This window comes from Stutzerimonas decontaminans (assembly GCF_000661915.1).
GTDB lineage: Bacteria > Pseudomonadota > Gammaproteobacteria > Pseudomonadales > Pseudomonadaceae > Stutzerimonas > Stutzerimonas decontaminans.
Genome location: NZ_CP007509.1, coordinates 3,378,187 through 3,433,355, shown reverse-complemented (window position 1 = coordinate 3,433,355; position 55,169 = coordinate 3,378,187). Strand labels below are relative to the sequence as shown.

The following is a 55,169-nucleotide window of genomic DNA, read 5'->3' as shown; positions in this document are numbered from 1 at the left end:
GAAGAAAACCGTGCTCGTGGTTTCCGCAGACGTGTATCGTCCCGCGGCCATCAAGCAGCTCGAGACCCTGGCAGCCGAAGTCGGGGTCACCTTCTTTCCTTCCGATATCAACCAGAAGCCGGTAGATATTGCCCAGGCAGCGATTCGCGAAGCCAAGCTCAAGTTCATCGATGTGGTGCTGGTGGATACCGCAGGGCGGCTGGCGATCGATGCCGAGATGATGGCCGAGATCCAGGCCGTTCACGCCGCGATAAATCCCGCCGAAACGCTATTCGTTGTCGACGCCATGACCGGTCAGGATGCGGCGAACACCGCCCGCGCGTTCGGCGAGGCGCTACCGCTAACCGGTGTCGTGTTGACCAAGGTCGACGGCGACGCCCGGGGCGGTGCAGCGCTGTCGGTGCGTCATGTGACCGGCAAGCCGATCAAGTTCCTCGGGATGGGCGAGAAGAGCGACGCCCTGGAGCCTTTCCATCCGGACCGCATTGCCTCGCGTATCCTTGGTATGGGTGATGTGCTCAGCCTCATCGAGCAGGCCGAGCAGACTCTCGATCGTGAAAAAGCCGAGAAGCTCACCAAGAAGCTCAAGAAGGGCAAGGGTTTCGACCTCGAAGACTTCCGTGACCAGTTGCAGCAGATGAAGAACATGGGTGGTCTTGGCGGGCTGATGGACAAGCTGCCCTCCATCGGTGGCGTCAATCTGTCGCAGATGGGCCATGCTCAGGGTGCTGCGGAGAAGCAGTTCAAGCAGATGGAGGCAATCATCAACTCGATGACCCCCGCTGAGCGACGTAATCCCGATATCATCAGTGGCTCGCGTAAGCGTCGAATTGCCATGGGCTCCGGTACTCAGGTGCAGGACATCGGTCGTCTCATCAAGCAGCACAAGCAGATGCAGAAGATGATGAAGAAGGTCACCGGCAAGGGTGGTATGGCCAAGATGATGCGCGGCATGGGCGGGATGCTTCCCGGCGGTGGCATGCCGAAGTTCTAAGTGGCTACAGGGCTGCGGCTGGGTGGTGGCGAGTCATTGACCGCCTGGCGCTGGATGCAGCCCCTGAGCAGTCCTGCTACATTGGTAAAAGAGTTTGCAAAATCCCCGGCATTCCTTAAAATGTGCGGCCTTTCGGGCCTAGGCCCATTTTAAGTAAGTGTGTGCCTTAAGTTAGCACCGACTACAGGAACGATGTTCACATGGTAACTATTCGTCTCGCCCGTGGCGGCTCCAAGAAGCGCCCTTTCTACCACCTGACCGTGACCAACAGCCGCAATCCGCGCGATGGTCGCTTCGTCGAGCGCATCGGTTTCTTCAATCCGATCGCCACTGGTGCGGAAGTGAAGCTTTCTGTAAACCAGGAGCGCGCCACCTACTGGCTGAGCCAGGGCGCACAGCCGTCTGAGCGTGTTGCTCAGCTGCTGAAGGAAGCTGCCAAGGCCGCTGCCTGAATCGCATGAACGCAACGTCTGCTCCGGTCGATGACCTGGTTGTCATCGGCAAGATCGTTTCGGTGCATGGCGTGCGCGGTGACGTAAAGGTGTATTCCTTTACCGATCCGATCGACAACCTGCTGGATTATCGACGCTGGACGCTGAGGCGAGGTGACGAGGTCAAGCAGGTCGAGTTGATCAAGGGGCGCCTCCAGGGAAAGATTCTGGTGGCAACGCTCAAGGGTTTGGATGATCGCGAAATTGCGCGTACCTACGCCGATTTCGAGATCTGCATTCCGCGCAGCGAACTGCCCGACTTGGACGACGGTGAGTACTACTGGTATCAGCTCCAGGGCTTGAAGGTCATCAATCAGGTCGCGCAAGTGCTCGGTCAGGTAGATCACCTGCTAGAAACCGGAGCTAACGACGTTCTGGTTGTAAAGCCTTGCGCTGGAAGCCTGGATGATCGCGAGCGTCTGCTGCCATATACCGATCAGTGCGTGTTGAGGATCGATCTGGAAGCGGGCGAGATGCAGGTCGATTGGGACGCGGATTTCTGAACGGCATGGCCGCTTTGCGCGTTGAAGTCATCAGCCTGTTTCCCGATATGTTCGCAGCGATATGTGACTACGGGATTACCAGTCGTGCAGTGAAGCAGGGGTTGTTGCAGTTGAGCTGCTGGAACCCCAGAAACTACACCGAAGACCGCCACCAGACCGTGGACGACCGCCCATTCGGCGGAGGTCCGGGCATGGTGATGAAGATCAAGCCGCTCGAGCTTGCTTTGGCTGACGCTAAACGAGCCGCGGGCGAGACGGCGAAGGTGATCTATCTGTCGCCGCAGGGGCGTCAGCTGAAACAGGCTGATGTCCGTGAAATGGCGAACGAGGATGCGCTCATCCTTATCGCTGGACGTTACGAAGGTATCGACGAGCGCTTCATCGAGGCGCACGTGGATGAGGAATGGTCGATCGGTGATTACGTGTTGTCCGGTGGCGAGCTGCCGGCAATGGTGCTGATCGACGCCGTGACCAGGCTGCTCCCGGGCGCCCTTGGTCATGCTGGTTCCGCCGAGGAGGATTCGTTTACGGACGGCCTGCTCGACTGTCCGCACTACACGCGACCTGAGGTGTATGCGGGTAAATGTGTTCCTGAGGTGCTGCTCAGCGGCAACCACGAACACATCCGACGCTGGCGCTTGCAGCAGTCCCTTGGAAGGACCTGGGAGCGACGCGCCGATCTTCTGGATAGCCGCTCGCTTTCTGGAGAAGAACAGAAGCTGCTGGCGGAATACATCCGCCAGCGGGACGATAGTTAACGTATCGATGGCAACCCGGTGGGTTGACCTTAGGAGCACAGCATGACCAACAAGATCATTCAGCAGCTCGAAGCCGAGCAGATGACCAAAGAAATCCCGCCGTTCGCGCCGGGTGACACCGTTATCGTTCAGGTAAAGGTTAAGGAAGGCGAGCGTCAGCGTCTTCAGGCCTTCGAAGGCGTCGTGATCGGCAAGCGTAACCGCGGCCTGAACAGCGCTTTCACCGTTCGCAAGATCTCCAACGGTGTTGGCGTTGAGCGTACCTTCCAGAGCTACAGCCCGATGGTTGATAGCATCAGCGTCAAGCGTCGCGGTGATGTGCGCAAGGCCAAGCTGTACTACCTCCGCGCGCTGTCCGGCAAGGCCGCCCGCATCAAGGAAAAGCTGGTCTAAGACCGCATTTCCGAAAGAAAAAGCAGCCTGCGGGCTGCTTTTTTCGTTTCTGGCTGGTGGTATTTGATCTGGGCGATAGTAATTGCGGCCTGGTGTCAGGGATTTTTGCCTACGGGCGTTTGGACCAGGCTTCGCCGGGCCTATCGTGAAAGTTCACATGCTCCTCTCATTGAAGCTGTCATGTCCGCACTAGACGATCCCGTTATCGACCGTTATCTCGATGCTCTCTGGCTGGAAAAAGGGCTGGCAGATAATAGCCGCGAGGCCTATCGCAGCGATCTTGCGTTGTTCAACGGCTGGTTGAATGAGCGAGGCGTCCGGCTTGCTGCGGCCGGACGCGAGATCATTCTCGACCATCTCGCATGGCGCCTGAACAATGGTTACAAGGCGCGCTCTACCGCACGATTCCTCTCCGGCTTGCGTGGCTTCTATCGCTACCTGCTACGAGAAGGCGAGATTGCCGTCGATCCGACCTTGCGCATTGATCTGCCCAGGCTCGGGCGGCCATTGCCCAAGGCTCTGTCCGAAGCCGATGTCGAGGCGCTGCTGGCTGCGCCAGATGTTGGCGATCCGCTGGGGCTGCGTGATCGCGCCATGCTCGAGGTGCTCTATGCCTGTGGCTTGCGCGTCACCGAACTGATCAGTCTGACACTAGAGCAGGTCAGCGTGCGCCAAGGCGTGCTGCGCACGTTCGGGAAGGGCAACAAGGAACGGTTGGTGCCGCTGGGTGATGAGGCGTTGCACTGGCTGCAGCGCTACCAGCGCGAAGGGCGTGAACTTTTAATCGCCGGCAAGGCCAGTGATGTGCTGTTTCCCAGTCAGCGTGGTGACCAGATGACACGTCAGACCTTTTGGCACCGAATCAAGCTGCACGCCAAGGTTGCTGGTATCGCTACGTCGATCTCGCCGCACACTCTGCGCCACGCCTTCGCCACGCATTTGCTCAACCATGGTGCGGATTTGCGTACCGTGCAGATGCTGCTCGGCCACAGCGATCTTTCGACCACGCAGATCTATACCCACATTGCTCGTGCGCGGCTGCAGGAGCTGCATGCGGAGCATCATCCGCGCGGGTAGCGCATTCGCTGGCTATGGCTCCAGCGCTGGCGGCAGCGTCCGGTCGCGCCTGTCGGAGAAGCAGTCAGCGTTTGCGCAGGATGGCTATGGTAGTCTTTGCGCCTTCCTTTGATCGTCGCTGCCAGGAGTTTCCATGGGCGTGATTCGTTTGTTTGCTGCCACCGCCGTCGGTCTGGTCAGCACCCTTGCAATGGCCGCTGATCCGGATCAGGCAATTCGTCAGGCACTGCAGAAGATCCAGCCGGATATGCCTATCGAGGCGGTCGCTGAAAGCCCGATGCCTGGTGTTTATCAGGTTCAGCTGGAGGGTGGTCGGCAGCTGTATGCCAGTGGCGATGGTCAGTTTCTGATTCAAGGCTATCTCTATCAGTTCAAGGACGGTCAGGCCGTCAACCTGACCGAGCAGGCGCAGAGCAAGTCGGTCGCAAAACAGATCAATGCGATCCCTGCGAATGAAATGGTCGTGTTTGCACCCAAGGATCCCAAGACGCATATCACGGTATTTACCGATACCGACTGTGGCTATTGCCAGAAGCTGCACAGCGAAGTGCCGCAGTTGAATCGTCTCGGTGTCGAGGTTCGTTATGTCGCCTTCCCGCGACAGGGCATGGGTAGTCATGGGGCCAATACGCTGACCAGCGTCTGGTGCGCCAAGGACCGGCAGGAGGCAATGAACAAGGCCAAGGCTCGCGAGGATCTGCCAGCAGCCAGCTGCGATACACCCATCGCCAAGCAATATCAGCTTGGCCAGATGATCGGCGTGCAGGGCACTCCGGCGATCGTTCTGGCCAATGGACAGATGATCCCCGGCTATCAGCCAGCGACCCAGCTGGCTGAGGTGGCGCTCGCTGCTGAGTGATGTTGCCAGGGCCATTGGTCCGATTGTCTTGGGCCAATGGCTCATGGTGCAGCTAGGCGTCCTATCGTGTTCAGCCCAACAGGTTTGAACGAGGTGGGTCGCAATGAAGCTCGAAGGTTCCTGTCACTGCCAGGCTGTGCGGTTCAGTCTTGAATCCGCTCAGCCTTATCCGTTCATGCGCTGCTACTGCTCCATTTGCCGCAAGACCGCGGGTGGCGGTGGTTATGCCATCAATCTCGGCGGCGACTATCGCACCTTGCATGTCGAGGGGCGCGAGCATCTCACCGTCTACCAGGCGCGGTTGGTCGATCCCGAAACGGGCGAAATCAGCATCAGTGAAGGGCGTCGACATTTCTGCAGCGTTTGCGCCAGTGCGCTGTGGTTGTGGGACCCGAGCTGGCCTGACCTGGTGCACCCGTTTGCCTCTGCCATCGACACCGAATTGCCCGTACCGCCAGAGCATACGCATTTGATGCTCGACTCAAGAGCAAGTTGGGTGGAGCCGCAGGTACAAGCGCGTGATCGCTGTTTTGCGGAGTATCCGGACGAGTCGCTTGCGCAATGGCATCAACGGTTGGGCCTTGGCGGTTGATCGTGCTAGCCGCAAGGCCACGGTTGATTGACTAAAAGCTGCTCGCTTCGTAATGTGCGACTCTTTTGTCGATCGGCAGGTCCGGTCGTTTCGCTGTGAATGGGGAGTTCAGCTTGAAACCGGTGAAAGTTGGCATCTGTGGGCTGGGAACCGTCGGTGGCGGTACCTTCAATGTGCTCAAACGCAACGCCGAGGAGATTGCCCGCCGTGCCGGGCGCGGAATCGAGGTTGCGCAGATTGCCACCCGTCATCCGAATGCCAAGTGCGACACCGGTTCGACACCCATTACCGCCGACATCTTCGATGTCGTGAACAATCCCGAAATCGACATCGTCGTCGAGCTGATCGGTGGCTATACCCTGGCCAAGGAACTCGTCCTCAAAGCCATTGAGAATGGCAAACATGTGGTCACCGCCAACAAGGCGCTGATTGCAGTGCACGGCAACGAGATCTTCGCCAAGGCGTGCGAGAAGGGCGTCATCGTGGCCTTCGAGGCGTCGGTCGCAGGTGGTATCCCGGTCATCAAGGCGATTCGCGAAGGGCTGGCTGGCAACCGGATCAACTGGCTGGCCGGCATCATCAATGGCACCGGCAACTTCATCCTCACCGAGATGCGTGAAAAGGGACGCACCTTTGAGGACGTGCTCAAGGAAGCCCAAGAGCTCGGTTATGCCGAGGCCGACCCGACCTTCGATGTCGAAGGCATCGATGCCGCGCACAAGCTGACCATTCTGGCTTCCATCGCCTTCGGCATTCCGCTGCAGTTCGACAAGGCGTACACCGAAGGCATCGCGCGGTTGACCACGGCTGATGTGAACTACGCCGAGGCGCTGGGTTATCGCATCAAGCACTTGGGCGTCGCCCGTCGCACCGATGCCGGCATCGAATTGCGCGTCCACCCCACGCTGATTCCGGCCGACCGCCTGATCGCCAACGTCAACGGCGTGATGAACGCCGTCATGGTCAATGGCGATGCGGTCGGCAGCACGCTCTACTACGGTGCCGGTGCCGGTATGGAGCCAACCGCTTCGGCGGTGGTGGCCGATCTCGTCGACGTCACCCGAGCGTTGACCACCGACCCGAACAATCGCGTGCCGCATCTGGCGTTCCAGCCCGACTCGCTATCCGATCATCCGATTCTGCCGATCAGTGCCTGCGAGAGTGCCTATTACCTGCGCATCCAGGCCAAGGACCATCCGGGCGTGCTGGCTCAGGTCGCGACCATCCTCTCCGAGCGTGGCATCAACATCGAGTCGATCATGCAGAAAGAAGCCGAGGTCCAAGACGGCCTGGTTCCTGTGATCCTGGTGACTCATCGCGTGGTCGAGCAGCGTATCGACGATGCCATCGCGGCACTCGAGGCCCTCGATGATGTGGCGGACAAGGTCGTACGCATTCGCGTCGAACAGCTCAACTAACCAAGCCGCAGGCCGCACGTTGCAGGCAAAGGACAGCCTGATACCTGCAGCACCAGCCTGCCGCTCGAACCGAAGGTTTGAACAAATGCGCTACATCAGCACCCGCGGCCAGGCGCCGGCTCTGAACTTCGAAGACGTCCTGCTGGCTGGCTTGGCCAGCGATGGCGGCCTGTACGTACCGGAGAACCTGCCGCGCTTCACTGTGGAAGAAATTGCCTCCTGGGCCGGCCTGCCTTACCACGAGCTGGCCTTTCGGGTCATGCGCCCGTTCGTTGCCGGCAGCATTCCGGATGCCGACTTCAAAAAAATCCTGGAAGAGACCTATGGGGTCTTCGCCCACAGCGCCATCGCCCCGCTGCGCCAGCTGAACGGCAACGAGTGGGTGCTAGAGCTATTCCACGGCCCGACGCTGGCGTTCAAGGACTTTGCCCTGCAGCTACTTGGTCGCCTGCTCGATTACGTGCTGGCCAAGCGTGGCGAGCGTGTGGTGATCATGGGCGCGACCTCCGGCGATACCGGTTCGGCGGCCATCGAAGGCTGCCGTCGTTGCGAGAACGTCGACATCTTCATCCTGCACCCGCACAAGCGCGTTTCGGAAGTGCAGCGTCGGCAGATGACCACCATCGCCGGCGAGAACATCCACAATATCGCCATCGAAGGCAACTTCGACGACTGCCAGGAGATGGTCAAGGCCAGCTTCGCCGATCAGGGATTCCTCAAGGGTACCCGGCTGGTTGCAGTCAATTCGATCAACTGGGCGCGGATCATGGCCCAGATCGTCTACTACTTCCACGCTGCGCTGCAGCTCGGCGGTCCGGCGCGCTCGGTGGCGTTCTCGGTGCCTACCGGCAATTTTGGCGACATCTTCGCCGGCTACCTGGCGCGCAATATGGGTCTGCCGATCAACCAGCTGATCGTCGCCACCAATCGCAACGACATCCTGCATCGCTTCATATCCGGCAATCGCTACGACAAGGACACCTTGCACGCATCGCTGTCGCCTTCGATGGATATCATGGTGTCGTCCAACTTCGAACGTCTGCTGTTCGATCTGCATGGTCGCAATGGCAAGGCCGTGGCGGAGTTGCTGGATGGCTTCCGTGCCAGTGGCAAGCTTTCGGTGGAAGAGGATCGCTGGACCGAAGCGCGCAAGCTGTTCGACTCGCTGGCGGTAGATGATGAGCAGACCTGTACCACCATCGCCCAAGTCTTCAAGGAGACTGGCGAAGTGCTCGATCCGCACACCGCCATCGGCGTTCATGCTGCGCGGGAATGCCGCCGCAGTCTGAGCATTCCGATGGTGACGCTGGGTACCGCGCACCCGGTGAAGTTCCCGGATGCGGTGGAGAAAGCAGGAATTGGCCAGGCTCTCGCGCTTCCTGCGCACCTGGCGGACCTGTTCGAGCGTAGCGAGCGCTGCGCCGTGCTGCCGAACGAGCTGAAGGCTGTGCAGGAGTTCGTCGGTCAACACGGCAACCGCGGCAAGCCGCTCTAACGCCGCGGTTATACGAAAAAGGCCAGTCTGACTGGCCTTTTTTGTTTGTGTCGGCGGAAAAGGTTTGAAGTGGGCCTTTGCCGGCCTGCTTCAGGGTAGCTCGTTATTCGTCGAACTCTTCCCAGCCGCCCATTTCCCGCCAGCGATTGACGATGCCGCAGAACAGCTCCGCCGTCTTCTCGGTGTCATAACGAGCCGAGTGGGCCTCGCGCCCGTCGAAGTCGATCCCGGCAGCCTGGCAAGCCTTGGCCAGTACGGTCTGGCCGTAGGCGAGGCCGGCGAGGGTGGCGGTATCGAAGCTGGAAAATGGATGGAACGGGTTGCGCTTTATCTCACAGCGGGCGATCGCTGCGTTGAGGAAGCCGAGGTCGAAACTGCTGTTGTGGCCCACCAGAATCGCGCGTTTGCAGCCGGCGGATTTCACCGCCTTGCGCACGCTGCGGAAGATATCGGTGAGCGCCTGCGACTCGGGAACCGCCATGCGCAGCGGATGATCGAGCTTGATCCCGGTGAATTCCAGCGCCGCGGGCTCGATGTTGGCGCCAGCGAACGGCTCGACACGGTAGAAGAGGGTGTCCTGGGGGTAGAGCAGGCCCTGTTCGTCCATACCGATGGTGACGGCAGCGATTTCCAAGAGGGCGTCCGTGGCGCTGTTGAAGCCGCCACACTCCACGTCGATCACCACGGGCAGGAAGCCACGGAAACGCCGAGCCATGGGCGAACGGGGTTTGCCGGGCAGGTGCTCCTCGAGTTCATCTTCGAAGTGATCTTCACTCATGCGCTTGCCTCCAGGCGCCAGTGCAGCCGCTCACCGGCACGCAGCGGTACTACGACCTGCTCACCGAATGGCAGATTGGCCGGCACGTTCCATTCCTCGCGCACCAAGGTGATATGCGTGGTGTTGCGCGGCAGACCGTAGAAGTCCGGGCCGAAATGGCTGGCGAAGGCTTCCAGCTTGTCCAATGCCTGACGCTGCTCGAAGGCTTCGGCGTACAGTTCGATGGCCGCATGGGCGGTATAGCAGCCGGCACATCCACAGGCGGCTTCCTTGGCATGTTGCGCATGCGGGGCCGAATCGGTGCCGAGGAAGAATTTGGGGCTGCCGCTGGTGGCGGCATCCAGCAAGGCCTCCTGATGGACGTTGCGCTTGAGCACCGGCAGGCAGAACAGGTGCGGGCGAATGCCACCAACCAGCATGTGATTGCGGTTGTACAGCAGGTGATGCGCAGTGATGGTAGCGCCGACGTTGCTGCCGGCGGCCTGGACAAACTGCACGGCATCGCGGGTGGTGATGTGCTCGAATACCACTCTCAGCATCGGGAACTTCGTGGTGACCCGACTCAGCTGTTCGTCGATGAAATACTTCTCGCGATCGAAGATATCGATCTCCCCACGAGTGACTTCGCCATGCACCAGCAGTGGCAGGCCGACTTCGGCCATGGTTTCCAGTACGCCGAAAATATTGTCGATAGCGGTGACGCCGGAGGCCGAGTTCGTGGTGGCGCCGGCCGGATAGAGCTTGGCCGCATGGACGAAGCCGCTGGCCTTGGCGCGGCGGATATCGTCGGGGCTGGTACTGTCGGTGAGGTAGAGCACCATCAATGGCTCGAAAGCGCTACCTGCCGGACGCGCTGCGAGGATGCGCTGGCGATAGGCTTCGGCCTCATCGGCGTTGCGTACTGGCGGCACCAGGTTCGGCATGATGATGGCGCGGGCGAACTGGCGAGCAGCGTCCGCGACGGTGTGAGGCAGGACGGCGCCATCGCGCAGATGAATGTGCCAGTCGTCGGGGCGCAGCAGGGTGAGTCGGTCGGACATGCGGGCTTTCCAGGCGGGCGAAACGTGCGCGAATGCTACCGGAAAAGCCCGAGCACGGCATCTTGCCTTCGCCCGCCGGAGTGGTGCGCTGGCGCCGCTGCGCTCAAGTTTGCCGGCCCGGCACCGATACCAAGAGGGAATACGCATCCTCTCGGAGTTCATCGTGCGCCTGCGCCCCCTCGTACTGTTGTGCCTGCTCGCTTCACCGGCCAACGCCCTGACATTCCAGACACGGCTGGAGCGGGTGCAATGGCAGGTGGAAGGCGACCAGTTCGAGTGCCGGTTGACGCAGCCGATCACCGGCTTCGGCAGTGGCGAGTTCGTCCGTCGCGCCGGCGAGCAAGCGGTGTTCCGTCTGCACTCGCCAGAGCGGTGGCTTGGCGCTGGGTCGGCCACTCTTCTCGCCGCCGCGGCACCTTGGCAGCCGTCACGCAGCGATATCAATCTTGGCGTGGTATCGGTGAATGGTGGCGATATTCCGTTCAACAGCACCCAGCTACAGGCTGGACGTTTGCTAACCGGTTTGCTCGAAGGGCGTAGTCCTGTGGTTCGGCATCGCACGCTGCACGGCGGCGATACGCTGGAGATTCGTCTGTTGCCCGCCCGTTTCGGCAAGGCTTACGAAGACTATCGCGCCTGCACGGCCAAATTACTGCCGGTCAACTTCGACCAGGTTCGCCAGTCTCAGATCGGCTTCCCGAGCAGCGATGTAGTGCTCGATGCCCAAGGGCGCGCCAGGCTCGACGTTGTCCTTCAGTATATGCGTGCCGATCCCAGCGTGAACCGCATCGAGCTGGACGGCCATTCGGACAATAGCGGCAACCGCCTGCTCAATCGCGACTTGTCCCGGCGTCGCGCACTGGCAGTGCAGGAATACCTGGTCGCCAACGGGGTACCGGAAGAGCAGATTACGTTGCGCTTTCATGGCGAACGCTATCCGCTAGTTGCCAACAACAGCGAGGCTAATCGCGCCAAGAATCGGCGGGTCACGTTGCGCCTGCAACGTGAAGCGGCGCCGTTAGCGTCCACAGCCATCGGTGCCCCCTCATCTTGAGTGCGAGCGCAACGGCGCGCCCCTGTAAAAGCCAGCCCATGACCGGTAGAATCGCAGGCTTTCCGTACAACCCGTGGAGCTGATGGCATGGCGGACGTTAAGAAGGTAGTTCTGGCCTATTCCGGTGGCCTGGACACCTCGGTGATTCTCAAGTGGCTGCAAGACACTTATAACTGCGAAGTGGTGACGTTCACCGCCGACCTCGGCCAGGGCGAAGAAGTCGAGCCAGCGCGCACCAAGGCGCAGGCTCTGGGCGTCAAGGAAATCTACATTGATGACCTGCGCGAAGAGTTCGTCCGCGACTTCGTCTTCCCGATGTTCCGCGCCAACACCGTGTACGAAGGCGAATACCTGCTGGGCACCTCTATCGCCCGTCCGCTGATCGCCAAGCGCCTGATCGAGATCGCCAACGAAACCGGCGCTGATGCCATCTCCCACGGTGCCACCGGCAAGGGCAACGACCAGGTGCGTTTCGAGCTGGGCGCCTACGCGCTCAAGCCGGGCGTGAAGGTCATCGCTCCATGGCGTGAATGGGATCTGCTCTCGCGCGAGAAGCTGATGGACTACGCCGAGAAGCACGCCATCCCGATCGAGCGCCACGGCAAGAAGAAATCGCCGTACTCCATGGATGCCAACCTGCTGCACATCTCCTACGAGGGCGGTGTGCTGGAAGACACCTGGACCGAGCACGAAGAGGACATGTGGAAGTGGACGGTCTCTCCTGAGGCAGCCCCGGATGCGCCAACCTATATCGAGCTCACCTACCGCAAGGGCGACATCGTTGCCATCGACGGCAAGGACATGACGCCGGCTCAGGTGCTGGCCGAGTTGAACCGCATTGGTGGTGAGAACGGCATCGGCCGTCTGGACATTGTCGAGAACCGCTACGTCGGCATGAAGTCCCGCGGCTGCTACGAGACGCCCGGCGGCACCATCATGCTCAAGGCCCACCGCGCTATCGAGTCAATCACCCTCGACCGCGAAGTGGCCCATCTGAAAGATGAGCTGATGCCCAAGTACGCCAGCTTGATCTACAACGGCTACTGGTGGAGCCCCGAGCGCAGCATGCTGCAGCAGATGATCGACGCGTCCCAGGTCAATGTGAACGGCGTAGTGCGCCTGAAGCTGTACAAGGGCAACGTCATCGTCGTTGGCCGCAAGTCTGATGACTCGCTGTTCGACGCCAACATCGCCACCTTCGAAGAAGATGGCGGCGCCTATAACCAGGCGGATGCCGGTGGCTTTATCAAGCTCAATGCTCTGCGCATGCGCATCGCTGCCGGCAAGGGCCGCACCCAGTTCTGATAAGCTGGCGCGCCTGAGCCAACCGACCCCGGCCACGTGCCGGGGTTGTACTTTCTGCACCGCCATAAGCGTTGTCGAACGAGGAGACCTGAATCATGAGATTGCTGCATACCATGCTGCGCGTCGGCGATATGGATAAGTCCATCGGCTTCTACACCGAAGTGCTGGGCATGACCCTGCTGCGTCGCAAGGACTACCCGGAGGGCAAGTTCACCCTGGCCTTCGTCGGTTACGGCGATGAAGCGCACAACAGCGTGATCGAGCTGACGCATAATTGGGGCGTTGAGAAGTACGAGCTGGGTGACGGCTACGGCCATATCGCTCTGGAGGTGGAGGATGTCTACAAGGCGTGTGAAGACATCCGGGCGCGCGGTGGCAAGATTACCCGAGAGCCTGGGCCGATGATGCATGGCTCCAGCATCCTGGCGTTTGTCGAGGATCCGGACGGCTACAAGATCGAATTGCTGTCGCCCAAGCGCGCAGATTGATCGGCGGGCATGCAATAAGCGGATAACAAAAAGCCCCTCTCGGGGCTTTTTGTTTTATAGGTCGAAGTCGAAGTCGTTCAACTGCTTTTGCAGGCGGCGTTCCTCGAGCAGGTTGTCGATGATCCGGCGCTTGGTCAGATTGGTCTTGGCGACCTCGACAGGTGCTTCGCTACTTTCGTCGTCATCTTCGGCGATGAAATCGTCTTCGATCTGAATGTCTTCTTTCTCGGCCACTTGTTCACTCCACGGCTACGGGGCGCTCTTGGCGCACCTTATAGCCGCAATTTCGGAGTCGGTAAAAAAGTTTTTTTCAATCGCGGTACAAGCTTTTCACTAGCGCACTCAATCGTCGGAAGTCTTGTGCTTGTATTCGCACAGGTCCTCGATCCGGCAGCTGCCACATTGCGGCTTGCGCGCCTTGCAGACATAACGCCCATGCAGGATCAACCAGTGGTGCGCGTCGAGCAGATATTCCTTAGGCACGAAGCGGATCAGCTTGCGCTCGACTTCCAGAACATTCTTGCCAGGTGCGATGCCTGTGCGGTTGCTGACGCGGAAGATGTGGGTGTCCACGGCCATGGTGAACTGACGGAACGCTGTGTTCAGCACCACGTTGGCGGTCTTGCGGCCCACTCCGGGAAGCGCTTCCAGATCCTCACGATTGTCCGGCACCTGGCCGCCATGCTTCTCGATAAGAATGCGGCAGGTTTCGATGACGTTCTTGGCCTTGCTCGGATACAGGCCAATAGTGCGGATGTATTCGCACAGCCCGTCGTAGCCGAGCGCATAGATCGCCTCTGGGGTGTTGGCCACCGGGTAGAGTTTGGCGGTGGCCTTGTTTACTCCGACATCGGTGGCCTGCGCTGAGAGGATCACCGCGATGAGTAATTCGAAGGGCGTGCTGTAGGCCAGCTCGGTCTTCGGCTCAGGGTTGTCTTCATGCAGGCGGCGGAAGATCTCCCGGCGTTTTTCGGCATTCATCCGATCGGTCTCACTCGATCACGCCGGTTACGCGTACGCGCCGGCTCGCCGCCGGCGCGGCTGGTTGCGACGCGAGGGCGCGCTCGGCGAGCTGCTGGTCGATACGGTTCTTCAGGGCGATCAGCAGGCCGAGCACGATAAACGCGCCTGGCGGCAGGATCGCCAGCAGGAAGCCCTTGTAGTCGCTGAACAGGGTGATCTGCCAGTCATTGGCGATGGGGCCGAACAGCAGATGCATGTTGGCGAACAGCGCACCGGTGCCGAACAGTTCGCGCAGGCCACCGAGCACCACCAACACCAGGCAGAAGCCGATGCCCATGACCAGGCCATCGAAGCCGGCGATCAGCGGATTGTGCTTGGCCGCGAAGCCGTCGGCGCGGCCGAGGATCACGCAGTTGGTGGTGATCAGCGGGATGAAGATGCCGAGGATCTGGTACAGCTCGTAGGTGAAGGCCTGCATCAGCAGCTCGATGCAGGTGGTCAGCGCGGCGATGATCATCACAAATGCCGGCAGGCGCACCGCGGTGTTGACCACGCCGCGCACCAGCGACACACCGATGTTCGAGCAAGTCAGTACCAGCATGGTTGCCAGGCCGAGGCCGAGGGCGTTGACCGCCGAGTTGCTGACGCCGAGCAGCGGACAGAGACCGAGCAGCTGCACCAGTGCCGGGTTGTTTTTCCAAAGGCCGTTGACGGTCAGTTCGCGGTAGCTGGGTGTGCTCATGGCTGATCCCCTTGCGGCTCGGCTTCAGGCTCGGTGGTATGCAGCTCGTCGCGGGTAGCGGCGCTGCCAGCACGGGAGTGGACAGTCGCTGCGGCCGGCTCGCTGCGGCCTTCCAGAGTGTCGATCGCCGCTGCACCTGGGCCGCCGTCGACTGCCAGCAGCTCGGCCTTGTGCGCATCGAAGTAGTGCAGGGCGCGATGCACGGCGCCGACGACTGCCCGAGGTGTGATGGTGGCGCCGGCAAATTGGTCGAATTCGCCGCGATCCTTCTTTACCGCCCAGCCTGCGTTCTCGGGATTGCTCAGTGACTTGCCTTCGAAGCTCCGAATCCATGGGCTCTTGGCGAGGTCGATCTTGTCGCCCAGGCCAGGGGTTTCACGGTGGCCGATAACCCGCACGCCAGCTACGCGACCATCGGCGTGAATGCCGACCAGCAGATGGATGGCGCCGCTGTAGCCATCCGGGGCGATGGCCTGGAGGATCACGGCGGACGGCCGGCCGTCCTTGATGGCGATATAGGCAGGCAGTGGGCTCTTGTTGCCCAGCAAGCGATCCTGGATCAGCACGCTGTTATCGAGCAGGTGATTGTCATAGCTGCCTGTAGGCAGGATTTCGCCTAGTGCGCGTACCTGTGCAGCTCGTTCGGCGGCCTGGATACGTTCGGCAGTGCCTTGCTGGAGCAGTGTCACCGCGCCCACCGTGACGACTGCGAACAGGCCCAGCACCGCGGCGTTCTTCAACATCGAGCGACTGATTTCCGGAAGCATCATGATCATTCGCCCAGCTTGAAGCCGCGCTCGGCCTTGCGGTGGCCGTAGGTGCGCGGACGAGTGTAGTAGTCGATGGTGGGGGCAGCCAGGTTCATCAGCAGGACGCCGAAGGCCACGCCGTCCGGGTAGCCTCCCCAGGCGCGAATGACATAGACCAGAATGCCGACACCGGCACCGAAGATAAGGCGCCCGCGTGGGCTAGTGGCGCTGCTGACCGGATCGGTAACGATGAAGAACGCACCGAGCATGGTGGCGCCGCTGAGCAGATGGAACAGCGGCGAGCCGTTGCTATCGGAGCCCGAGCCATTCCAGAACACCAGGCTCATCAGCACCAGCGCGGCAAGCATGCCGACCGGTGCGTGCCAGCTGAACAGCCGCTTATGCAACAGGAACAGGCCGCCTGCCAGGAAGGCCATATTCACCACTTCCGAGCCGATGCCACCGAAGTGGCCGAACGCCGGGTTGCTCCACAGTTCGTCGATGGTCAGGCTTTTGTTCACCTTCAATACGTCCAGGGCGGTGGCCTGGGTCCAGCCGTCGGGCAACGAGGCGATGCCAAGGATATGCTGCAAGCCGGCACCCAGCCCGACGCTGTGCGGCACTGGCCAGGTGGTCATTTCGACCGGGAAGGAAATCAGCACTACCACGTAGCCGATCATCGCCGGATTGAAGGGGTTCTGGCCGAGACCGCCGTACAGCTGCTTGCCGAAGACGACAGCGCAGCCAGTGGCAATCAGCGTCAACCACCAGGGCGAATAGGGTGGCAACGCGAGCGCCAGTAACACCGCGGTCACCAGCACGCTACCGTCGCGCAGAAAGAAGCCCACGGGGCGCTGGCGCAGCTTCAGAATCGCTGCTTCGAAGCCGAGTGCGGCCAAGCAGGCCCAGGCCAGATTGATAAGCGTGCCAGCGCCGTAGAGCCAGGTCAGGGCGACCACACCGGGTAGCGTGGCTGCGAGCACTAGCAGCATGACACGCTGGGTACGGCTGGGGCCCTTGGCATGGGGCGAAGTGATACGGGGCAGGGCCATTGGCTCTCCGGGTCTAAAGCGTTGTCGTAGGAAGGCTACTTAGCCCTCCTCGAGTCTGATGCGTTGATGTCGGTGTTGGTGATGCGCACGTCGAGGCTGCGTCGCGGTTCATGAGCTCTGGTAGTCCGCCAGTTGACGTTCCGCTTCACTCAGTCGGACTCGGGCGGCTTCGACCGCAGAAGGCTCGGCGTTTTCGTCACGCTCAAGCTTGCGCAGGTCGGCTCGGGCAAAGGCGAGCTCGGTCTTGAGCGCGCGCTGGCGATCATCGACGCCTGGTTTGCTGGTCCGTATAAGTTCCGGTGCAGGCTTTTGCGACGAGTCCTCTGCGGCATGCAACGCCTGTTCCGCTGTACCCAAGGCATCGCGCAGGCGGCTTAGCTCGGCTTCCTCGGCGCCGGACTTCTCGGCTTTCCTGAGTTCGGCGCGTTTCATCGCCAGTTCAATCTTGGCTTTCTTCAGGGCATCGTCATCGGCAGGTTTGGCGACGACGGGGGCGGGCGCTGCGCTTTGGGCGGCGCTCAACGCCTGCTCGGCTTCGTGAAGTTGCTGGCGCAGGCGGGCAAGCTCGGCCTGCTGGTCGTCGTCCGGCGACTCGACCTTCTCCAGCTTGCGGATCTGCGCCTTGAGCATGGCGGCTTCGATCTTGGCCTTCTTCAGCGCCTCGTCATCGGCAGGCTTGGCGGCGGGAGCTGGCGCAGCACTCTGCGCGGTGGCCAGGGCCTGCTCGGCTTCGTGCAGTTGCTGGCGCAGGCGGGCAAGCTCGGCCTGCTGGTCGTCGTCTGGTGCTTCGATCTTCTCCAGCTTGCGGATCTGCGCCTTGAGCATGGCGGCTTCGATCTTGGCCTTCTTCAGCGCCTCGTCATCGGCAGGTTTGGCGGCGGGAGCGGGCGCAGCACTCTGCGCGGCGGCCAGGGCCTGCTCGGCTTCGTGCAGTTGCTGGCGCAGGCGGGCGAGTTCGGCCTGGTGGTCGTCGTCTGGTGCTTCGATCTTCTCCAGCTTGCGGACCTGCGCCTTGAGCATGGCGGCTTCGATCTTGGCTTTTTTCAGCGCCTCCTCGTTGGCCGGCTTGGCGGTGGGTCCAGGGCTGGCGCTTTCCTGCATGGCGGCATCGAGGGCCTGCTGCGCTGCTTCGGCGGCTTTGCGCAGATCGGCGACCTGGGCTTGCAGTTCGGCCGTGTCATGTGCGGCAAGCTGCTTTTCGGCCTTCTTCAGGGCGACCCGGGCCATGCTGGCTTCGATCTTCAGCTTCTTCTGGGTTTCCGAGAGCCCTGACTTGGGCGCGGCGCTCGGCGTCGCCGCAGTGGTTTCGGACGCTGCCGGTACGCTCTCGCTTTGCTCTGCCTTGGCTCGTGCAGCACGTTCGGCACGCGCCTTGCGCTCGGCTTCCTTCTGCTCTTCGGCCCGGCGCAGGCGTTCCTGGCGCAGCTCGAAACGCTGTTTGGAGTGCTCGGCTTTCTGCTGCTTCTGCTCCAGCTCGCGAATCTCACCCTTGGCGGCACGGTAGTACTGCACCAGCGGGATGTTGGAGGGACAGACGTAGGCGCAGGCGCCACACTCGATGCAGTCGAACAGGTGATGGGCCTTTAGCTGTTCGTGCTCCTGGCCGAGGGCAAAGAAATGCAGCTGCTGCGGCAGCAGGCTGACCGGGCAGGCCTCGGCGCATTCACCGCAGCGGATGCAGGGCAGCGCCGGCGGTGGCGGTGGCAATTCTTCCAGGGTGCTGGCGAGCAGACAGTTGGTGGTCTTGACCACCGGCACCTCGAGAGATGGCAGGGTGAAGCCCATCATCGGGCCGCCCATGATCAGGCGATTGAGCCTGTCCTGCTCGAGACCAGCGAAGGCCAGTAGCTCATCCACGGGGGTGCCGATCAGCACCTCGACGTTCATCGGCCGCGCCAGCGCTTGGCCGGTAAGGGTAGTGATGCGTGAGATGAGTGGTTTGCCGAGCAGTACGGCGTCATGGATGGCGACGCAGGTGCCGACGTTCTGGCAGAGCATGCCGATGTCCGCCGGCAGACCCCCACTGGGCACCTCTTCACCGGTGAGGATCTGGATCAGCTGCTTTTCGCCGCCGGACGGATACTTGGTCGGGAATACTTTCAGCCCGAACGGCCGCTCACCGATGGCCGCTCGCACAGCCGCAATCGCTTCGGGTTTGTTGTCTTCGATGCCGATCAGCACTTCCTGCGGCTGGATCAGGTGCGCAAGGATCTCGATCCCCGCGACCAGCTCGGTCGCCTTCTCACGCATCAGCAGGTCGTCAGCGGTGATATAGGGCTCGCACTCGGTGCCGTTGATGATCAGCGTGCGGATCGTTTGGGTCGGCGGCGGGCTGAGTTTCACGGCTGTGGGGAAGCCGGCGCCGCCGAGGCCGCTGATGCCGGCTTGGCGAATCAGTTCGAGCAGGGCGGGGCGCTCGAGTTCGCGGTAATCCGGCTGCGGAGGCAGATCGATCCATTTGTCCTCGCCATCGCTGTCGATGACGATCGCGTTCGCAAGCATGCCAGACACATGCGGGTAGGGCTGCGGGCCGATGAAGCTGACCACGCCAGAGGTCGGAGCATGCAGCGGGGCGCTGACGAACCCGCTGGCGACGGCGATCTGTTGACCTTTGAGTACGTGTTCGCCGAGGGTGACGCAGGGCTCGGCCGGAGCGCCGAGATGCTGCGCCAGTGGCAGGACCAGGCGCCTGGGCAGCGGGGCCGGCTGGATCGGGGTGCGGTTGGACAGATCCTTGTGTTCCGGCGGATGAATGCCTCCGTGGATGTCCCAGATCTTCAACGAGGTCATGCCGCCTGCTCCCGATCAGTTGCAATCAGCTGGCCGGGCGCCAGCGGCCGGTTCCATTTCCAGCTCTGCAGGTTGCTGCCGACTTCGATCATGTCGATGCAGTCCACCGGGCAGGGTTCGACACACAGATCGCAGCCGGTGCATTCGGAAATGATCACGGTATGCATCTGTCGCGCGGCGCCGACAATGGCGTCCACCGGGCAAGCCTGGATGCACTTGGTGCAGCCGATGCATTCGGCTTCGCGGATGTAGGCGACCATCTGCGGCTTCTCGCCACCTTCGGCGTCCAGCGGTTCCGCCTCGACGTCGAGCAGGTCAGCCAGCGCCTGGATGGTCGCTTCGCCGCCTGGAGGGCATTTGTTGATCTTGTCGCCGCCGGCGATGGCTTCGGCGTAGGGTTTGCAGCCCGGATAGCCGCACTGGCCGCACTGAGTCTGTGGGAGCAGGGCGTTGATCTGCTCGGCGATCGGGTCACCTTCGACACGAAAGCGCACCGCGGCGAAGCCGAGAATGGCGCCGCCAAGCAGGCACAGGGCAAGCAGGGCGAGGACTGCGATGAGGACCGCGCTCATAGCTTGATCAGCCCGGTGAAGCCCATGAATGCCAGCGACATCAGGCCGGCGGTGACCATGCCGATCGCCGCCCCCTGAAATGACTTGGGCACGTCGGCGATGGCGATGCGCTCTCGCATGGCGGCAAACAGTACCAGCACCAGCGAGAAGCCCAGACCCGCAGCGAAGCCATTAACGGTAGCGGTGAGAAAGGTGAACTCGGCCTTGTTAGCGTTGAGCAGAGCTACGCCGAGCACGATGCAGTTGGTAGTAATCAGCGGCAGGAAGATGCCGAGTACGCGGTACAGCAGCGGACTGGTCTTGTTCACCACCATCTCGGTGAACTGTACGGTCACGGCGATCACCAGAATGAAGCTGATGGTGCGCAGAAACTCCAGATCCAGCGGCTTGAGCACGTACTGCTGGACGAGGTAGCTGCACATGGCGGCGAGCGTCAGGACGAAGGTGGTGGCCAGCGACAGGCCGATGGCGGTTTCGATCTTCTTCGAAACACCCATGAACGGGCACAGGCCGAGAAACTGCACCAGTACGAAGTTGTTGACCAGGATGGCGCTAACCATGATCAGGGCGAGTTCGGTCATCTAGGGTCTATTCCCGTTCCGTCCGCTCTGCGAGAGCCGTGGGGCTAAAGGGCCGCTATTATCGGGAAGCGGCCGTAGCCATACAAGCTGCGGCAGCCAGTCGCGGTGATCGGGCGACGTCTGGAGCAAGTCTTTGAGGGGCGGTGGTGCCAATTGTCTGCCGGTTCAGCAGCCACGCCGTCGTTGTGGTCTCATGAGTAGAAGCCTGTGAAACCATCGGAGGTGGTGTCCATGAGCATTCGTTCATTTTTGATTCTGCTGTTCATTGGCCTCGGCACGAGCCTGCAGGCACAGGCGGATCGTCGAGATGGCGTATGGGTATTTCAGGCGGAAAGCCCGCGTTACTACAATCAGGGCCATGGTGCCGGTTACGGCCAGGGCTACAACCGGGGCTACCGTCAGGACAGTCGTCCCCATCAGTACGATCCCCGTAGCCCCTACTCGCACTATCCTCAATATCCGCGCAACCTGCCGCCGCGCTATCAGAGCCAGCTCCCTCCGCAGTACTACGATCGCCACCGTGGTTTCGAGCGCCGGGAGCATTGGCGGCAGGATCATCGGCACCAGCGTCCGCCGCTGATCAGAGATGGGCGCGATTATCGGCTACGGCCACACTATGAGCGAGGCGCGCGGTACCAGCAGTACCGGCGCTGACTGGTTCGTTCACGACAGATCGATCAGCGGGTGCGCGCCGGTCCATGTCGGCTCGAAGTGCGCGTCGATGACTGCTGACGGAATGCTGTGAACGTCCGGCCAGTGCCAGTTCGGTTGGTTGTCTTTATCGATCAAGCGGGCGCGAACCCCTTCGGCGAACTCGGGATGGCGACAGCAGTTCAGGCTCAGCGCATATTCCACCTGCAGTGCCTGCCCCAGCGATTGCTTGTGGCCACGATCCAGCTGTCGCCAGATCAAATGGGCGCTCAGCGGGCACCCATGGCGAAGGCTGCGAGAGGCTTGGGCTAGCATTTCGTTCTCATCCTCTTCCAGGGCCGCCAGTGCTTGCCAGGCATGGGGCAGCTCGGTCACATCCAGTAGTTCGTCTATTTGCTCGCGTCGCGGCAGCAGCCGTGCTTCGGACAGCTGTTCGGCAGCTTGCCTGGCCAGAGCGCGCAACAGGCTGTGCAACTGAAAGGCTGCCTGTTCCCGCCAATTGATCTGTACCAGTCCTTCGATCAGCTCAGGTTGTTGCTCGCTCATCAGGCAGCGATCTGCAAGTCCGGTATCCAAGGCATCGCGGGCATTGAGGCTGGTGCCAGTAAGGCCGAGAAACAGCCCTAGCTTGCCCGGCAGGCGTGGTAGGAACCAACTGGCTCCGACATCGGTATGCAAACCAATGGCGACTTCTGGCATCGCCAGCTGGCTTTCCGGGGTGACGATACGGATCGTTGCTCCCTGCAGCAGGCCCATGCCACTGCCCATCACATAGCCGTGGCCCCAGCAGAGCAGTGGCTTGGGATAGTGGTGCACCAGCCTGACTAGACGATACTCATCAGCGAAGAGGCGTTCGGCCAGGGCTGGTACTGCGCCAGGTGCCGTTTGGCAGGCCTCGGCCAGGCGGCGAACGTCGCCGCCTGCGCAAAAGGCCTTGGCGCCATTGCCTCGCAGCAGCACACAGACGACACCCGGGTCGCTGGCCCAGCGAGTGAATCGATCGAGCAGTGCTTCGATCATCGGCAGGCTTAGAGCATTGAGTTGCTGCGCGGCATCCAGAGTGGCAATGGCGATCCGCGAGCCATGCAGTGAAGAGCGTTCTTCGAAAGTCACCTTCATGGGCACCCCCGTCGCCAGGTTCTTGAGCGGGCGTTTACAGCCCCGTTCCCGCTGATCAGGTAGTCATCGGTTGCGCCAGCGAGGGTCCCGTTTCTCCAGAAAGGCATTGACGCCCTCGAGGGTGTCTTCGGACTCGAAAAGCTCAACGAAGGCTTCGCGCTCTGCTGCACCGAAGGTATTGGGCAGGCGCTTGCGAGCGCCATCAATCAATGGCTTGATTGCTCTCACCGCTACTGGGCTTTGTCGTGCAACTCGGGATGCAAGCAATAGCGCGTGACCGCGCGCCTGCCCAGACTCGACCACCTGTTCTACCAGGCCGATGCGCAGCGCGGTTTCTGCCGTGATGCGTTCACCGCAGAGAATCATGCGTTTGGCCCAGCCTTCGCCGACCAGCCAGGCCAGCGCCTGAGTGCCTCCGGCGCAAGGCAGCAGGCCGACCGACGCTTCAGGCAGCCCCATTTGTGCTTGCTGCTCGGCGATGCGCAGGTCGCAGGCCAGTGCGCATTCAAGGCCGCCACCCAAAGCGAAACCGTTGATCGCTGCAATGGATACGCCACGAAAATCGCGCAGTGCCTCGAAGGCTTCGCCGAAGCGGCGGGCCATCTCGCGGGCGCGACCACGGTCGCCATCGGCGAACAGCTTCAGGTCGGCGCCGGCGCTGAAGAATTTCTCGCCCTGGCCGCAGATCACCAGCGCATAGATTTCATCATCGTGGTTAAGGTGCTCGATGATCTGTTTGAGACCGATAAGCGACTCTCGATCCCAGGTATTGGCGGGCGGATGATTAATGGTGATGAGGGCGGTGTGACCGTGCTTTTCCACGGTCAGCTTGTGGGTCAGGTCGAAGACGCCGGCTTGGTAGGGCTCTACTGCAGTGCTCATGGTCGAAATCCTCGTAGCGTGCCAGGCTCGGCTGACAGGCGACACGGAAGCGTCGCGCTGCTTTGGATTCCTCTCATGTGGCGAGGTTGCAGCGTCCGATCGGTCAGCGGAGCGGCACGTTGCACCTGGGCGATTCGATTGCCCAGGTGCAACGTGTATCTCTCACTGTAGCCTAGTCGGCTGCCCGCCCGCGCGGCGCTCTTCCTGCCATTCGGTCAACGTAGGAGCGGCTTGTTCGCCCGACAGCCGATGGACGATTTCGAAGTAGTCCTGTTTGAAGCGGTCCTTGAGCACTTCCTCGCGCGGTTTCACACGAACGGCATAGACGGTCTGCACATTCTGGTGGTCGAACCCGCGCCACTGCTGCTGGCCCTTGAGCAGGCTGTAGCTGTGGTTTTCCAGCGCGGCGATGACCTGCTCGCTGCCGATGCTCTTGGCGCGGGTGGCGGCATCTGCCCATTGATAGACGATGCTGTACGCCGATGCTGCGGAGCTGGAAGGGTGGGTCTGATAGCGTTCGCCGAAGTTGCGCACGAACCCCTTGCCACGCTCAGAACCTTCCAGTTCAGGGACCCGCCAGGTCCAGGGTTCGGTGCCAAGCACGCCACGCATGATGTCGGGGCCCGCCAGCTCGACCATGGAAAGCGTCAAATTGGGGATGGCGATCTGCATCTTCTTGTTCAGGCCCAGTTCATCGGCAATGCGCATGGCGCGCACCATGTCTTCGCCGAACAGTACGAGCACCAATACCTCAGCATCGCTATTGGAGGCTTTTTCCAGAGCCGCACGGTAGTCGGAAAGACGTGCACCAGGGAAAGCGGTCTTGACGCCCTGATGTTTGTTTTGGTCGACGGTGCCGGTCGCCTGGCGTAGCGAGCTCTCGCTGGTATGGCCCCAGGTGTAATCCGAGGTGATGTAGAAGTAAGTCTTGCCTGGCATGTTCTCGTTAAGGTACTGCCCCAACACCCGAGCGCTCATCCAGGCGTTGTTGCACTCGCGGAACATGTAACGGTGGCCATCCTTGCCTGTGGTGTCGTTGGAATAGGTCAGCGTACCGAAATAGAGCAGCCCGCGTTCCTTGGCCCGCTTGCTGGCGGCGATCGCCACCGCACTGGAAACGCCGCCAAAGAGCATGGCGACACCCTCGTCAGCCATCTTGTCGACATTCGCGACGGCCTTGTCTGGGCGCGAGGCGGTGTTACGGCTGATCAACTGCAAGGGGCGACCGAGTACGCCGCCAGCTTGGTTGATCTCGTCTATGGCCATCAAGGCACCGCGCATCTGCGCCAGACCCTCTTCCTTGTAGCTGCCAGTACGGGGGTAGTTGAGGCCGAGCGTGATGGGGTCGGCAGCCTGAGCCGTAAGACAGAACCCCAGCCCTAGCGCCAAAAGGGTAATCCGGTTCATTGCATGTTCCTTGTTATCGCTTTTGTTATTGGTTTATTGGCAGTGGGCTTTTTTACCCCGCGGCTGGTCCTTGCGTCACTCTTTATGTGCGTCTTGGAAGCCATGTCCGTGTCAGTACGTGAGCCAGGTGTGATTATGACTAAAGGAGGGGGGGTGATATTGCGATAGCGCAACGGCTGCGCTGTTTTGACGTTGACATTGAGTGGTGGGTTTCTTAGGGTTCGGCGGCTTGGCCACCTGGAAATAGCTATGACCCAAGACGATCGCATCAGGCTCGAGGCTGGCTGGAAGGATGCGCTGCGCGAGGAATTCGACAAGCCATACATGCTCGAACTCGGTGCATTTCTTCGGCGCGAGAAGGCCGCCGGGAAAATCATCCATCCGCCAGGGCCGATGATCTTCAACGCGCTTAACTCGACCCCGCTCGATCAGGTCAAGGTGGTGATTCTCGGCCAGGATCCCTACCACGGTCCTGGACAGGCCCACGGCCTGTGTTTCTCTGTGCAGCCGGGAGTGGCGCCGCCGCCGTCGCTGCAGAATATCTTCAAGGAACTCAAGCGTGATCTGAATCTGGACATTCCGCGCCACGGCTATCTGCAACATTGGGCAGAGCAGGGCGTGCTGATGCTCAACACATCGCTCACCGTGGAACAGGGCGTAGCGGGCTCGCATGCAAAGGCGGGCTGGCAGGCGTTCACTGATCGAATCATCGAGGTGGTTGGTGAGCGGCGCCCGCACCTGGTATTCATGCTTTGGGGCGCGCATGCGCAGTCAAAGGCAAAACTGATCGATGCGACACGGCATCTGATGCTGAAGTCGGTGCATCCCTCGCCGTTATCGGCTCACCGGGGATTCATCGGCAATGGTCATTTCAGTCGCGCCAATCTGTTTCTAACGCAGCAGGGGATGCTGCCTATCGATTGGAGATTGCCCGCAGAAGCATGACCCGATGCCTGTCAGCGGCATCGGGCCTGGAGGATCAGTTCTTGTCGCCGTGCTTAGCCTGCAGCTCTTTGGCGTGCTTCAGATGTTCTTCGAGCTTGGGCAAGCTCTTCTGCGCAAACTGCTTGAGGTCGGCATTATCGCCGCTCTCTACGTACTCTTGATACAGCTCGATGGTCTGTTCGTGCGCAACGACTTGGTTGTTGGCATAAGCCTTGTCGAAGTTCTCGCCATCACGCAGCTTCAGAATCATGGCTTTGGCCTTGTCCATGAGCGTTGCTTCGTCGGACATCTCAAGATCTTTCTGTTGCGCCAGTTGTGCGAGCTCCTGATTGGCCTTGGTGTGATCATCGATCATCTTTTGCGCAAACTGTTTCACGTCTTCGGATGTGCCTTTGTCCAGCGCCATCTTGGCCGTTTCGATTTCCGCTATTCCCTTGGCTGACGCCTCATCGACGAAGTTGTCACCCTCGGCGGCAACAGCCATGTTTGCGGCCAGGCCGACCAGCAAAGCGAAGGCACCTGAGAAAAATGTCTTGGTTGTTTTGGTCATTGCGTTCTCCTTACTTCATCTGGCTTGTGTCGGCCGGCTGGTCGACACAAGGCGCGATGCGGCGAGATTGCCGTCCTTTTTTGTGACTAGGCGCCACGGGGACGGTTCCTCGCTTTCGGGCGAACGGCAGGGGCGGGGCTCTGTGCTTACTGGAGCATGCTCATCGCAGCGTCCATGGCCGCGGACAGGTCCTCGTCTTCCTGCATAAGTTCACTTGGATCGAGGCCCAGTTTGGCAAAGGCCGGAATTTCGCTCCAATCCAGTTGCGCATAAGGATGTTGGGTGCCCATGTAGCTCTGAAGGGTCGCCACCTGCACGATATCTACGTAATCGGCCTTGGTCGAGTCGCGCTGGAAATCCGTGTACTGCCCGGCGACCGCCGCAATGGCCTCCGGGAAGTCCCAGGCGCGCAGGATCTTCTCGCCCACAATGGGGTGGATCTTGTCGATGACGTAGTTGAGGCTGAACGAGTCTGCTAGTAGCGCGCTGTGTTCCTCAGCGTAGGTCAGGATTGGCAAAATCCCGATCTGGTGGACCAGTCCGGCGAGTGTCGCTTGGTCCGGCATCAGGCGAGTGTAGTGGCGGCAGAGTACGTGGCTGATCGCCGCGACCTCGGTGCTCTTATTCCAAACCTCGCGCATCTTTCGATCAACGACGTCGGTGGTGGCCTGGAACATCTGCTCCATCGCCAGGCCGGTGGCGAGGTTGCAGGTGTAGTTGATGCCCAGGCGGCTGATCGCCATCTGCAGGTCGTCGATTTCGCGGCTGCTACGCAGCAGAGGGCTGTTGACGACTTTGATGATGCGGGCAGTAACGGCCGCGTCGTTGCCAATCACTTTGCTTAGTGCCGGGATACTGATGTCGGGATCTTCGGCTGCCTCGCGCACGCGTAGTGCCACCTCCGGCAGCGTAGGCAGGACGAGTTCATCATTCTCGATCGCGAGGATCAGTTCGCGCTGGACTTTCTCTGCAAGGGTGCTCATGTCATTCCTTTATGGTGTCGGTCAGTGTCGCTTGGACGCTTCTGGCCTGCCAACTTCGGCATGAGCCTATGGTGCGCCTCTTGGGAATACGCTTTCTGGCTCCGGTTCGCACTAGCGCTGGATTTCTTGATCCGGATTCAAGCTGTACGGGAGCTCGAGCAGGGTCATGGGTAGACCATCCGGCGAGCCGAGGTACAGGCGACCATCGGCGGCGGCGTCTTCCTGCACGACTGCGAGGAGTTCGATTCCTTCGGCAGAGCTGGCGGCCATGACCACCTCGCCAACGCTGGAACCGTGAACTGGCGAGAAAATCTCTACCCCTGCTGCCGGCAAGTCATCCTGCATGCCTTCGATCGAAAGGTGATGCAGGCGACGTTTGAGTTTGCCCAGATACTGCATGCGCGCGACGATTTCCTGGCCGGTGTAGCAGCCCTTCTTGAAACTCACGCCCCCCAGCGCCTGAAGGTTGATCATCTGTGGGATAAACAACTCGCGTGTGCTGCCAAACACTTGGCCTATGCCGGCACGAACCTGATCGAGCTGCCAGCGATTGACCGGTGCTTCATGCAGCTGCGCGGCCAGCCGTGCTCTGGTCTGAGCGGCGTCGACATGGGGTACCCATAGTTCGGCGCGGCCGTCTGTTAGGCGGATGGCGATCATGCCGGTGTTTCGCGCGACGCTGTCGGCGGTCTGCGGTAGATCCAGGCCGAGACTGACCAGCGAGCCATCGCCACCAGCGAGACCGAATCGGCACCATTGGCTGCTTTCATCACTCAGGCGTGACTTGGAGAAAGCTGCGTATTTGCTCAGATCGGCCTGTTGCGGCTGTAGCAGCTCGCCTGCCATCGCCAGCAGATAGCCATCCCCGTCCAGCACGATGCGGAAACTCGACTGCATGCGCCCCTTGGGTGTGCAGCGGGCGCCCAGGCTGGACGTTTCGGCGGTGAGATAGTTGAGGTTGCAGGTCAGCTGACCCTGGAGAAACTTGCTGGCATCCGGGCCGCGTACGGCAAGGACGCCTTCATGCGACAGAACGCAGAAATAAGCAGTGTCGGTCATGATCGGTCGTCTTCAGAATCCGGGGTGGGCATCATAGCAGGCCGATGAAAAGGGTTGCGTAGTGGCCGGTTTGCAGCACAACGAAAAAAGCGGCTGATGGGCATGGCACAGTCGCTATAATGCGCGCCTTCTCAAAAGGAGCCGATGTATGGCTGAGCAATCCGAACTCAATCGTCTGTTTTGGCAAAGCCGTCGCGGCATGCTGGAGCTGGATGTTCTGCTGGTGCCTTTCGTCAAGGAGGTCTATCCAGGTCTCGATGAGGAAGATCAGCGTCGCTATCGCAAACTGTTGAGCTGCGAGGATCAGGACATGTTCGGCTGGTTCATGCAGCGCGGCGAACCAGAGGACGAGGACCTGCGGCGCATGGTTCGAATGATCCTCGATCGTGTCCAGCCCGAGTAGCACACCCTTCGAGTGCCGATGGCGATCTTCCGGTCTGCTATTGGTGCTTTATCTTGCCGCCCAGGCGCTTGCCCTGGCGGCGATCCTGCTGTCGTCTGCGCCGTTCTGGCTGCAGCTGGCTTGCCTGTTTCTGTGCCTCGTCCACGCGGTGTACGTATTACCGCGCAGCATTCTGCTGTCCAGTCGGAATGCCTGGCGCGGCCTGCGTCATGATGAACGTGGCTGGTCTCTCTGGAGTGAGCGGCAAGGGTGGCGGCCGATCCAGTTGCTGCCTGAAAGTCTCGCACTGCCGCTCGTGGTGGTTCTGCGTTTTCGTCTGCCGGGGCGGCGTGTAACCGGCAGCGTTTGTGTGCCCTGCGACGCGCTACCGCGAGAGCAGCATCGTCGCTTGCGGGTTCGACTCAAGTTCAGTCGACGTAGGTGGGCGGCGCCAGAATAGTGTCAACAGCCTGGGGCAGCAGTTCCGGGTAGTCGAGCGTGTAGTGAAGCCCGCGGCTTTCCTTGCGCTCCATGGCCGAGCGAATCATTAGGTCGGCTACCAGTGCGAGGTTGCGCAGTTCTAGCAAATCGCGACTGACCTTGTAATTGCTGTAAAACTCGTCGATTTCGCTCAGCAGCAGGCGCACCCGGTGTTGTGCGCGCATCAGTCGCTTGTTGGTGCGGACGATGCCGACGTAGTCCCACATGAAGCGCCGCAGCTCGTCCCAGTTGTGCGCGATGATGACGTCCTCGTCGGAGTCGGTGACCTGACTGGCATCCCAGGCGGGTAGCGTTGCGCTGTTGGTGGCTTTTGGCAGCTCCCGCAAGATGTCCTGAGCGGCGGCGCGACCATAGACAAAGCATTCGAGCAGAGAATTGCTGGCCATGCGATTGGCTCCATGCAGGCCCGTGAAGCTCGTTTCACCAATGGCATATAGCCCGGGAATGTCGGTGCGTCCCGCCTGATCCACGACCACGCCGCCGCAGGTGTAGTGTGCGGCGGGGACTACCGGGATCGGCTGGCTGGTGATGTCGATGCCGTATTCCAGGCAGCGCTCATAGACGGTGGGGAAGTGGTTTCTGATGAATTCGGCCGGCTTGTGGCTGATGTCCAGATAGACGCAGTCGATGCCCAGGCGCTTCATTTCATGGTCGATCGCGCGCGCGACGATGTCGCGGGGGGCAAGCTCCTCACGGGCATCGAAGCGTGGCATGAAGCGCTCGCCGTTCGGCAGCTTGAGCAGTGCGCCTTCGCCGCGCAGGGCCTCGGTTACCAGGAAGCTCTTGGCTTGCGGGTGATAGAGGCAGGTTGGGTGAAACTGGTTGAATTCCAGGTTGCCGACACGGCAGCCCGCGCGCCAGGCCATGGCGATGCCGTCGCCGCAGGCGCTGTCCGGGTTGCTGGTGTACAGGTAGACCTTCGCCGCGCCGCCGGTAGCCAGCACCACGAATCGTGACTGGAAGGTTTCCACTTCGCCAGTGCCGCGATTAAGCACGTAAGCACCCAGGCAGCGCCTGCCTGGCAGGCCAAGTTTGTGCTCGGTGATCAGGTCTACTGCGACGCGTTGCTGTAGGAGCTCGATATTGCTCTGTTTTCTGGCCTGTCCAAGCAGCGTATTGAATATGGCTGCGCCGGTGGCGTCGGCGGCATGAATGATGCGTCGATGACTATGGCCGCCCTCGCGGGTGAGGTGGAATTCGAAACTTCCATCCTCGCGGTCAGGTGCATCGTCGCGGGTGAAGGGCACGCCCTGCTCGATGAGCCACTGTATCGCTTCGTTGCTGTGCTCGACGGTGAAGCGGACGGCATCCTCGTGGCAGAGCCCGCCGCCAGCAACTAGCGTGTCCGCGACATGAGATTGCACGGTATCAGTAGTGTCCAGCACTGCCGCGACGCCGCCTTGGGCCCAGTAGGTGGAGCCGTTGGACAGGTCCCCCTTGCTGAGTACCGCTATGCGAAGATCTGTCGGCAGGTTGAGCGCCAGAGTCAATCCGGCGGCGCCGCTTCCGATAACCAAGACGTCGTATTGTAGAACCTGGTTCATGTCCAATTCCGCGCAAAAACGAGCCCTAGTATATAGACGGGAGGTAGCGTCAAAATAGATCGCTGTGCGGTTGTCTTCTAAGGCGGGGAACTTTTGTCCCGCAGGGCAGCTCAATAGGCAGTTGTGAATGCAAACCGGCTGGCCATCGTGAATGGGCGGTACGAGTTTGCTATGGACACCAGGACGGCGTCGTCAGCAAATCTGGCGTAGCGCTGTGGTGTAATCGCCGTCAGGTATTGCAGGATAGCTTGCTAGGAGGGGGAGAACTTTTGCGTAAAGCCCGGGTCTATTCTGGCAGGTCGGTTCACTGGTGTGAGCGACGCTACTCCGCTTCCGGGAGGGCTCGTTCATGTTGACTCAGGAGCAGGACCAGCAACTGGTTGAACGAGTGCAGCGTGGGGACAAGCGGGCGTTTGATCTGCTGGTGATGAAATACCAGCACAAGATCCTTGGTTTGATTGTGCGATTCGTGCATGACTCCCATGAGGCTCAGGATGTCGCTCAAGAGGCGTTTATCAAAGCCTACCGCGCACTTGCTAATTTTCGCGGCGACAGCGCGTTCTATACCTGGCTGTACCGCATCGCCATCAATACGGCGAAGAATCATCTGGTGGCGCGTGGAAGGCGGCCTCCAGATAGTGATGTAAGTTCCGAGGATGCCGAGTTCTATGAGGGCGATCATGCCCTCAAGGATATCGAGTCACCGGAGCGCTCGCTGCTCAGGGACGAGATTGAAGATACCGTTCATCGAACCATTCAACTTTTGCCGGAAGATTTGCGTACTGCTCTAACACTGCGCGAATTTGATGGTCTTAGTTATGAAGACATTGCGAGCGTCATGCAATGTCCGGTGGGCACTGTGCGATCTCGGATATTTCGAGCGCGCGAAGCCATAGATAAAGCCTTGCAACCCTTGTTGCATGAATCCTGAGACAGCGGCGACAGCCAAGAGAGGAACCGCTATGAGTCGTGAAGCCCTGCATGAATCGCTGTCCGCGGTGATGGATAACGAAGCGGACGAGTTGGAATTACGTCGCATGCTAGCAGGCGACAACCCGGAGCTGCGTGCTACCTGGTCGCGCTATCAGCTTGCCCGTGCCGCCATGCACAAGGAGTTGATTGAGCCGCGTTTGGATATCGCTTCGGCGGTGTCGGCTGCTCTTGCCGATGAGGCTGCTCCGGTCAAGGCGCAGCGCAATGGCTGGAAAGGGCTGGGTCGTTTGGCAGTTGCAGCTTCGGTTACCGTGGCTGTCCTGGCCGGTGTGCGTCTGTACAATCAAAACGAGGTTGCTGGCCCGCAGCTGGCCCAGCAGGCACCTCAGCCAAGTATCACTGTTCCGCAGGCCAGTCAGGGGTCGGCAGTGTTGGCCGGTTACAGCGAGCAGGCAGACGCGACCTCGCAGACTGCAGCAGAAGGTGCTCCGGTTGAGCGCTGGCACGAAGAGCGTCTGCCTTCGTATGTGCGCCAGCATGCGCAGCAGGCTGCTTTTAGTAATGGATCGGAGAGCGCGCTGCCTTACGCTCGCGCGGCCAGCATGGAAGAACGTTAGGGAGAAACATGCGCGTATTACCGCTGTATGTGGTGATTGGGGGCTGGCTATCTATGCCGGCCCTTGCTGCTGATGCTGAGTCTTGGATGGGCCGTCTCGCCGTGGCGGAGCAGAAGCAGAGTTACACAGGTACGTTCGTATATGAACGTAATGGCAGCTTTTCCAGCCATGCGGTTTGGCAGCGCGTCGAAGCCGGTCGTGTGCAGGAGCGCTTGCTCCAGCTGGACGGTGCGCCTGCCGAGGTTGTGCTCGTTGATGGCCGGATGCAATGCGCCACCGACGAGCTTGCCACACAGGTGCGCGAAGCCCAGGCGTGGCATGGGCAGCGTCTGGACCCAAAGGCGCTTTCCGAGTGGTATGAGTTTCGCCAGATCGGCGATTCCCGAGTTGCCGGCCGCGCTGCCGTCGCTCTAGCTGTTGTTCCGCGGGATCAACACCGCTACGGATTCGAGCTACATCTTGATCGTGACACTGCGTTACCGCTCAAGTCGCTGATGCTCAATGAAAAGGGTCAGTTACTCGAACGGTTTCAGTTCACCCATTTTTCTCCTGATGCCATCGATGCACAGCAACTGACGCCCAGTGCCGAATGCAAGCCGGTCTCGGTCAACAAGCGGGAAGCCAATCTTTCCTCGATTTGGCGGTCCGATTGGCTGCCTGAGGGGTTCAAGCTGCTTGACGCCAACGAGCGCCCTAGCCCCGCGTCATCGGAAGTCGTTTCGTGGCTATCTTACGGCGATGGTCTGGCCAGATTTTCTGTGTTCCTGGAGCCTTTGCGCGGCGCGCTGGTAGAAGATGCGCGCAGCCAGATGGGGCCGACGGTGGCCGTATCCAAGCGCATCAGTACAGCCGATGGGGATGTCATGGTGACCGTGGTTGGTGAAATCCCGCTGGGTACGGCCGAGCGTGTAGCGCTTTCCATGCGAACCGGTGCAGAACAGGCACAGCGATGATCGAAGAGCCGGGTCGGGTGGTTGCGCTGGATAGTGGCGCCGTATGGGTTGAAACTCGGCGTAAAAGCACCTGCTCCGGCTGCTCCGCAAAAAACGGTTGCGGGCAAGGGTTGATGGATAGCCTGGGTGTGCGCGAGCGCCGCGGGCTGATTCGCGCGTTGAGCGATCTTCAATTGCAGGTTGGTGATTCGGTGATCGTCGGTATCCGAGAGGATGTATTGTTGCGTGGTGCTGTCCTTGTCTATCTTTTCCCCTTGATCATGCTGATGACTGCGGCGGCGACTGCGGCCCAGTTCTCGGCGCATGAGCCTATCGTCATTCTCGCCGGGCTCGGGGGGTTCTTCGTATCCTGGCTTTTCGTGCGTATACGGAGCCGTAATGCGGCGAACGATCCGAAACTGCAGTCAGTGGTTTTACGCGCGATGCTCGTGGGGCCTACGAGTCCCTGAGCGTCTTGTTTTGTCAGTGGGGAGACTTGTAGTCATGTTCAATCGAAACAGCTGCTTCGCCTTTATAGCGGGGCTGGCAATGCTCGGGCAGGTCGCGGTTGCCCAGGCAGACTTGCCGGATTTCACGCCGCTGGTCGAAAGCGCCTCACCCGCCGTAGTCAACATAAGCACCAAACAGAAGGTGCAGACGCGAGGTGCTACGGCGCAGATGCCCGACTTGGAAGGGTTGCCGCCGATCTTTCGTGAATTCTTTGAACACAGCATCCCACAAATGCCGGGTGCGCCTGGGCGTGGGCAGCAACGTGAGGCGCAGTCCCTAGGCTCAGGTTTCATCATTTCCGACGACGGCTATGTGCTGACCAATAACCATGTGGTCGCTGGCGCCGATGAAATCATCGTGCGTCTGCCTGATCGCAGCGAGCTAGAGGCGAAGCTGATCGGCGCCGATCCTCGCTCCGACGTGGCGGTCCTGAAGGTCGAGAGTAAAGGCCTTCCCACGGTCAAGATCGGTCGCTCCGATGAGCTGAAGGCGGGCGAGTGGGTGCTGGCCATCGGCTCACCGTTTGGTTTCGATCACACGGTCACTGCCGGTATCGTCAGTGCTACCGGCCGTAGTCTGCCCAACGAAAGCTATGTGCCTTTCATTCAGACTGATGTGGCTATCAATCCGGGCAATTCCGGTGGGCCGCTGTTCAATCTCAAGGGTGAAGTGGTCGGTATCAACTCGCAGATCTTTACCCGCTCTGGCGGCTTCATGGGGCTTTCCTTCGCTATTCCAATTGATGTTGCGATGGATGTGGCCAATCAGCTGCGCACCGATGGCAAAGTCAGCCGTGGTTGGCTCGGTGTGGTGATCCAGGAAGTTAACAAAGATCTGGCCGAGTCCTTTGGTCTCGAGCGGCCAGCAGGCGCGCTGGTGGCTCAGGTAATGGATGGCGGCCCGGCTGCGCGCAGTGGGCTACGCGTCGGCGATGTGATCCTCAGTCTCAATGGCAAGCCGATTGTCATGTCGGCGGATCTGCCGCATCTAGTCGGTGCGCTCAAGCCTGGCAGCAAGGCTCGAATGGAAGTGGTGCGTGATGGCGATCGAAAAATGCTCGATGTCAGCATCGGCGCCATGCCCGAAGAGGGCGAGCCGGTTGCAGCTTCCGGGGGTGGCCAGGAGCGCAGCGACAATCGTCTGGGTGTGAAGGTCACCGAGTTGACCGAGGAACAAAAGAAGAGCCTCGATCTGCCCGGCGGCGTAGTGATTACCGAAATCCTCAATGGACCGGCGGCGATGATTGGTCTACGTCCCGGCGATGTGATCACTCATCTGAACAACCAGGCAATCAATTCCGCGGCGACCTTCGGTCGAGTCGCGGAGCAGTTGCCGAAGAACCGCTCGGTTTCGATGCGCGTGTTGCGGCAGGGGCGCGCGAGTTTCATTACGTTCAAGCTCGCCGAGTAACGCTAGCGCAGGGCAATGAAGAAGGGCGGTTTGGACCGCCCTTCATTGTTTTTCGCATCCGGCAAGGGCCATTCTGGGCCTGATGATCCGCACGCGGGCGGCTTGCGCGTGGCACTGCAAGGGCTGATCAGTTACACTTCGCGGCTATTTTCGGCGGGCAATCGGCCCGCGTCTTTTCCGAGTGTTGAGCTGTGAGTGACCTGAGTCATATCCGCAATTTTTCCATCATCGCCCATATCGATCACGGCAAGTCGACCCTGGCAGACCGTTTCATCCAGATGTGTGGCGGTCTGACCGAGCGTGAAATGGAAGCCCAGGTGCTGGACTCGATGGATCTCGAGCGCGAGCGCGGCATCACCATCAAGGCCCACAGCGTCACGCTTTACTATCCCGCCCGCGATGGCAAGACCTACCAGCTGAACTTCATCGACACGCCCGGTCACGTCGACTTTACCTATGAAGTCAGCCGCTCGCTGGCTGCCTGTGAAGGTGCCTTGTTGGTGGTGGACGCTGGCCAAGGTGTCGAGGCGCAGTCTGTCGCCAACTGCTATACGGCGATCGAGCAGGGCTTGGAAGTGATGCCCGTGCTGAACAAGATGGACTTGCCGCAGGCCGATCCGGACAAGGTCAAAGACGAGATCGAGCACATCATCGGTATCGACGCCACCGACGCTGTGGCCTGTAGCGCCAAAAGCGGTATGGGTGTGGATGAGGTGCTAGAGCGCCTGGTTGCGGTGATTCCGCCGCCGACCGGCGATATCGAGGCGCCGCTGCAGGCGCTCATCATCGACTCCTGGTTCGACAATTACCTGGGCGTCGTCTCGCTGGTGCGGGTACGCCACGGCCGTATCAAGAAGGGCGACAAGGTGCTGGTGAAATCCACCGGCAAGGTCCACCAGGTGGACAGCGTCGGCGTCTTCAACCCCAAGCACACCGCCACCGCAGACCTCAAGGCGGGCGAAGTGGGTTTCATCATCGCCGGTATCAAGGACATTCTCGGCGCTCCAGTGGGTGACACGCTGACATTGTCGAGCACGCCGGACGTGGAAATGCTGCCGGGCTTCAAGCGCGTCAAGCCTCAGGTTTATGCCGGCCTATTCCCGGTTAGCTCGGATGACTTCGAAGATTTCCGCGAAGCGCTGCAGAAGCTGACCCTCAACGATGCCGCGCTGCAGTACGAGCCGGAAAGCTCCGACGCGCTGGGCTTTGGCTTCCGCATCGGCTTCCTCGGCATGCTGCACATGGAGATCATTCAGGAGCGCCTCGAGCGCGAGTATGACCTGGACCTGATCACCACGGCTCCGACGGTGGTCTACGAGCTGCTGTTGAAGAACGGTGACACCATCTATGTCGATAGCCCATCGAAGCTGCCCGACATGTCGTCCATCGAGGACATGCGCGAGCCGATCGTGCGGGCCAATATACTCGTGCCGCAGGAGCATCTGGGTAACGTCATTACGCTATGCATTGAGAAGCGCGGCGTGCAGCGCGACCTGCAGTTCCTCGGCAGCCAGGTGCAAGTTCGCTACGACTTGCCTATGAGCGAGGTGGTGCTGGACTTCTTCGATCGTCTGAAGTCCTGCAGCCGTGGTTACGCCTCGCTGGATTACAGCTTCGAGTGTTTCCAGTCAGCCAACCTGACGCGTCTGGACATCCTCATCAATGGCGATAAGGTCGACGCGCTAGCGTTGATCGTCCACCGCGACAACGCCCATTACAAAGGTCGCATCCTCGTTGAGAAGATGAAGGAGCTGATCCCGCGTCAGATGTTCGATGTTGCGATCCAGGCAGCCATCGGTGGCCAGATTGTCGCGCGCAGTACCGTCAAGGCGCTGCGCAAGAACGTTCTGGCCAAGTGCTACGGCGGTGATGTCAGTCGTAAGCGCAAGCTGCTTGAGAAGCAGAAGGCGGGCAAGAAGCGCATGAAGCAGGTCGGTAACGTCGAAATCCCGCAAGAGGCCTTCCTCGCCGTGCTGAAGGTGGATAGCTGACATGTCGATCAACTTCCCGTTGTTGCTGGTTATTGCGGTGGCCGTGTGTGGCCTGTTGGCGTTGAGCGATTTGTTGTTCTTCGCACCTCGTCGCCGGGCTGCGATCGCCAACTATGAAGGGCGCACCGGGGAAATCGATCCATCGACGCTCGAGGCGTTGAACAAGGAACCGGTACTGATCGAGTACGGCAAGTCGTTCTTCCCGGTACTGGCGATCGTGCTGGTGCTGCGTTCGTTTCTTGTCGAACCTTTCCAGATCCCGTCCGGTTCGATGATCCCGACGTTGGAGGTTGGCGATTTCATCCTGGTGAACAAGTTTGCCTACGGCATTCGTCTGCCGGTGGTGGATACCAAGGTGATCGAGGTCAGTGATCCGAAGCGCGGCGACGTTATGGTCTTCCGCTACCCCAACGAGCCGAGCATCAACTACATCAAACGGGTCGTCGGTCTACCTGGTGACGTTGTGCGCTACAGCAGCGATCGTCGTCTGTTCGTCAACGACCAACCGGTCGCCGAAACGTTGGTCGGCGAAGAGCCAGGCAGCCTGGGCAGCGCGGTGCTGTATAGGGAGAAGCTGGGCGAGATGGAGCACCTGATTCGTAAGGAAATGGGGCGTTACCGCATCGAGCCGAGCCGGCAGTGGACCGTTCCGGACGATCACTATTTTATGATGGGCGACAACCGCGATAACTCGAACGACAGCCGTTATTGGCAGGACGAGTCGATTCCCTCCGAGCTTGCCGGCATGGTCCCGGACCGCAATATTGTCGGCAAGGCGTTTGCCGTCTGGATGAGCTGGCCAGATCCTAAGCTCAGCAACCTGCCAAATTTTTCCCGCGTGGGCCTGATTCACTGAAAGCTGTGAATTGCGGCCCTCGCTGAGCGAACCGGGCTCGCTATATTTGTCCTGCCCCGATCGGTGGGTATCAAAACGACATAGAGGTCGACATGAGTTTTGCGCGTTCGCAAAAAGGGCTGTCCATGCTGAGCTGGATCATGGTCCTGGCGGTTGTGGCATTTGTAGCCAGTACCGGGTTCAAGATGTTCCCGCATTATTTCGACTACATGTCCATGGACAAGATCATTCAGTCCGTGGAAACCGACGAAGCGCTTGAGATTCGCAGCGTCCGGGAGTTCTATAGTCATGTCAGCAAGGGGATGCAGGTCAACGGCATCCAGAACATCGATCTGAAGGAAGCGCTGAAGGTCGAGATCCAAAACAACGAGTTCAGGGCGCACCTGAAATACGAAAAACGCGAGCCGCTGATCCGTAATCTCGATCTGGTGGCGAACTTCGACAAAGAATATCGCCTAAGGATGCCGTGAGCACTTCGTTAGCCCGTCTCGAGCGTAGGCTCGGTTATCAATTCAAGGATCAGGAGCTCATGCTCCTGGCCCTGACCCATCGTAGCTATGCCGGACGCAACAACGAGCGTCTGGAGTTCCTCGGCGACGCCATCCTCAACTTCGTCGCCGGTGAGGCGCTGTTCAACCATTTTCCGCAGGCGCGCGAAGGGCAGCTGTCGCGGCTGCGTGCCCGGCTGGTCAAGGGCGAGACGCTGGCAGTGCTGGCGCGTGGTTTCGAACTTGGCGACTATCTGCGGCTGGGCTCTGGTGAACTCAAGAGTGGTGGTTTCCGCCGTGAATCGATTCTTGCGGACACCCTCGAAGCACTGATCGGGGCCATCTATCTGGACGCCGGTATGGACGTCGCCCGTGAGCGGGTCGTCGCCTGGCTGGCCAACGAGTTGCAGGGGCTGACCCTGGTCGATACCAACAAGGATCCCAAGACGCGACTGCAGGAGTTCCTGCAGTCGCGTGCCTGCGAGTTGCCACGTTACGAGGTGGTGGACATCCAGGGCGAACCGCATTGCCGGACCTTCTTCGTCGAATGTCAGGTGGCGTTGCTGAACGAGAAAACGCATGGGCAGGGCGCCAGCCGCCGCATTGCCGAACAGGTTGCCGCGGCAGCCGCATTGATCGCCCTGGGCGTGGAGAACGGACATGACTGACGAACAGCTACAACCTGAAGACGTCAGCCGTTGCGGTTATGTCGCGATCGTCGGTCGGCCGAATGTTGGCAAGTCGACCCTGCTCAACCATATCCTCGGGCAAAAACTCGCAATCACCTCGCGCAAGCCGCAGACCACCCGCCACAACATGCTCGGCATCAAAACCGAAGGCAATGTGCAGGCGGTTTATGTCGACACCCCCGGGCTGCACAAGAACGGTGAAACCGCACTGAACCGCTACATGAACCGCACAGCAGCATCGGCATTGAAGGACGTCGATGTGGTGATCTTCGTCGTCGATCGCACCCGCTGGACGGATGAGGACCAGGCGGTGCTCGAGCGTGTCCAGTATGTCACCGGGCCGTTGATCATCGCGGTGAACAAGACCGACCGTGTCGAAGACAAGGCCGAGCTGCTGCCGCACCTGCGTTGGCTGGCTGAGCAACTGCCGAACGCCGAGATCGTGCCGATTTCTGCGCAACACGGACAGAACCTCGAAACGCTGGAAAAGCTGGTCGCCGACCGGCTGCCCGAAAGTGAGCATTTCTTTCCGGAAGACCAGATCACCGACCGCAGCAGCCGCTTCCTCGCCGCTGAGCTGGTACGCGAGAAGATCATGCGTCAGCTCGGTGCCGAGGTGCCGTACCAGATCACCGTGGAGATCGAGGACTTCAAGCAGGAAGGCCGCGTGCTGCACATCCATGCACTGATTCTGGTCGAGCGTGATGGGCAGAAGAAGATCATCATTGGTGACAAGGGCGAGCGCATTAAACGCATCGGTCAGGAAGCGCGCAAGGACATGGAGGTGCTATTCGACTCCAAGGTCATGCTTCATCTTTGGGTCAAGGTGAAGGGCGGCTGGTCCGACGATGAGCGTGCGCTGCATTCGCTGGGTTACCAGTAAGCGCCGACCCGTAATCTTTGGTGCGCGACGCGCACCTTCTGGCCTGTCATGCACCAACCTGCGTTCGTTCTGCACAGTCGCCCGTACAAGGAAAGCAGCGCGCTGGTCGACCTGTTCACACCACAGGGCCGGCTGCGCGCCGTCATGCGTGCGGCGCGAGGCAAGGCCGGCAGCCTGATTCGTCCCTTCGTATCGCTGGAAGTCGAGCTGCGTGGCAAATCCGAACTGAAGAGCGTTGCCCGCCTGGAAAGCGCCGGCCCATCGCATTGGCTCGATGGCCAGGCGCTATTCAGTGGCATGTACCTCAACGAATTGCTGATCCGCCTGCTGCCTGCCGAAGACGCGCATCCCTCTTTGTTCGACCATTACGTTGCGACACTGTCAGCCTTGGCCGCGCACCGACCGCTGGAGCCGTTGCTGCGTGCCTTCGAATGGCGGCTGCTCAGCGAGTTGGGCTATGGTTTCGCCCTCGATCTGGATCTTTCTGGCCAGCCTATCGACCCTCAGCGACTGTACCGCTTGCTGCCAGACGCCGGCTTGGAGCCGGTCGGCGGGTTTCAGCCGGGGCTGTTCAACGGTGCGGAGCTATTGGCCATGGCCGAGGCCGATTGGCAGGTGCCTGGGGCGCTCGCCGCGGCCAAGCGTCTGATGCGCCAGGCTCTGGCACCCCATCTGGGCGGTCGACCGCTGGTCAGCCGCGAATTGTTCATGAATCTGAAGGAGGCCCCGCGTGACTGAAGCCAATCGAATCCTGCTCGGCGTCAACGTCGACCACGTCGCTACTCTGCGTCAGGCCCGCGGCACTCGTTATCCGGACCCGGTCAAGGCCGCGCTGGATGCCGAGGAGGCCGGCGCAGACGGCATCACGGTGCACCTGCGCGAAGACCGCCGGCATATCCAGGAACGCGATGTGCTAATGATGAAAGACGCCCTGCAGACGCGGATGAACTTCGAGATGGGCGTCACCGAGGCGATGCTCGCGTTCGCCGAGCAACTGCGTCCGGAACACGTCTGCCTGGTCCCGGAAACGCGTCAGGAGCTGACTACCGAGGGCGGGCTGGATGTGCTCGGGCAGGAAGCGCGCATTCGCGAGGCCGTCGAGCGTCTACGTGGCTGCGGTGCGGAGGTCTCGCTGTTCATCGATGCCGACCCGCGGCAGATCGAGGCGGCGGCGCGTGTCGGCGCACCGGCCATCGAACTGCACACCGGCCGTTATGCCGATGCCCACAGCGTGGCCGAGCGGGCCTGCGAGCTGGCCCGCATTCGTGACGGCGTCGAAGCCGGCCTCAGCCATGGGCTGATCGTCAATGCCGGTCATGGCCTGCATTACCACAACGCCGAGGCCATCGCCGCCATCCGTGGTGTCAATGAGCTGAACATCGGCCACGCCATCGTCGCTCATGCGCTGTTCGTCGGCTTCAAGCAGGCGGTCAAGGAAATGAAGCATCTGATCCTCAGCGCGGCGGCACGCGGGTGAAGTACCGAGGTGGAGAGCTGCGCAGCACCTCCACCTCCGCGGCGATGACGCCCAATGGGCAAGCTTTGCGTTGCTCTGCTGTGCGGGTGTTATAGGCGGGCTGGCCCGCTTCAACGGAAGCGCTCTCAGCGGCGGAACAGGTTGACCAGCACGGTCAGCAGGACGCTGAGGATCACCATCGAGGTAATCGGCACGAAGACCCGGCCGCGTTCGGATTCGATGCGGATGTCGCCGGGCAGCCGGCCGAACCAGTTCAACAGCCATGGATAGTAGTGCCACGCGACGCCGAGCAAGAGTAGCGCTGCGCCTGCGATGATCATCCAGCGTGCCATCTCGTCTCCTCGTTTGGCTCGGCTCGACGGCCGCCGCGCGGGTTTCGATATTCGACGAACGCGGCGATCACCTGTTTTGCCAGGATGTCGACCGCTTCGCTCCTATTGCTGCCGCGCAGCAGATTGATCCGATAGTCGCCCAACTGCGGTAGCCCGTATTGCCCATCCAGACACTGCAGGGGAGGGCGTAGCAGGCTCGCGGGGTAGGGCGCGATTGCGAGGTCGGCGATCATCGCCGCTTCCTGGCCGGAGGTCTGCTCACTCGAATAGGCGATGCGGTAGTGGCGACCGATCCGATCGAGCGCATCCAGTGCCTGTCTGCGCCAGGCACAATCGGGGCTGGCCAGGGCCAAGGGCAGCGGCGAGCGCAGCGCTGCAATACCGCCGCTACGGCCGGCCCATACCAGTGGTTCACTATGTACTGGCTCGCCTCTGGAGTCGTCCTGTCCGAGGTTGCCGACGGTGACTAGGGCGAGGTCCAGTTCCCCTGCATCGATGCGCTCGATCATGTCGATGCTGCGCGCGACCGACACATCCACTTCGACTCCGGGGTGGCTGCGAGCGAACAGCGCCAGCAGGCCCGGCAGGATGCGCGTCCCGACATCCGCCGGCGTTCCGAAGCGCACGCGGCCCTGCAGCGCTGGCTGGAGGAAGTGCGCGATGGCCTCTTCGTTGAGCTTGAGCAGGCGTCGGGCATAGCCAAGCAGCGTCTCGCCGGCTGGTGTCAGGCGCACCAGCCGCGCCTCGCGGACGAACAGGGAGCGCCCAAGGGTTTCTTCAAGACGCTTGATCTGCATGCTGACGGCCGAGGTACTGCGATAGACCTGCCCGGCCGCACGGGTGAAGCTGCCGCTTTCGGCGATGGCAACGAAGGTGCGCAAGACATCGCTTTCAAGCAGCGGCGTTGAGGAGGTAGTGGATTGCTCAACCGGCTCGGTCATAGGAAAGGCTTCAGTTTTTTTGAACACAGGCTTTCATATTAGTCGTTTGTTTGAACGACTGATGCCCGCTCATCCTGTAGTCAACGGTGGCGTCACAGTCCGTGGCCACCGCGAGCGAAGCGGAGGTGAGCATGCCTGGTGAACGACGCGATACCTGTGTACGGCAACAATCCGAGCCGCAGATGCCGGATTTCTACATGCCCGCCATGTGGCCGCTGGACCTGCAGCGTAGCCTGCACGACTGGTTCAGCGCCTGGCGGCAGCGACGGCTGTACCGACAACTGCTGAAGCTGGATGATCGCGAGTTGATGTCGCGGGATCTGGATCGGCGCCGGCTTGGTGAAATGGCTCAAGCGCCGTTGCGCCAGTTGGTAGCACAGCGGCGCAAGCGGCGCAGCCCTACAAGCCCCGCTCGTTGAGGGAGAGTCGGGCCGTCAAGGCTTGCGTGCCAGTAACACCGCGCGCATGGGGGCTGGCAAGCCTTCGACCGTTCGGCCGTGATCCTGCGGATCGAGAAAGTCCGGTAGCGACTGGTAACGCATCCACTCCGTGCTGCGCTGCTCCTCAATGCTGGTCACGCTGACGTCGACGCAGCGCACGTCAACGAAGCCGGCGCGGCGCAACCAGCGCTCCAGCGCCTTCACCGAGGGCAGGAACCAGACGTTGCGCATCTGCGCATAGCGGTCTTCCGGCACCAGTGCGGTGTTCTCGTCGCCCTCGACCACCAGCGTCTCCAGCACCAGCTCGCCGCCGCGTACCAGGCAATCCTTGAGGTCGAGCAGATGATCGACCGGTGAGCGACGGTGATAGAGCACGCCCATGGAAAATACCGTCTCGAAGCCTTCGAGCCTGGCCGGCAGCTCTTCCAGTGCGAAGGGCAGATGCCAGACCGGCAGCTCCTGCAGGTAGCGCTTCATCGCATGAAACTGGCAGAAGAACAGCCAGTTCGGGTCGACCCCGACCACGCTGTCGGCGCCGGCACCGAGCATGCGCCACATGTAGTAGCCGTTGCCGCAACCGACATCGAGGATACGTTTACCGACGAGGTTCAGGTGCGGCGCGACCCGGTCCCACTTCCAGTCCGAGCGCCACTCGGTATCGACATGCACGTCGAACACGTCGAACGGACCCTTGCGCCACGGCGAGAGCCCCATCAGCGCATCGTGGGTGGCCTGGCGCGTGGCGTCGTCACAGGTCGCGTCGAGGCGGAAGCCGTCACGCAGTTCGACCTGCACGGGCGCCAGCGCAGGCAGCGCGTCGACGGCGCGCCGCCAGCGCGGCAGATCACCGTGACCGACCGCGAGTTTGTCATCCAGTTGCTGCTGAACGCCGTTGGCCCAGGCGGCCAGCGGGGTGCCGGCCAGGCGCCAGGCGAGGGGAGTCAGGTCAAGATTCATGGCAGGGCGATCAGCGAGGCAAAGTTGAGGCATTGGAACCAGGGCACGACCTTGGAGAAGCCGGCATCCAGTAGCCGTTGGCGATGGGTTTCCAGGCTGTCGGGCTTCATCACGTTTTCGATGGCGCTGCGCTTCTGGGCGATTTCCAGTTCGCTGTAGCCATTGGCGCGCTTGAAGGCGATGTGCAGGTCGGTCTGCAACTGTTGCTCGTCTTCATCTTCGAAGCGAAGCTTTTCCGACAGGATCAGCGCGCCACCGGGCACCAGTGCCTGACGAATGCGGCTGAGCAGCGCCGGGCGCTGTTCCGGTGCGATGAACTGCAGGGTGAAGTTCAGCGCCACCAGTGAGCTTGGCCGGAACTCCAGCGCCAGGATGTCGCCTTCGATAACCTCGACCGGCAGCAGCTCCTGGAACATCGAATCCTGCGCGTGCAGGTACTCGCGGCAGCGCTCGACCATCGCCGCGGAGTTGTCCACCGCGATCACCTGGCAGTTGTTGGCTGTCACGTGACGGCGTAGCGCCTGGGTTACCGCGCCCAGCGAGCAGCCGAGATCGTACAGGTGGGTATCCGGTTGTGCGAATTGAGCAGCGATCACCCCGATGTTTTCGACAATCGTCGGATAGCCGGGAACGGAGCGCTTGATCATGTCGGGAAACACCCGCACCACGTCCTCGTTGAACACGAAGTCGGCGATCTGCGCCTGCGGGGTGGCATAGATTCGGTCGGGAAGTTGCGTCACAGCTGCGTTCCAGCGAAGCAAAAAGGCGCGTATTTTAGCCCAAGTGCGCGCCAGGTTTGCTTATTTCAGCTGGTCGGAAAGAAATTCGCCGGCGCCCTGCAGTGGCCCCAGCGGGTTGCGCTGGACCTGATAGCGTCGAATCTGCGGCTCACCATTGCTGACCTTGTGCACCAGCGTGTCGTCTACCAGCACGAACACCGCACGCAGGTTCCAGCCCTGCACCTGGCGGTTCTTGCGGAAGTTGAGTACGTCCGCCCAGAAGCTGCCGACGCGCTGGCTATCGGTCTGGGTATATTCGAAGGCGTAACCATTGCAGCGGTCCTTGGCCTGCAGACAGGTCAGCAGACTGTCCGGCAGGTATTCAATGGGTATGTTCGGTTGGACGAACAGCTGCCTCACATCCAGAAACGAGAGGACGCGCCCATTGCCGCCATGCTGTGGGTCGAAGCCCAGTTGAAACAGCTCGGCGCGGGTTGTGCTGCCCGGAATGGCGCGGGCGAAGCTGGTCTCGGCGTCCAGATAGTCGCGGAAGCTGGAGCTGACCTCGGCGCGCTCGCTGGGTAGCAGGTTGCCGCAACCACTGGCCAGTATTGGCAGTGCACAACAGAGCAGACACATCCTGAAGCCGTCCATGACCGTTCCCCCCGACTACTTCGCCCCTGTAATCGGTATAGGCGATTTTCAGCCGTGACGCCGGGGATCTGGCCAGTTGATAGCGGTTATTTCACCCGGATGCGGCAGTCGAATCGCTGAGCCGGGGCGACATCCTGTTCCCATGGCCTCGCGTACTCGAGTGCCAGAGTTGTATCGCCGCTGCTGGCTGCGCGGAATCGCCAGGTCGACACCCCGGCGCCACCCACCACACCGGCTTTCTCTGGAACGGTGTAGACCTCCGGGCCGAGCAGTTTCAACTGAGGCGCACCATCGGAACGGAGTGACCAGCGGAAGCCGGTAGTCGGGTTGCTCGGCAAGCGCAGGTTGAATTCCTGGCCCTGGCTCAGCTGCATGGGCTGGCAGCTGCGGGCATGGTTATCCAGCGTAAGGGTGTTGGGCGTTTGCTGTGCACAGGCGCTGAGCAGCAGTGCGGCGGCGGGCAGTAACGCGCGACGAACGAAGAGCATGGAGCGGCACCGGTCGGATTGGTTGCGAAGAGGATAGCCGTCCCGGTGCTTCAGCCCAAGCCTAGAGTCCCTGCAGCCGAGGCTTCGAATGCTCTATCGGCCGGTGGTGATCGCCAGGCAAGTACCGCTTGCCTGGCGTTGCCTTCAGAACAGCACTTTGGCCACGTCGGCGAAACGCTTGGCGAAGTGCACCGTCAGGCCTTCCTTGAGGTAGTCGGGCAACTCTTCGAAGTCGCCGCGGTTCGCTTCCGGAAGGATCAGCTCGAAGATCTTCTGCCGCCGCGCTGCGATTACCTTTTCGCGTACTCCGCCGATCGGCAGCACGTGGCCGGTCAGCGTCAGCTCGCCAGTCATGGCCACGCCTTTTTTCGGCGGCTGGTTGCGCGCCAGCGACAGCAGCGCGCTGGCCATGGTGATGCCGGCGCTGGGGCCGTCCTTGGGCGTGGCGCCTTCCGGTACGTGCAGGTGCACGAAGGCCTGATCGAAGAACTGCGGGTCGCCCTTGAACGTCTTCAGGTTCGAGGTCACGTAGCTGTAGGCGATCTCTGCCGATTCCTTCATCACGTCACCGAGCTTGCCGGTGAGCTTGAAGCCGCGGTTCAGCGTATGGATGCGCGTGGCCTCGATCGGCAGGGTGGCGCCGCCCATGCTGGTCCAGGCGAGGCCGGTGATCACGCCGACGCCGGAGAGCACCTGCTCGCTGCGGAACACCGGTTTGCCGAGATAGCTTTCCAGGTCTTTCGGCGTGATTTTCAGCACCGCTTGCGGGTCTTCAAGTAGTTTTACCACTGCCTTGCGCACCAGCTTGCCGAGCTGCTTTTCCAGCTGGCGCACGCCGGCCTCGCGGGCATAGCCCTCGATCACCGCTTTCATGGCGCTGTCGCTGATGGCCAGGCGCTGCTTGGGCACGCCGGTCTTGTCCAGCAGCTTGGGCCACAGGTGGCGCTTGGCGATGGCCAGCTTTTCCTCGGCGATGTAGCCGGACAGGCGGATCACCTCCATGCGATCGAGCAGCGGGCCGGGAATCGAGTCGAGGGTATTCGCCGTGCAGACGAACAGCACCTTGGACAGGTCCAGGCGCAGATCCAGATAGTGGTCGAGGAATTCGACGTTCTGCTCGGGGTCCAGCGTCTCCAGCAGCGCCGAGGCCGGATCGCCCTGGTAGCTGCTGCTGAGCTTGTCGATCTCGTCGAGCATGATCACCGGGTTCATAACCTCGACGTCCTTGAGCGCCTGCACCAGCTTGCCGGGCAGGGCGCCGATGTAGGTGCGGCGGTGGCCCTTGATCTCCGCCTCATCGCGCATACCGCCTACCGAGAAGCGATAGAACGGCCGCCCCAGGGATTCGGCGATGGACTTGCCGATGCTGGTCTTGCCCACGCCCGGCGGGCCGACCAGTAGCACGATGGAACCGGCAATCTCGCCCTTGAATGCGCCGACGGCGAGAAACTCGAGAATGCGGTTCTTGATGTCATCGAGGCCGGCGTGGTGTTTGTCCAGCACCTTGCGCGCGCGCTTGAGGTCGAGCTTGTCCTGGCCGAACACACCCCAGGGCAGGGCGGTGGCCCAGTCCAGGTAGTTGCGGGTGACGGCGTATTCCGGCGAGCCGGTCTCGAGGATCGACAGCTTGTTCAGTTCCTCGTCGATGCGCTTCTGCGCGGCCGGTGGCACCACCTTGCCCTCCAGGCGGGCGCGGAACTCGTCGGCGTCGGCGCTCTTGTCGTCCTTGGTGATCCCCAGTTCACGCTGGATGATCTTCAGCTGCTCTTTGAGGAAGAATTCGCGCTGGCGCTCGCCGATCTTGCGATTGACCTCGCCGGTCAGTTCCTTCTGCAGCTTGCCGACCTCGACTTCCTTGCGCAGCAGCGGCAGCACTTTTTCCATGCGCTTGAGCACCGGCACGGTGTCCAGCACTTCCTGCAGTTCGACGCCCGGCGCGGTGGTCAGCGCGGCGGCGAAGTCGGTCAGCGGCGACGGGTCGTTGGGGCTGAAGCGATTGAGGTAATTCTTCAGTTCCTCGCTGTACAGAGGATTGAGTGGCAGCAGCTCCTTGATCGCATTGATCAGCGCCATGCCGTAGGCCTTCACCTCGTCGCGCGGGTCCTCGTCGCTCTTCGGATAGTCGACTTCCACCAGGTACGGTGGTTTGCGCCGCAGCCAGCCGCGGATGCGCACCCGCGCCAGGCCCTGGGCGACGAACTGCAGCTTGCCACCTTCCTGCGAGGCGTGGTGCACGCGGACCATGGTGCCGTGTTCCGGCAGGCTGTCCGGATCGAAGGTGGCCATATCCAGCACAGGCGAGTCGACGAAGAACAATGCCACGCGCTGATGCGGCGTCTTGGCCACGCGTTCCAGCGTCTCGGCCCAGGGATCTTCGTTGACGATCACCGGCAGAACCTGAGCCGGGAAGAAAGGACGGTTGTGCACCGGGATGATGTAGAGCTTGTCCGGTTGCTGTTGATCGGGCAGTACGAGACCGTTGGAGGAGATGATTTCCTGCTCGATATGATCCTGATTGACGTCGTCGTTCATGCGGCACCCGTTGCGAATACGTGCAACTTAGATGGGTGGTGGTTCCGATGATTTCAATCCCGTCAGCCAGGGGTGGGCACGTTAAGCCGGCTTCGGTACAGTGCTTGCACGCACAGGTGCCCATCATGCTCAACGCCCGTCTGCTTCGCCTGGATGACCAGACTCATCAGCACGCCCACGACTATCACCAGCTGGTGATGTCGCTTTCTGGGCGCGCGGAATTCGAGGTCAACGGCACGGGCGGCGAAGTCTGTCGGATGCGCGCCTGTCTGGTGCCGGGTGATGCCGATCATGGTTTCGCCGGCATGGGCGACAACCGCATGCTGATCATCGATCTCGACGAGCAGGATGTCGGCACCGAAGACCCGGAGCTGCTGGCCCGGCTGTTCGAAGCGCCGCGCTATCCAGCGCTGGATGCCGATTTCCAGAACCTGCTGGCCTACGCCGGTGCCGAGCTGGCGCGCTACGGCAGCGACCCGCTACTGGCCCGAGCGCTGGGCGGCGTGTTGTTGCGGGCGTTGCACTTGCGACTGTTCGGCGAGTCCGTGCAACGCCCGACCGGGCCGCTCGATCTGCAACGGCTGGACAACCATATTCAGGACAATCTGGCGCGGCGCATCACCGTCGCCGAGCTGGCCCAGGTGGTCTGCCTCAGCCCCAGCCACTTCCACGCCCAGTTCAAGGATTGCGTCGGCCTTACGCCGCACCAGTACCTGCTCAAGACCCGCCTCGACCGTGCCGCCCGCCTGCTGCGCGAAACGCCCCTGCCACTGGTACGGATTGCCGAGGAGTGCGGCTTCTCCAGTCAGAGCGCACTGACCACGGCGACCCGCCGCTACCTCGGTTTGACCCCTCGCGGATTGCGCAAGTCCGACTCCTGAGCGTTCTCCTGATCGCCCTGTTTGCGGGCTCTTCAGCTATCGGGCGCATATTCCTGCGCCATCCTGGTGCGCTTTTATTACCGCCGCGTTTCCGCACCCGGCTTTCGTAGTTTTTCGTAAAACTTCCGTAGTTTTGCGCAAGAACGTCGCGTCACGCTGCCCCTACATTCCGTCTCCCGACCTGGCTCTTCGTCTTGTGCTGCACCATCAGCCTGGCCGTGGACTAGACCTATAAGCAGACACAATCACAAGAGGAGCGGCGCATGTTCAAGGCCGGTCACGTGCTGGAAGGCGCCTTCGCCAACCAGAAAGCCGCGGAATTCTTCCCCGCCATCAGCGCCAACTACGCCGTTGACGAGGCGCAATATCTCACCGAACTGCTGCAGCTTGCCGATCCCGGCGAGGCTGGCATTGCCGCCATTCGCGAGCGAGCGCGCAGCCTGATCGAGGCGGTGCGCGGGCGTGACAATGCCGTCGACACCCTCGATGCGCTGCTGCGCCAGTACAGCCTGGATACCCAGGAAGGGCTGATGCTGATGTGTCTGGCCGAAGCGCTGCTGCGGGTGCCGGATGCCGCCACCGCCGCCGCGCTGATCCGCGACAAGCTCAACGCCGCCGAATGGGAACGCCACCTCGGCCAGAGCGACAACGTGCTGGTCAACTTTGCCGCCTGGGGGCTGGTGATGACCGGCAAGGTGGTCGATCCGGAAACCGCCGATGGCCGGCCGAAGAACGTCATCGGTCGCCTGCTCAAACGCTCCGGCGAACCGGTGATCCGCGGTGCGATGAACCAGGCGATGAAGCTGATGGGCAAGCAGTTCGTGCTTGGCCGGACCATCGCCGAAGCGCTGAAGAACGGCCGTCCCGAGCGCGAGAAGGGCTACACCTATTCCTTCGACATGCTCGGTGAGGCGGCACTGACTGCCGAAGACGCCGCCAAGTACATGGCCGACTACCGTCAGGCCGTGGAGACCGTCGGCGCCGAGCCGCAGGTCGGCAAGGGCCCGCGGCCATCGGTGTCGATCAAGTTGTCCGCACTGCATCCGCGCTACGAAGTCGCCCAGCGCGAACGCGTGCTCACCGAGCTGTTTGGCAGTGTGCGCGAACTGGCCGTGCTGGCGCGGCGGTTGAACGTCGGTATCACCATCGATGCCGAAGAGGCCGATCGCCTCGAGCTGTCACTGGAGCTGTACGAAAAGCTCCTGCGTGACCCGGCCATCGCCGGCTGGGGCGAGTTCGGTCTGGTGATCCAGGCGTACTCCAAGCGCTGCCTGCCGGTGCTGGTCTGGCTGACGCTGCTCGGCCGCGAGCTTGGCGAACGCATTCCGCTACGGCTGGTAAAGGGCGCCTACTGGGATAGCGAGATCAAGCAGTGCCAGGTTCAGGGCCTGGACGGCTACCCCGTCTACACGCGCAAGGAAGGCACCGACACCTCCTACCTCGCCTGTGCGCGCTACCTGTTGTCCGAGCACACCCGTGGGGTGATCTACCCGCAGTTCGCCAGCCACAACGCGCACACCGTCAGCTGCATCCTGGCCATGGCCGAGGAAACCTCGCAGCCGCGCGAGTTCGAGTTCCAGCGCCTGCACGGTATGGGCGATGCCCTGTACGACACGGTGATCGAGAAGTACGCCCGCAACGTACGCATCTACGCCCCGGTCGGCGCGCACAAGGATCTGCTGCCCTATCTCGTGCGTCGCCTGCTGGAGAACGGTGCCAATTCGTCGTTCGTTCACCAGCTGGTCGACCCGCGCGTGCCGGTCGAATCGCTGATCGATCACCCGGTCACCCAGCTGCGCAGATTCGCCGCGCCGGGCAACCCGCGCATTCCGCTGCCGCCGGCGCTGTTCGGCAACCGCAAGAACTCCCAAGGGATCAACATGAACATCCAGAATCAGTGGACCGAACTGGCCAGCGCCTATCAGCCCTTCCTCGAGCGCCAATGGCAAGCCGCACCGGTCATCAGCGGCCGGACCCTTGCCGGTACGCCGTCCGAGGTACGCTGCCCCTATGACCTGAACAAGGTCGTCGGCCAGGCCCAGTTCGCCAGCGCCGAGCAGGCACGCCAGGCGGTCGAGCGGCTGGCCGCCTACTGGCCGACCTGGAACGCGACACCCGTGGAGAGCCGCGCGGCGGTGCTTGAGCGTCTCGGCGATCTGCTGGAAAAACACCGTGCCGAGCTGATGGCGCTGTGTACGGTGGAAGCCGGCAAGTCGCTGCAGGATGGCATCGACGAAGTACGCGAGGCGGTGGATTTCTGCCGTTACTACGCACAGCAGGCGCGGCAGAAGCTCGGCCGTGAGGAGCTCAAGGGCCCGACTGGCGAGCGCAACGAGCTGTTCCATGAAGGCCGCGGCGTGTTCGTCTGCGTCAGCCCGTGGAACTTCCCGCTGGCGATCTACCTCGGCCAGATCACCGCGGCACTGGTGGCCGGCAACACCGTGCTGGCCAAGCCGGCCGAGCAGACCAGCCTCATCGCTGCGCGTGCGCTTGAACTGATGTTCGAAGCCGGTCTGCCGAAGGAAGCGATCGCCTTCCTGCCGGGCGACGGCGCCACCCTGGGCGGTGTGTTCTGTCGCGATCCGCGGGTGGTCGGCGTGTGCTTCACCGGTTCGACCGACACGGCGCGCATCATCAACCGCCAGCTGGCCGAGAAGGAAGGCCCGATCGCCACGCTGATCGCCGAGACCGGCGGACAGAACGCGATGATCGTCGACTCCACGGCACTGCCCGAGCAGGTGATCAAGGATGCCGTCGGCTCCGCCTTCACCAGTGCCGGCCAGCGTTGTTCGGCCTTGCGCGTGCTCTACGTGCAGCGTGATATCGCCGACCGGGTGATCGAGTTGCTCAAGGGCGCCATGGCCGAGCTCAGGGTCGGCCCGACCCATCTGCGCGAGAACGACATCGGTCCGGTGATCGATCAGGAGGCCCGCGAAGGCCTGCTGGCGCATATCCAGCAGCTCAAGAGCGAAGGGCGCCTGATCGCCGAGGCGACAGTGCCGGCTGGTCTGAACGGTCATTTCGTGGCGCCGGTAGCCTTCGAGATCGACGGCATTCACCAGCTCAAGAAGGAGCAGTTCGGCCCCGTGCTGCACGTGGTGCGCTACGACGCGGCTGACCTGGAAAAAGTCGTCGCGGCGATCAACGGCACCGGCTACGGCCTGACCCTCGGCGTGCACAGCCGCAACGAGGAAACCGCGGCGCGCATCGAGCAACTGGCGCGGGTCGGTAACCTCTACGTCAACCGCAACCAGATTGGTGCCGTGGTCGGGGTGCAGCCGTTCGGCGGCTGTGGCCTGTCGGGCACTGGCCCGAAGGCGGGTGGTCCCAGCTATCTGCTGCGTTTCGCCAACGAGCGCACCACCTCCACCAACACCACTGCGGTGGGCGGCAACGCCTCGCTGCTGTCGCTTGGAGACGATTGAACGTCGCGGCAGGCCTGCGGCCTGCAATCGCCGCGAGGGCGCGCCTCCCACAGCGGTGCGGTGTACGCCGGCAGCTTTTGTAGGAGGCCCGACCTGAGGCAATGCTTTTAATGGGTGGTTATGGTCTCGGCCATCCACCCAGTGAAAACGGCGGCTTAAGGCTGCCGAACACAACAAAAATTGGACAGTCGGCGGACGCTCTTCCGCCACTGACGGGCCCGGGTTGGGCCTGTCACAGGTGATGGCCTTTTCGCCATCGCCCTCTGCCAAGGTGAGGCGCGGGTCCGCTCGCGTTGCGCCAAACAACAACTAACGAGGGACACACATGAGCATCAGTACACCCACGCTGATCACCTTTCTGATCTACATCGCGGCGATGATCCTGATCGGTTTCATCGCCTACCGCGCCACCAAGAACTTCTCCGACTACATCCTCGGCGGTCGCAGCCTCGGCAGCTTCGTCACGGCGCTGTCGGCCGGCGCCTCGGACATGAGCGGCTGGCTGCTGATGGGGCTGCCCGGCGCGATCTTCGTCGCCGGCCTCTCGGAAAGCTGGATCGCCATTGGCCTGATCGTCGGCGCCTGGCTCAACTGGATCTTCGTCGCCGGGCGTCTGCGTGTGCACACCGAGCACAACCACAACGCCCTCACGCTGCCCGACTATTTCTCGCATCGCTTCGAGGACGAGAGCCGCATGCTGCGGATCTTCTCCGCGCTGGTGATTCTGGTGTTCTTCACCATCTACTGCGCGTCGGGCGTGGTGGCCGGCGCGCGGCTGTTCGAATCCACCTTTGGCATGCCCTACGAGTACGCGCTGTGGGTCGGTGCGGCCGCGACCATCCTCTATGTGTTCATCGGCGGCTTCCTGGCGGTGAGCTGGACCGACACCGTGCAGGCGACGCTGATGATCTTCGCGCTGCTGATCACCCCGGTGTTCGTCATCCTCGCCCTGGGCGACATGGGCACCGTGATGGCCACTATCGAAGCGCAGAACCCAGCCAACTTCGACATGTTCCGCGGGCTGTCCTTTGTCGCGATCGTCTCGCTGCTGGCCTGGGGCCTGGGCTATTTCGGCCAGCCGCATATCCTGGTGCGTTTCATGGCCGCCGACTCGATCAAGACCATCCCCAACGCCCGCCGCATCGGCATGACCTGGATGATCCTGACCCTGGCGGGCGCCGTCGCCGTTGGTTTCCTCGGCATCGCCTACTTCGCCGACCACCCGGATCAGGCTGGTGCGGTCACCCAGAACGGTGAACGCGTGTTCATGGAGCTGGTGAAGATTCTGTTCAATCCCTGGGTGGCCGGCATCATCCTTTCCGGCGTACTGGCCGCGGTGATGAGTACGCTCAGTGCGCAGCTCTTGGTCAGCTCCAGCGCACTGACTCAGGACTTCTACAAGGCGATGCTGCGAAAGAACGCCTCCCAGTCCGAACTGGTCTGGGTCGGCCGCGGCATGGTGCTGTTGATCGCACTGATCGCCATCGGCATCGCCTCCAACCCCGACAGCAAGGTGTTGGGCCTGGTGTCCTACGCCTGGGCCGGCTTCGGCGCGGCGTTCGGTCCGGTGGTGCTGATCTCGCTGCTGTGGAAGCGCATGACCCGTAACGGTGCCTTGGTTGGCATGCTGGTCGGTGCGGTCACCGTGGTGGTGTGGAAGGAGTTCATTGGCCTTGGGCTGTACGAAATCATTCCGGGCTTCATCCTCGCCAGCATTGCCATCCTCGTGGTGAGCAAGCTGGGCGCCGAACCGGCCCCGAGCATCGTCAAGCGCTTCGAGGAAGCGGACGCGGATTATCACGCGGGCTAAGAAGGGCAGGGTGCATTGACCGCGGCAGGATCATTTGCACCTTGAACGCCTGGCCGGCGTAGGCCATCACCTTGCGCAACCAGAACCCCGGCTAGCCGGGGTTTTGCTTTTCCGGTCGCCGTATTAGTCGTCCGCTACCAGGTTGGAGCGGTCGTCCACCGCACCCGCCGCGATCAGGTGTTCGGCTTCATCTTCCGGTACATGGATGCTGGTGCCGTCGATGTTCATCACCGACATCCGTGCTTGTGGATCGGTGGTGATGCGTACGTCCATCAGGGCGCTGCGGTGTGTATTGCCGTTGATGACCACGCAGCAGGTACCGGTGGTGGTGTCGATGTCTACGGTCATGATCTGTCTCCCGAAGCGGTGCCAAAGCCGCGCGCGGTTCGCACGGCGTTTCCATGTCGACCACGAACAGGGCGAATCCGTTGTGCTTGATACAGGAAAAACAGACTTAAACGTTACGATATAACATGTTAGATTCTCG

The 55,169-nt window shown here is 61.4% G+C and carries 58 protein-coding genes (1 of these 58 running past the window's edge); 33 read left to right on the top strand and 25 right to left on the bottom strand.

Features of this window, described 5'->3' with window-relative positions; all coding sequences use genetic code 11:
- The 10 genes from ffh to thrC form a co-directional block, all read left to right on the top strand.
- A protein-coding gene (gene ffh / locus UIB01_RS15865; protein ID WP_038662539.1) for a signal recognition particle protein crosses the window boundary here: on the top strand, positions 1-994 show its 3' portion. The gene continues 383 nt to the left of window position 1, outside the view; only the last 994 of its 1,377 coding nucleotides appear in the window; its start codon lies beyond the left edge, outside the window; the stop codon is at positions 992-994.
- A gap of 200 nt (positions 995-1,194) precedes the next feature.
- Positions 1,195-1,446 (top strand): 30S ribosomal protein S16, encoded by a 252-nt coding sequence (gene rpsP / locus UIB01_RS15860; protein WP_003293628.1) that lies wholly within the window; start codon positions 1,195-1,197, stop codon positions 1,444-1,446.
- A 5-nt stretch (positions 1,447-1,451) separates the two neighbouring features.
- Positions 1,452-1,988, top strand: coding sequence for a ribosome maturation factor RimM (gene rimM, locus UIB01_RS15855; protein WP_038662536.1), 537 nt, complete (start codon positions 1,452-1,454; stop codon positions 1,986-1,988).
- A 5-nt stretch (positions 1,989-1,993) separates the two neighbouring features.
- A complete protein-coding gene (gene trmD, locus UIB01_RS15850; RefSeq protein WP_038662533.1) occupies positions 1,994-2,746 on the top strand; it encodes a tRNA (guanosine(37)-N1)-methyltransferase TrmD in 753 nt (250 codons plus the stop codon).
- Positions 2,747-2,788: 42 nt separating this feature from the next.
- Positions 2,789-3,139 carry a 50S ribosomal protein L19 gene (rplS, locus tag UIB01_RS15845; RefSeq protein WP_015277862.1) on the top strand — a complete coding sequence of 117 codons (351 nt, stop codon included), beginning with the start codon at positions 2,789-2,791 and terminating at the stop codon, positions 3,137-3,139.
- A gap of 180 nt (positions 3,140-3,319) precedes the next feature.
- Positions 3,320-4,216 carry a site-specific tyrosine recombinase XerD gene (xerD, locus tag UIB01_RS15840; RefSeq protein ID WP_038662530.1) on the top strand — a complete coding sequence of 299 codons (897 nt, stop codon included), beginning with the start codon at positions 3,320-3,322 and terminating at the stop codon, positions 4,214-4,216.
- Positions 4,217-4,349: 133 nt separating this feature from the next.
- Positions 4,350-5,075, top strand: coding sequence for a thioredoxin fold domain-containing protein (locus UIB01_RS15835; protein WP_038662527.1), 726 nt, complete (start codon positions 4,350-4,352; stop codon positions 5,073-5,075).
- 103 nt (positions 5,076-5,178) lie between these two features.
- Positions 5,179-5,667: a GFA family protein gene (locus UIB01_RS15830; RefSeq protein WP_038662523.1), complete on the top strand. Its 489-nt coding sequence runs from the start codon at positions 5,179-5,181 to the stop codon at positions 5,665-5,667.
- Positions 5,668-5,780: 113 nt separating this feature from the next.
- The gene (locus UIB01_RS15825) at positions 5,781-7,085 is read left to right on the top strand and encodes a homoserine dehydrogenase (RefSeq protein WP_038662522.1); all 1,305 of its coding nucleotides are present in this window, start codon (positions 5,781-5,783) and stop codon (positions 7,083-7,085) included.
- A gap of 85 nt (positions 7,086-7,170) precedes the next feature.
- The gene (gene thrC, locus UIB01_RS15820) at positions 7,171-8,580 is read left to right on the top strand and encodes a threonine synthase (RefSeq protein ID WP_038662519.1); all 1,410 of its coding nucleotides are present in this window, start codon (positions 7,171-7,173) and stop codon (positions 8,578-8,580) included.
- Positions 8,581-8,683: 103 nt separating this feature from the next.
- On the opposite strand, the gene rnt is transcribed toward thrC, so the two are convergent.
- Entirely contained in the window at positions 8,684-9,358 is a 675-nt protein-coding gene (gene rnt, locus UIB01_RS15815; RefSeq protein ID WP_038662516.1) for a ribonuclease T, read from the bottom strand.
- Positions 9,355-10,398 (bottom strand): dihydroorotase, encoded by a 1,044-nt coding sequence (pyrC, locus tag UIB01_RS15810; RefSeq protein WP_038662511.1) that lies wholly within the window; start codon positions 10,396-10,398, stop codon positions 9,355-9,357. Before pyrC ends, rnt begins: the two co-directional genes overlap by 4 nt.
- 163 nt (positions 10,399-10,561) lie before the next feature.
- Between pyrC and UIB01_RS15805 the strand changes: the two genes are divergently transcribed.
- From UIB01_RS15805 to gloA, 3 genes are all read left to right on the top strand, one after another.
- Positions 10,562-11,452, top strand: coding sequence for a flagellar protein MotY (locus UIB01_RS15805; protein ID WP_038662508.1), 891 nt, complete (start codon positions 10,562-10,564; stop codon positions 11,450-11,452).
- A gap of 87 nt (positions 11,453-11,539) precedes the next feature.
- Positions 11,540-12,757, top strand: coding sequence for an argininosuccinate synthase (locus UIB01_RS15800; protein WP_003282967.1), 1,218 nt, complete (start codon positions 11,540-11,542; stop codon positions 12,755-12,757).
- A gap of 95 nt (positions 12,758-12,852) precedes the next feature.
- The gene (gene gloA, locus UIB01_RS15795; RefSeq protein WP_038662505.1) at positions 12,853-13,245 is read left to right on the top strand and encodes a lactoylglutathione lyase; all 393 of its coding nucleotides are present in this window, start codon (positions 12,853-12,855) and stop codon (positions 13,243-13,245) included.
- A gap of 54 nt (positions 13,246-13,299) precedes the next feature.
- On the opposite strand, the gene UIB01_RS15790 is transcribed toward gloA, so the two are convergent.
- The 8 genes from UIB01_RS15790 to rsxA form a co-directional block, all read right to left on the bottom strand.
- The gene (locus UIB01_RS15790; RefSeq protein ID WP_003282969.1) at positions 13,300-13,479 is read right to left on the bottom strand and encodes a PA3496 family putative envelope integrity protein; all 180 of its coding nucleotides are present in this window, start codon (positions 13,477-13,479) and stop codon (positions 13,300-13,302) included.
- A gap of 108 nt (positions 13,480-13,587) precedes the next feature.
- Positions 13,588-14,226 carry an endonuclease III gene (gene nth, locus UIB01_RS15785; RefSeq protein WP_038662502.1) on the bottom strand — a complete coding sequence of 213 codons (639 nt, stop codon included), beginning with the start codon at positions 14,224-14,226 and terminating at the stop codon, positions 13,588-13,590.
- Between the two features lie 10 nt (positions 14,227-14,236).
- Entirely contained in the window at positions 14,237-14,950 is a 714-nt protein-coding gene (locus tag UIB01_RS15780; RefSeq protein WP_038662499.1) for an electron transport complex subunit E, read from the bottom strand.
- Positions 14,947-15,720 carry an electron transport complex subunit RsxG gene (gene rsxG / locus UIB01_RS15775; protein ID WP_038665881.1) on the bottom strand — a complete coding sequence of 258 codons (774 nt, stop codon included), beginning with the start codon at positions 15,718-15,720 and terminating at the stop codon, positions 14,947-14,949. Before rsxG ends, UIB01_RS15780 begins: the two co-directional genes overlap by 4 nt.
- Before the next feature lie 2 nt (positions 15,721-15,722).
- Positions 15,723-16,751, bottom strand: a complete 1,029-nt coding sequence (locus UIB01_RS15770; RefSeq protein ID WP_038662496.1) for an RnfABCDGE type electron transport complex subunit D — start codon at positions 16,749-16,751, stop codon at positions 15,723-15,725.
- A gap of 108 nt (positions 16,752-16,859) precedes the next feature.
- The gene (gene rsxC, locus UIB01_RS15765) at positions 16,860-19,541 is read right to left on the bottom strand and encodes an electron transport complex subunit RsxC (protein WP_038662493.1); all 2,682 of its coding nucleotides are present in this window, start codon (positions 19,539-19,541) and stop codon (positions 16,860-16,862) included.
- Entirely contained in the window at positions 19,538-20,113 is a 576-nt protein-coding gene (rsxB, locus tag UIB01_RS15760; protein WP_003282093.1) for an electron transport complex subunit RsxB, read from the bottom strand. Before rsxB ends, rsxC begins: the two co-directional genes overlap by 4 nt.
- The gene (gene rsxA / locus UIB01_RS15755) at positions 20,110-20,694 is read right to left on the bottom strand and encodes an electron transport complex subunit RsxA (RefSeq protein ID WP_003282096.1); all 585 of its coding nucleotides are present in this window, start codon (positions 20,692-20,694) and stop codon (positions 20,110-20,112) included. The genes rsxB and rsxA overlap by 4 nt, the downstream gene beginning before the upstream one ends.
- Before the next feature lie 231 nt (positions 20,695-20,925).
- On the opposite strand from rsxA, the gene UIB01_RS15750 reads away from it, so the two are divergent.
- Positions 20,926-21,348: a hypothetical protein gene (locus UIB01_RS15750; protein WP_038662489.1), complete on the top strand. Its 423-nt coding sequence runs from the start codon at positions 20,926-20,928 to the stop codon at positions 21,346-21,348.
- A gap of 9 nt (positions 21,349-21,357) precedes the next feature.
- On the opposite strand, the gene dspII is transcribed toward UIB01_RS15750, so the two are convergent.
- The 3 genes from dspII to UIB01_RS15735 form a co-directional block, all read right to left on the bottom strand.
- The gene (dspII, locus tag UIB01_RS15745; protein ID WP_038662486.1) at positions 21,358-22,464 is read right to left on the bottom strand and encodes an enoyl-CoA hydratase/isomerase DspII; all 1,107 of its coding nucleotides are present in this window, start codon (positions 22,462-22,464) and stop codon (positions 21,358-21,360) included.
- A 63-nt stretch (positions 22,465-22,527) separates the two neighbouring features.
- Complete coding sequence (locus UIB01_RS15740; RefSeq protein ID WP_038662483.1) at positions 22,528-23,346, bottom strand: enoyl-CoA hydratase; 819 nt, start codon at positions 23,344-23,346, stop codon at positions 22,528-22,530.
- A 162-nt stretch (positions 23,347-23,508) separates the two neighbouring features.
- Entirely contained in the window at positions 23,509-24,753 is a 1,245-nt protein-coding gene (locus UIB01_RS15735) for an ABC transporter substrate-binding protein (protein WP_038662479.1), read from the bottom strand.
- 249 nt (positions 24,754-25,002) lie between these two features.
- Here UIB01_RS15735 and ung point away from each other — a divergent pair, with 249 nt between their 5' ends.
- Complete coding sequence (ung, locus tag UIB01_RS15730; RefSeq protein ID WP_038662477.1) at positions 25,003-25,698, top strand: uracil-DNA glycosylase; 696 nt, start codon at positions 25,003-25,005, stop codon at positions 25,696-25,698.
- Between the two features lie 34 nt (positions 25,699-25,732).
- On the opposite strand, the gene UIB01_RS15725 is transcribed toward ung, so the two are convergent.
- From UIB01_RS15725 to ygfZ, 3 genes are all read right to left on the bottom strand, one after another.
- The gene (locus UIB01_RS15725; protein ID WP_038662474.1) at positions 25,733-26,248 is read right to left on the bottom strand and encodes a DUF4142 domain-containing protein; all 516 of its coding nucleotides are present in this window, start codon (positions 26,246-26,248) and stop codon (positions 25,733-25,735) included.
- 146 nt (positions 26,249-26,394) lie between these two features.
- Positions 26,395-27,231 carry an HDOD domain-containing protein gene (locus UIB01_RS15720; RefSeq protein WP_038662472.1) on the bottom strand — a complete coding sequence of 279 codons (837 nt, stop codon included), beginning with the start codon at positions 27,229-27,231 and terminating at the stop codon, positions 26,395-26,397.
- Between the two features lie 111 nt (positions 27,232-27,342).
- On the bottom strand, positions 27,343-28,290 hold the full coding sequence (gene ygfZ, locus UIB01_RS15715; RefSeq protein WP_038662468.1) for a CAF17-like 4Fe-4S cluster assembly/insertion protein YgfZ: 948 nt from the start codon (positions 28,288-28,290) through the stop codon (positions 27,343-27,345).
- A 148-nt stretch (positions 28,291-28,438) separates the two neighbouring features.
- On the opposite strand from ygfZ, the gene UIB01_RS15710 reads away from it, so the two are divergent.
- Together UIB01_RS15710 and UIB01_RS22890 are read left to right on the top strand one after the other, a co-directional pair.
- Complete coding sequence (locus tag UIB01_RS15710) at positions 28,439-28,693, top strand: FAD assembly factor SdhE (RefSeq protein WP_015277838.1); 255 nt, start codon at positions 28,439-28,441, stop codon at positions 28,691-28,693.
- Positions 28,677-29,132, top strand: a complete 456-nt coding sequence (locus UIB01_RS22890; RefSeq protein WP_080695105.1) for a protein YgfX — start codon at positions 28,677-28,679, stop codon at positions 29,130-29,132. Before UIB01_RS15710 ends, UIB01_RS22890 begins: the two co-directional genes overlap by 17 nt.
- On the opposite strand, the gene nadB is transcribed toward UIB01_RS22890, so the two are convergent.
- Complete coding sequence (nadB, locus tag UIB01_RS15705; protein WP_038662466.1) at positions 29,101-30,717, bottom strand: L-aspartate oxidase; 1,617 nt, start codon at positions 30,715-30,717, stop codon at positions 29,101-29,103. The two genes, UIB01_RS22890 and nadB, sit on opposite strands and share 32 nt — an antisense overlap.
- A 349-nt stretch (positions 30,718-31,066) precedes the next feature.
- On the opposite strand from nadB, the gene rpoE reads away from it, so the two are divergent.
- The 12 genes from rpoE (at position 31,067) to pdxJ (ending at position 41,503) form a co-directional block, all read left to right on the top strand.
- Entirely contained in the window at positions 31,067-31,648 is a 582-nt protein-coding gene (gene rpoE, locus UIB01_RS15700; RefSeq protein WP_003282114.1) for an RNA polymerase sigma factor RpoE/AlgU, read from the top strand.
- 31 nt (positions 31,649-31,679) lie between these two features.
- Positions 31,680-32,267, top strand: a complete 588-nt coding sequence (locus UIB01_RS15695) for a sigma-E factor negative regulatory protein (protein WP_038662464.1) — start codon at positions 31,680-31,682, stop codon at positions 32,265-32,267.
- Positions 32,268-32,275: 8 nt separating this feature from the next.
- Entirely contained in the window at positions 32,276-33,220 is a 945-nt protein-coding gene (locus UIB01_RS15690; RefSeq protein ID WP_038662462.1) for a MucB/RseB C-terminal domain-containing protein, read from the top strand.
- Entirely contained in the window at positions 33,217-33,669 is a 453-nt protein-coding gene (locus tag UIB01_RS15685; protein ID WP_038662459.1) for a SoxR reducing system RseC family protein, read from the top strand. Before UIB01_RS15690 ends, UIB01_RS15685 begins: the two co-directional genes overlap by 4 nt.
- Positions 33,670-33,703: 34 nt before the next feature.
- Positions 33,704-35,119 carry a DegQ family serine endoprotease gene (locus UIB01_RS15680; protein WP_038662457.1) on the top strand — a complete coding sequence of 472 codons (1,416 nt, stop codon included), beginning with the start codon at positions 33,704-33,706 and terminating at the stop codon, positions 35,117-35,119.
- Positions 35,120-35,310: 191 nt separating this feature from the next.
- The gene (gene lepA / locus UIB01_RS15675; RefSeq protein WP_038662452.1) at positions 35,311-37,110 is read left to right on the top strand and encodes a translation elongation factor 4; all 1,800 of its coding nucleotides are present in this window, start codon (positions 35,311-35,313) and stop codon (positions 37,108-37,110) included.
- 1 nt (position 37,111) lies between these two features.
- The gene (gene lepB / locus UIB01_RS15670) at positions 37,112-37,966 is read left to right on the top strand and encodes a signal peptidase I (protein ID WP_038662449.1); all 855 of its coding nucleotides are present in this window, start codon (positions 37,112-37,114) and stop codon (positions 37,964-37,966) included.
- A 92-nt stretch (positions 37,967-38,058) separates the two neighbouring features.
- Positions 38,059-38,436, top strand: coding sequence for a DUF4845 domain-containing protein (locus UIB01_RS15665; protein ID WP_038662447.1), 378 nt, complete (start codon positions 38,059-38,061; stop codon positions 38,434-38,436).
- Positions 38,433-39,122: a ribonuclease III gene (gene rnc, locus UIB01_RS15660; RefSeq protein WP_038662445.1), complete on the top strand. Its 690-nt coding sequence runs from the start codon at positions 38,433-38,435 to the stop codon at positions 39,120-39,122. Before UIB01_RS15665 ends, rnc begins: the two co-directional genes overlap by 4 nt.
- Entirely contained in the window at positions 39,115-40,026 is a 912-nt protein-coding gene (gene era / locus UIB01_RS15655) for a GTPase Era (RefSeq protein WP_038662442.1), read from the top strand. The genes rnc and era overlap by 8 nt, the downstream gene beginning before the upstream one ends.
- 48 nt (positions 40,027-40,074) lie before the next feature.
- Entirely contained in the window at positions 40,075-40,764 is a 690-nt protein-coding gene (gene recO / locus UIB01_RS15650; RefSeq protein WP_038662439.1) for a DNA repair protein RecO, read from the top strand.
- On the top strand, positions 40,757-41,503 hold the full coding sequence (gene pdxJ, locus UIB01_RS15645; RefSeq protein WP_038662436.1) for a pyridoxine 5'-phosphate synthase: 747 nt from the start codon (positions 40,757-40,759) through the stop codon (positions 41,501-41,503). Before recO ends, pdxJ begins: the two co-directional genes overlap by 8 nt.
- A gap of 125 nt (positions 41,504-41,628) precedes the next feature.
- Here pdxJ and UIB01_RS15640 read toward each other — a convergent pair whose 3' ends face one another.
- Together UIB01_RS15640 and UIB01_RS15635 are read right to left on the bottom strand one after the other, a co-directional pair.
- A complete protein-coding gene (locus UIB01_RS15640; RefSeq protein ID WP_038662434.1) occupies positions 41,629-41,835 on the bottom strand; it encodes a DUF2905 domain-containing protein in 207 nt (68 codons plus the stop codon).
- On the bottom strand, positions 41,820-42,776 hold the full coding sequence (locus tag UIB01_RS15635) for a LysR substrate-binding domain-containing protein (protein WP_038662431.1): 957 nt from the start codon (positions 42,774-42,776) through the stop codon (positions 41,820-41,822). The genes UIB01_RS15640 and UIB01_RS15635 overlap by 16 nt, the downstream gene beginning before the upstream one ends.
- 131 nt (positions 42,777-42,907) lie before the next feature.
- On the opposite strand from UIB01_RS15635, the gene UIB01_RS15630 reads away from it, so the two are divergent.
- Complete coding sequence (locus tag UIB01_RS15630; RefSeq protein WP_180983581.1) at positions 42,908-43,195, top strand: hypothetical protein; 288 nt, start codon at positions 42,908-42,910, stop codon at positions 43,193-43,195.
- A gap of 15 nt (positions 43,196-43,210) precedes the next feature.
- Here UIB01_RS15630 and cmoB read toward each other — a convergent pair whose 3' ends face one another.
- From cmoB to lon, 5 genes are all read right to left on the bottom strand, one after another.
- On the bottom strand, positions 43,211-44,173 hold the full coding sequence (gene cmoB / locus UIB01_RS15625) for a tRNA 5-methoxyuridine(34)/uridine 5-oxyacetic acid(34) synthase CmoB (RefSeq protein ID WP_038662428.1): 963 nt from the start codon (positions 44,171-44,173) through the stop codon (positions 43,211-43,213).
- Complete coding sequence (cmoA, locus tag UIB01_RS15620) at positions 44,170-44,913, bottom strand: carboxy-S-adenosyl-L-methionine synthase CmoA (protein ID WP_038662424.1); 744 nt, start codon at positions 44,911-44,913, stop codon at positions 44,170-44,172. Before cmoA ends, cmoB begins: the two co-directional genes overlap by 4 nt.
- Positions 44,914-44,973: 60 nt before the next feature.
- A complete protein-coding gene (locus UIB01_RS15615) occupies positions 44,974-45,546 on the bottom strand; it encodes a hypothetical protein (protein WP_038662421.1) in 573 nt (190 codons plus the stop codon).
- An 86-nt stretch (positions 45,547-45,632) separates the two neighbouring features.
- Positions 45,633-46,034, bottom strand: coding sequence for a protease inhibitor I42 family protein (locus UIB01_RS15610; protein WP_038662418.1), 402 nt, complete (start codon positions 46,032-46,034; stop codon positions 45,633-45,635).
- A 144-nt stretch (positions 46,035-46,178) separates the two neighbouring features.
- The gene (gene lon, locus UIB01_RS15605) at positions 46,179-48,566 is read right to left on the bottom strand and encodes an endopeptidase La (RefSeq protein ID WP_038662416.1); all 2,388 of its coding nucleotides are present in this window, start codon (positions 48,564-48,566) and stop codon (positions 46,179-46,181) included.
- A gap of 125 nt (positions 48,567-48,691) precedes the next feature.
- Here lon and UIB01_RS15600 point away from each other — a divergent pair, with 125 nt between their 5' ends.
- From UIB01_RS15600 to putP, 3 genes are all read left to right on the top strand, one after another.
- The gene (locus tag UIB01_RS15600) at positions 48,692-49,447 is read left to right on the top strand and encodes an AraC family transcriptional regulator (RefSeq protein ID WP_038662413.1); all 756 of its coding nucleotides are present in this window, start codon (positions 48,692-48,694) and stop codon (positions 49,445-49,447) included.
- Between the two features lie 263 nt (positions 49,448-49,710).
- Positions 49,711-52,872: a bifunctional proline dehydrogenase/L-glutamate gamma-semialdehyde dehydrogenase PutA gene (gene putA / locus UIB01_RS15595; protein WP_038662410.1), complete on the top strand. Its 3,162-nt coding sequence runs from the start codon at positions 49,711-49,713 to the stop codon at positions 52,870-52,872.
- A 325-nt stretch (positions 52,873-53,197) separates the two neighbouring features.
- Entirely contained in the window at positions 53,198-54,682 is a 1,485-nt protein-coding gene (gene putP / locus UIB01_RS15590; protein ID WP_038662408.1) for a sodium/proline symporter PutP, read from the top strand.
- A 123-nt stretch (positions 54,683-54,805) separates the two neighbouring features.
- Here putP and UIB01_RS15585 read toward each other — a convergent pair whose 3' ends face one another.
- Positions 54,806-55,030: a DUF3203 family protein gene (locus UIB01_RS15585; protein ID WP_038662406.1), complete on the bottom strand. Its 225-nt coding sequence runs from the start codon at positions 55,028-55,030 to the stop codon at positions 54,806-54,808.
- Positions 55,031-55,169 lie beyond the last annotated feature (139 nt).

Excerpts from the sequence above, each read along its gene's own strand:
- rpsP (WP_003293628.1), top strand. The coding sequence starts at position 1,195 with ATGGTAACTATTCGTCTCGCCCGTGGCGGCTCCAAGAAGCGCCCTTTC.
- rimM (WP_038662536.1), top strand. The coding sequence starts at position 1,452 with ATGAACGCAACGTCTGCTCCGGTCGATGACCTGGTTGTCATCGGCAAG.
- trmD (WP_038662533.1), top strand. The coding sequence starts at position 1,994 with ATGGCCGCTTTGCGCGTTGAAGTCATCAGCCTGTTTCCCGATATGTTC.
- rplS (WP_015277862.1), top strand. The coding sequence starts at position 2,789 with ATGACCAACAAGATCATTCAGCAGCTCGAAGCCGAGCAGATGACCAAA.
- xerD (WP_038662530.1), top strand. The coding sequence starts at position 3,320 with ATGTCCGCACTAGACGATCCCGTTATCGACCGTTATCTCGATGCTCTC.
- UIB01_RS15835 (WP_038662527.1), top strand. The coding sequence starts at position 4,350 with ATGGGCGTGATTCGTTTGTTTGCTGCCACCGCCGTCGGTCTGGTCAGC.
- UIB01_RS15830 (WP_038662523.1), top strand. The coding sequence starts at position 5,179 with ATGAAGCTCGAAGGTTCCTGTCACTGCCAGGCTGTGCGGTTCAGTCTT.
- thrC (WP_038662519.1), top strand. The coding sequence starts at position 7,171 with ATGCGCTACATCAGCACCCGCGGCCAGGCGCCGGCTCTGAACTTCGAA.
- rnt (WP_038662516.1), bottom strand. The coding sequence starts at position 9,358 with ATGAGTGAAGATCACTTCGAAGATGAACTCGAGGAGCACCTGCCCGGC.
- pyrC (WP_038662511.1), bottom strand. The coding sequence starts at position 10,398 with ATGTCCGACCGACTCACCCTGCTGCGCCCCGACGACTGGCACATTCAT.
- UIB01_RS15800 (WP_003282967.1), top strand. The coding sequence starts at position 11,540 with ATGGCGGACGTTAAGAAGGTAGTTCTGGCCTATTCCGGTGGCCTGGAC.
- gloA (WP_038662505.1), top strand. The coding sequence starts at position 12,853 with ATGAGATTGCTGCATACCATGCTGCGCGTCGGCGATATGGATAAGTCC.
- nth (WP_038662502.1), bottom strand. The coding sequence starts at position 14,226 with ATGAATGCCGAAAAACGCCGGGAGATCTTCCGCCGCCTGCATGAAGAC.
- UIB01_RS15780 (WP_038662499.1), bottom strand. The coding sequence starts at position 14,950 with ATGAGCACACCCAGCTACCGCGAACTGACCGTCAACGGCCTTTGGAAA.
- rsxG (WP_038665881.1), bottom strand. The coding sequence starts at position 15,720 with ATGATGCTTCCGGAAATCAGTCGCTCGATGTTGAAGAACGCCGCGGTG.
- UIB01_RS15770 (WP_038662496.1), bottom strand. The coding sequence starts at position 16,751 with ATGGCCCTGCCCCGTATCACTTCGCCCCATGCCAAGGGCCCCAGCCGT.
- rsxC (WP_038662493.1), bottom strand. The coding sequence starts at position 19,541 with ATGACCTCGTTGAAGATCTGGGACATCCACGGAGGCATTCATCCGCCG.
- rsxB (WP_003282093.1), bottom strand. The coding sequence starts at position 20,113 with ATGAGCGCGGTCCTCATCGCAGTCCTCGCCCTGCTTGCCCTGTGCCTG.
- rsxA (WP_003282096.1), bottom strand. The coding sequence starts at position 20,694 with ATGACCGAACTCGCCCTGATCATGGTTAGCGCCATCCTGGTCAACAAC.
- UIB01_RS15750 (WP_038662489.1), top strand. The coding sequence starts at position 20,926 with ATGAGCATTCGTTCATTTTTGATTCTGCTGTTCATTGGCCTCGGCACG.
- dspII (WP_038662486.1), bottom strand. The coding sequence starts at position 22,464 with ATGAAGGTGACTTTCGAAGAACGCTCTTCACTGCATGGCTCGCGGATC.
- UIB01_RS15740 (WP_038662483.1), bottom strand. The coding sequence starts at position 23,346 with ATGAGCACTGCAGTAGAGCCCTACCAAGCCGGCGTCTTCGACCTGACC.
- UIB01_RS15735 (WP_038662479.1), bottom strand. The coding sequence starts at position 24,753 with ATGAACCGGATTACCCTTTTGGCGCTAGGGCTGGGGTTCTGTCTTACG.
- ung (WP_038662477.1), top strand. The coding sequence starts at position 25,003 with ATGACCCAAGACGATCGCATCAGGCTCGAGGCTGGCTGGAAGGATGCG.
- UIB01_RS15725 (WP_038662474.1), bottom strand. The coding sequence starts at position 26,248 with ATGACCAAAACAACCAAGACATTTTTCTCAGGTGCCTTCGCTTTGCTG.
- UIB01_RS15720 (WP_038662472.1), bottom strand. The coding sequence starts at position 27,231 with ATGAGCACCCTTGCAGAGAAAGTCCAGCGCGAACTGATCCTCGCGATC.
- ygfZ (WP_038662468.1), bottom strand. The coding sequence starts at position 28,290 with ATGACCGACACTGCTTATTTCTGCGTTCTGTCGCATGAAGGCGTCCTT.
- UIB01_RS15710 (WP_015277838.1), top strand. The coding sequence starts at position 28,439 with ATGGCTGAGCAATCCGAACTCAATCGTCTGTTTTGGCAAAGCCGTCGC.
- nadB (WP_038662466.1), bottom strand. The coding sequence starts at position 30,717 with ATGAACCAGGTTCTACAATACGACGTCTTGGTTATCGGAAGCGGCGCC.
- rpoE (WP_003282114.1), top strand. The coding sequence starts at position 31,067 with ATGTTGACTCAGGAGCAGGACCAGCAACTGGTTGAACGAGTGCAGCGT.
- UIB01_RS15695 (WP_038662464.1), top strand. The coding sequence starts at position 31,680 with ATGAGTCGTGAAGCCCTGCATGAATCGCTGTCCGCGGTGATGGATAAC.
- UIB01_RS15690 (WP_038662462.1), top strand. The coding sequence starts at position 32,276 with ATGCGCGTATTACCGCTGTATGTGGTGATTGGGGGCTGGCTATCTATG.
- UIB01_RS15685 (WP_038662459.1), top strand. The coding sequence starts at position 33,217 with ATGATCGAAGAGCCGGGTCGGGTGGTTGCGCTGGATAGTGGCGCCGTA.
- UIB01_RS15680 (WP_038662457.1), top strand. The coding sequence starts at position 33,704 with ATGTTCAATCGAAACAGCTGCTTCGCCTTTATAGCGGGGCTGGCAATG.
- lepB (WP_038662449.1), top strand. The coding sequence starts at position 37,112 with ATGTCGATCAACTTCCCGTTGTTGCTGGTTATTGCGGTGGCCGTGTGT.
- UIB01_RS15665 (WP_038662447.1), top strand. The coding sequence starts at position 38,059 with ATGAGTTTTGCGCGTTCGCAAAAAGGGCTGTCCATGCTGAGCTGGATC.
- era (WP_038662442.1), top strand. The coding sequence starts at position 39,115 with ATGACTGACGAACAGCTACAACCTGAAGACGTCAGCCGTTGCGGTTAT.
- recO (WP_038662439.1), top strand. The coding sequence starts at position 40,075 with ATGCACCAACCTGCGTTCGTTCTGCACAGTCGCCCGTACAAGGAAAGC.
- UIB01_RS15640 (WP_038662434.1), bottom strand. The coding sequence starts at position 41,835 with ATGGCACGCTGGATGATCATCGCAGGCGCAGCGCTACTCTTGCTCGGC.
- UIB01_RS15635 (WP_038662431.1), bottom strand. The coding sequence starts at position 42,776 with ATGACCGAGCCGGTTGAGCAATCCACTACCTCCTCAACGCCGCTGCTT.
- UIB01_RS15630 (WP_180983581.1), top strand. The coding sequence starts at position 42,908 with ATGCCTGGTGAACGACGCGATACCTGTGTACGGCAACAATCCGAGCCG.
- cmoB (WP_038662428.1), bottom strand. The coding sequence starts at position 44,173 with ATGAATCTTGACCTGACTCCCCTCGCCTGGCGCCTGGCCGGCACCCCG.
- UIB01_RS15615 (WP_038662421.1), bottom strand. The coding sequence starts at position 45,546 with ATGGACGGCTTCAGGATGTGTCTGCTCTGTTGTGCACTGCCAATACTG.
- UIB01_RS15610 (WP_038662418.1), bottom strand. The coding sequence starts at position 46,034 with ATGCTCTTCGTTCGTCGCGCGTTACTGCCCGCCGCCGCACTGCTGCTC.
- lon (WP_038662416.1), bottom strand. The coding sequence starts at position 48,566 with ATGAACGACGACGTCAATCAGGATCATATCGAGCAGGAAATCATCTCC.
- UIB01_RS15600 (WP_038662413.1), top strand. The coding sequence starts at position 48,692 with ATGCTCAACGCCCGTCTGCTTCGCCTGGATGACCAGACTCATCAGCAC.
- putA (WP_038662410.1), top strand. The coding sequence starts at position 49,711 with ATGTTCAAGGCCGGTCACGTGCTGGAAGGCGCCTTCGCCAACCAGAAA.
- putP (WP_038662408.1), top strand. The coding sequence starts at position 53,198 with ATGAGCATCAGTACACCCACGCTGATCACCTTTCTGATCTACATCGCG.
- UIB01_RS15585 (WP_038662406.1), bottom strand. The coding sequence starts at position 55,030 with ATGACCGTAGACATCGACACCACCACCGGTACCTGCTGCGTGGTCATC.